Origin of the sequence: Solemya velum gill symbiont (assembly GCF_002020255.1) — a bacterium.
Taxonomy (GTDB): domain Bacteria; phylum Pseudomonadota; class Gammaproteobacteria; order Chromatiales; family Chromatiaceae.
In genome coordinates this window covers 113,979-154,938 of sequence record NZ_MPQG01000004.1, presented here as the reverse complement: position 1 = coordinate 154,938, position 40,960 = coordinate 113,979, and the positions used below count along the sequence as shown (strand labels likewise).

Annotated in this window: 36 protein-coding genes (1 of these 36 running past the window's edge); 13 read left to right on the top strand and 23 right to left on the bottom strand. The window is 50.3% G+C overall.

Annotation, left to right across the window (positions count from 1 at the left end; all coding sequences use genetic code 11):
* Positions 1-389 precede the first annotated feature (389 nt).
* The gene (locus BOW06_RS05195) at positions 390-782 is read left to right on the top strand and encodes a CPBP family glutamic-type intramembrane protease (protein WP_052132049.1); all 393 of its coding nucleotides are present in this window, start codon (positions 390-392) and stop codon (positions 780-782) included.
* A gap of 44 nt (positions 783-826) precedes the next feature.
* Here the strand turns inward: BOW06_RS05195 and uvrD are convergent, their stop codons facing one another.
* From uvrD to dnaA, 13 genes are all read right to left on the bottom strand, one after another.
* The gene (gene uvrD, locus BOW06_RS05190; protein ID WP_043116240.1) at positions 827-2,998 is read right to left on the bottom strand and encodes a DNA helicase II; all 2,172 of its coding nucleotides are present in this window, start codon (positions 2,996-2,998) and stop codon (positions 827-829) included.
* Positions 2,999-3,083: 85 nt separating this feature from the next.
* Positions 3,084-4,019: an EamA family transporter RarD gene (gene rarD / locus BOW06_RS05185; RefSeq protein WP_143556464.1), complete on the bottom strand. Its 936-nt coding sequence runs from the start codon at positions 4,017-4,019 to the stop codon at positions 3,084-3,086.
* A gap of 9 nt (positions 4,020-4,028) precedes the next feature.
* On the bottom strand, positions 4,029-4,823 hold the full coding sequence (locus BOW06_RS05180) for a tetratricopeptide repeat protein (protein ID WP_043116242.1): 795 nt from the start codon (positions 4,821-4,823) through the stop codon (positions 4,029-4,031).
* A gap of 31 nt (positions 4,824-4,854) precedes the next feature.
* Complete coding sequence (locus BOW06_RS05175) at positions 4,855-5,580, bottom strand: LrgB family protein (protein WP_043116243.1); 726 nt, start codon at positions 5,578-5,580, stop codon at positions 4,855-4,857.
* Positions 5,577-5,921: a CidA/LrgA family protein gene (locus BOW06_RS05170; RefSeq protein ID WP_043116245.1), complete on the bottom strand. Its 345-nt coding sequence runs from the start codon at positions 5,919-5,921 to the stop codon at positions 5,577-5,579. Before BOW06_RS05170 ends, BOW06_RS05175 begins: the two co-directional genes overlap by 4 nt.
* Before the next feature lie 17 nt (positions 5,922-5,938).
* Positions 5,939-7,006 carry a molybdenum ABC transporter ATP-binding protein gene (gene modC / locus BOW06_RS05165; protein ID WP_078461366.1) on the bottom strand — a complete coding sequence of 356 codons (1,068 nt, stop codon included), beginning with the start codon at positions 7,004-7,006 and terminating at the stop codon, positions 5,939-5,941.
* Positions 7,003-7,671: a molybdate ABC transporter permease subunit gene (modB, locus tag BOW06_RS05160; RefSeq protein ID WP_078459611.1), complete on the bottom strand. Its 669-nt coding sequence runs from the start codon at positions 7,669-7,671 to the stop codon at positions 7,003-7,005. The genes modC and modB overlap by 4 nt, the downstream gene beginning before the upstream one ends.
* Positions 7,672-7,673: 2 nt before the next feature.
* Positions 7,674-8,426 (bottom strand): molybdate ABC transporter substrate-binding protein, encoded by a 753-nt coding sequence (modA, locus tag BOW06_RS05155; RefSeq protein ID WP_179116187.1) that lies wholly within the window; start codon positions 8,424-8,426, stop codon positions 7,674-7,676.
* Positions 8,427-8,571: 145 nt separating this feature from the next.
* On the bottom strand, positions 8,572-9,771 hold the full coding sequence (locus BOW06_RS05150) for an MFS transporter (protein ID WP_078459613.1): 1,200 nt from the start codon (positions 9,769-9,771) through the stop codon (positions 8,572-8,574).
* Positions 9,772-9,895: 124 nt separating this feature from the next.
* Complete coding sequence (gyrB, locus tag BOW06_RS05145; RefSeq protein ID WP_043116247.1) at positions 9,896-12,298, bottom strand: DNA topoisomerase (ATP-hydrolyzing) subunit B; 2,403 nt, start codon at positions 12,296-12,298, stop codon at positions 9,896-9,898.
* Between the two features lie 115 nt (positions 12,299-12,413).
* Positions 12,414-13,460, bottom strand: a complete 1,047-nt coding sequence (recF, locus tag BOW06_RS05140; protein ID WP_078459609.1) for a DNA replication/repair protein RecF — start codon at positions 13,458-13,460, stop codon at positions 12,414-12,416.
* 66 nt (positions 13,461-13,526) lie between these two features.
* Entirely contained in the window at positions 13,527-14,630 is a 1,104-nt protein-coding gene (gene dnaN, locus BOW06_RS05135; RefSeq protein ID WP_078455269.1) for a DNA polymerase III subunit beta, read from the bottom strand.
* Between the two features lie 222 nt (positions 14,631-14,852).
* A complete protein-coding gene (gene dnaA / locus BOW06_RS05130) occupies positions 14,853-16,217 on the bottom strand; it encodes a chromosomal replication initiator protein DnaA (protein ID WP_078452688.1) in 1,365 nt (454 codons plus the stop codon).
* Between the two features lie 628 nt (positions 16,218-16,845).
* Here dnaA and rpmH point away from each other — a divergent pair.
* From rpmH to BOW06_RS05095, 7 genes are all read left to right on the top strand, one after another.
* Entirely contained in the window at positions 16,846-16,980 is a 135-nt protein-coding gene (rpmH, locus tag BOW06_RS05125; RefSeq protein ID WP_043116252.1) for a 50S ribosomal protein L34, read from the top strand.
* A gap of 66 nt (positions 16,981-17,046) precedes the next feature.
* Positions 17,047-17,439, top strand: a complete 393-nt coding sequence (gene rnpA, locus BOW06_RS05120; RefSeq protein WP_230209649.1) for a ribonuclease P protein component — start codon at positions 17,047-17,049, stop codon at positions 17,437-17,439.
* Positions 17,436-19,100: a membrane protein insertase YidC gene (gene yidC, locus BOW06_RS05115; RefSeq protein ID WP_306292334.1), complete on the top strand. Its 1,665-nt coding sequence runs from the start codon at positions 17,436-17,438 to the stop codon at positions 19,098-19,100. The genes rnpA and yidC overlap by 4 nt, the downstream gene beginning before the upstream one ends.
* A 203-nt stretch (positions 19,101-19,303) precedes the next feature.
* On the top strand, positions 19,304-20,041 hold the full coding sequence (locus tag BOW06_RS05110; protein ID WP_078461365.1) for a ferredoxin--NADP reductase: 738 nt from the start codon (positions 19,304-19,306) through the stop codon (positions 20,039-20,041).
* 25 nt (positions 20,042-20,066) lie between these two features.
* Positions 20,067-21,413 (top strand): tRNA uridine-5-carboxymethylaminomethyl(34) synthesis GTPase MnmE, encoded by a 1,347-nt coding sequence (mnmE, locus tag BOW06_RS05105; RefSeq protein ID WP_043116753.1) that lies wholly within the window; start codon positions 20,067-20,069, stop codon positions 21,411-21,413.
* 21 nt (positions 21,414-21,434) lie between these two features.
* Positions 21,435-22,586, top strand: coding sequence for a radical SAM family heme chaperone HemW (hemW, locus tag BOW06_RS05100; protein ID WP_043116255.1), 1,152 nt, complete (start codon positions 21,435-21,437; stop codon positions 22,584-22,586).
* 143 nt (positions 22,587-22,729) lie between these two features.
* The gene (locus tag BOW06_RS05095) at positions 22,730-23,311 is read left to right on the top strand and encodes an invasion associated locus B family protein (RefSeq protein WP_043116257.1); all 582 of its coding nucleotides are present in this window, start codon (positions 22,730-22,732) and stop codon (positions 23,309-23,311) included.
* A 45-nt stretch (positions 23,312-23,356) separates the two neighbouring features.
* On the opposite strand, the gene BOW06_RS05090 is transcribed toward BOW06_RS05095, so the two are convergent.
* On the bottom strand, positions 23,357-23,773 hold the full coding sequence (locus BOW06_RS05090; protein WP_043116258.1) for a secondary thiamine-phosphate synthase enzyme YjbQ: 417 nt from the start codon (positions 23,771-23,773) through the stop codon (positions 23,357-23,359).
* A 75-nt stretch (positions 23,774-23,848) separates the two neighbouring features.
* Between BOW06_RS05090 and recG the strand changes: the two genes are divergently transcribed.
* Positions 23,849-25,930, top strand: coding sequence for an ATP-dependent DNA helicase RecG (gene recG, locus BOW06_RS05085; protein WP_078459607.1), 2,082 nt, complete (start codon positions 23,849-23,851; stop codon positions 25,928-25,930).
* A gap of 35 nt (positions 25,931-25,965) precedes the next feature.
* Here recG and djlA read toward each other — a convergent pair whose 3' ends face one another.
* The 7 genes from djlA to BOW06_RS05050 form a co-directional block, all read right to left on the bottom strand.
* On the bottom strand, positions 25,966-26,799 hold the full coding sequence (gene djlA / locus BOW06_RS05080; protein ID WP_078456130.1) for a co-chaperone DjlA: 834 nt from the start codon (positions 26,797-26,799) through the stop codon (positions 25,966-25,968).
* On the bottom strand, positions 26,796-27,164 hold the full coding sequence (locus tag BOW06_RS05075; RefSeq protein ID WP_043116263.1) for a nucleotide pyrophosphohydrolase: 369 nt from the start codon (positions 27,162-27,164) through the stop codon (positions 26,796-26,798). The genes djlA and BOW06_RS05075 overlap by 4 nt, the downstream gene beginning before the upstream one ends.
* Positions 27,165-27,166: 2 nt before the next feature.
* Positions 27,167-28,552, bottom strand: coding sequence for an argininosuccinate lyase (gene argH / locus BOW06_RS05070; protein WP_043116265.1), 1,386 nt, complete (start codon positions 28,550-28,552; stop codon positions 27,167-27,169).
* A gap of 110 nt (positions 28,553-28,662) precedes the next feature.
* Entirely contained in the window at positions 28,663-29,046 is a 384-nt protein-coding gene (ridA, locus tag BOW06_RS05065) for a deaminase RidA (protein WP_043116266.1), read from the bottom strand.
* A gap of 22 nt (positions 29,047-29,068) precedes the next feature.
* A complete protein-coding gene (pdxA, locus tag BOW06_RS05060; protein ID WP_078452693.1) occupies positions 29,069-29,998 on the bottom strand; it encodes a 4-hydroxythreonine-4-phosphate dehydrogenase PdxA in 930 nt (309 codons plus the stop codon).
* A complete protein-coding gene (locus BOW06_RS05055) occupies positions 29,995-30,945 on the bottom strand; it encodes a peptidylprolyl isomerase (RefSeq protein WP_043116269.1) in 951 nt (316 codons plus the stop codon). Before BOW06_RS05055 ends, pdxA begins: the two co-directional genes overlap by 4 nt.
* A gap of 39 nt (positions 30,946-30,984) precedes the next feature.
* Complete coding sequence (locus tag BOW06_RS05050) at positions 30,985-33,222, bottom strand: LPS-assembly protein LptD (protein WP_078461855.1); 2,238 nt, start codon at positions 33,220-33,222, stop codon at positions 30,985-30,987.
* A gap of 212 nt (positions 33,223-33,434) precedes the next feature.
* Here BOW06_RS05050 and BOW06_RS05045 point away from each other — a divergent pair, with 212 nt between their 5' ends.
* From BOW06_RS05045 to BOW06_RS05035, 3 genes are all read left to right on the top strand, one after another.
* A complete protein-coding gene (locus BOW06_RS05045; RefSeq protein ID WP_078452695.1) occupies positions 33,435-34,430 on the top strand; it encodes an aminoglycoside phosphotransferase family protein in 996 nt (331 codons plus the stop codon).
* Between the two features lie 4 nt (positions 34,431-34,434).
* Positions 34,435-35,151 carry an HAD family hydrolase gene (locus BOW06_RS05040; RefSeq protein ID WP_078459605.1) on the top strand — a complete coding sequence of 239 codons (717 nt, stop codon included), beginning with the start codon at positions 34,435-34,437 and terminating at the stop codon, positions 35,149-35,151.
* 244 nt (positions 35,152-35,395) lie between these two features.
* Positions 35,396-37,288: a propionyl-CoA synthetase gene (locus BOW06_RS05035; RefSeq protein ID WP_078461364.1), complete on the top strand. Its 1,893-nt coding sequence runs from the start codon at positions 35,396-35,398 to the stop codon at positions 37,286-37,288.
* A 68-nt stretch (positions 37,289-37,356) separates the two neighbouring features.
* On the opposite strand, the gene ald is transcribed toward BOW06_RS05035, so the two are convergent.
* Positions 37,357-38,478, bottom strand: coding sequence for an alanine dehydrogenase (gene ald / locus BOW06_RS05030; protein WP_078459603.1), 1,122 nt, complete (start codon positions 38,476-38,478; stop codon positions 37,357-37,359).
* A 93-nt stretch (positions 38,479-38,571) separates the two neighbouring features.
* Between ald and recQ the strand changes: the two genes are divergently transcribed.
* A complete protein-coding gene (recQ, locus tag BOW06_RS05025) occupies positions 38,572-40,407 on the top strand; it encodes a DNA helicase RecQ (protein WP_078452698.1) in 1,836 nt (611 codons plus the stop codon).
* A 7-nt stretch (positions 40,408-40,414) separates the two neighbouring features.
* Here recQ and ppk1 read toward each other — a convergent pair whose 3' ends face one another.
* A protein-coding gene (ppk1, locus tag BOW06_RS05020) for a polyphosphate kinase 1 (RefSeq protein WP_078452699.1) crosses the window boundary here: on the bottom strand, positions 40,415-40,960 show its end. It continues 1,521 nt past the right edge of the window; 546 of the gene's 2,067 nt are visible here — the last part of the coding sequence; the start codon falls outside the window, past its right edge; the stop codon is at positions 40,415-40,417.

Here is a 40,960-nt window from a genome sequence, read left to right as displayed (position 1 = left end):
GCTCCTCTAACTTTGGTCGGTGAGAGAAGCTACCTATGCTACCGCAGCTTGCCCTCTAACCAACTCTGTTGAGTTGCACTTGGAAATTGAATTCACGAAATGATGTAAACATGCTCATTGGACACATAGCACCAGGCAATAAACGCATGCTCAACTTATGCAAGCGCTTCGATGCTTCTATACAAACAGAAAAGAGCTCATCTGTCATCGCATTAATATCTGTAAAAAACGACTACAGCTAATCAAGCCCATCAACCATGAGAAAGTATCTTTTAAATAATCCTGGTAAAAGTTTACGCGTCTCTCCATTTAACGCTCCATATAAAGCATGGGCCCTCGTACCTTTCTTCATCCTTTTATCAGCAGCTGTTGGTTTTACCTCGGGACTATTGAAGTATGAGCTGATTGATTCAAAGATGACTGCAATCCTGCCTTTTACACTGTTTGTTTTTCCTGCTCTACTCGAAGAGCTGTTTTTCAGAGGTGTACTGATCCCACGTAATGTCGTCGATTCCGGCCGTAAAAAAACATTTAAGGCGATCGGACTCAGCACCCTGGCATTTGTATTGTGGCATCCTGCGAATGCACTGTTATTGAATGGTTCTGCAATACCGCTTTTTCTCGATTCCTGGTTTCTTGTTATTGTTGCGGCACTGGGAATTACATGCGGCTACAGCTATGCCGTATCAAGATCAATTTGGGTTCCGGTTATTATCCACTGGGCAACAGTTACTGTATGGGTTATTTTTCTTGGTGGCAGAAATCTTGTTTTAGGACAGTAGTTACCTTGCCGGGCTATTGTGCTTATTGCCCGTATTACAATATCTCAAACTGCATCAAGATTCGCATAGGCGATCACCAGCCACTTACAGCCGGCTGATTCAAAATTGACCTGAATTCGTGCAGAGGCTCCACCGCCTTCCATATTGAGCACAACGCCATCGCCAAACTTCGCATGCCTGACATGCTGACCAAGACGAAATGGATACTCTTCCATAGCTGCGGATGCGGATGAACGCGGAGCGGAAGGCGTATAGGGACGCCTGACCTGTGGGCGTGCACGAATCTCGCTGATGAGTTCTGCAGGAATTTCTCGCAGGAAGCGTGACGGCAAGGGATAGGTTTCACTACCATGCAACCGTCGACTCTCGGCATGTGTCAGTGTCAGCGTACGCATTGCTCTTGTCATACCGACATAGCAAAGGCGTCGCTCCTCTTCGAGCCTGTCCGGATCCTCACTCGACATGCTGTGTGGAAACAGTCCCTCTTCCATGCCACTTATATAGACCATTGGAAACTCCAGTCCCTTGGCTGAGTGCATGGTCATCATCTGTACACAATCTTCATATGCCTGTGCCTGGTTATCACCAGCTTCAAGGGCAGCATGTGCAAGAAAGGCTTCCAGGTCTGTGAGGCTCTCTTCGACTGTGTCGTATTCAAACTGACGTGCTGCATTCACCAGTTCCTCGAGGTTCTCAATACGATCCTGGCCTTTGCCATCACAGCTCTTTTTGAAGTGATCACTTAAACCGGAACGGCTGACAACCTCACTGACTAGATCTTGCAGTTCCAGTTCTGATGTACTCGCAGTAGCCTCTTCGATCAAGTCGACATAACCCTGCAGCGCGCCTTTTGCACGCGCTGTCATGCCGCCACCTTGCAGTAGCTCAATGCTTGCCTGCCACATGGAGATTCCAAAATCACGGCTATGTGCCCTGATTGCATCAAGCGTCTTGGCACCAATGCCGCGTGGTGGCTGGTTAACACTGCGTTCGTAAGAAGCATCATCATGGTGATTGCCAATCATGCGCACATAAGATAGCGCATCCTTGACCTCGGCACGTTCGAAAAATCGCATGCCACCATATACACGATACGGTATTCCGGCCTGGATCAGGTTTTCTTCAAACAGTCGAGACTGTGCCGTAGTGCGGTAGAGTATCGCTATCTCACTGCGCTGCAAGTTACCTTCACGCAGGGCATCCTGAATCCTGTCGATGACAAAGCGTGCTTCATCAACTTCATTAAACGCGGCATAGAGCTGAATCTGCTCGCCCTCACCAAGATCGGTCCACAGGTTTTTTCCAAGACGTGACGGGTTGTTGGAGATAACCGCATTTGCCGCCTGAAGAATGGTGCCGGTCGAACGGTAATTCTGTTCCAGGCGAATCAATTTGGGGTTTTCGACATCGTTCTCAAAGTTACGGATATTCTCTACTCGTGCACCACGCCAGCCATAGATCGACTGGTCATCATCACCAACCACGAAAAGATAATTGTCGCCACCTGCCAGAAGTCGCAGCCAGGCGTATTGCACGCTGTTGGTATCCTGAAACTCATCAACCAGTATGTGTGCGAAACGTTTGCGATAATGCTCAAGTATGTCGGGGCGCTTTAACCACAACTCATGTGAACGCAATAACAGTTCGGCAAAATCAACCATTCCACCGCGCTTGCATGCATCCTCGTACTCTTTATAGATGCGTACCATCTGCATGGTGTAATGATCATTCTGGTCATCAATGTGCTGCGGACGCCTGCCTTCATCTTTCTGACTGTTGATAAACCACTGTGCCTGGCGCGGTGGCCATTTCGATTCATCAAGGTCGAGCGCCTTGACGACTCGCTTGACGAGTCGAAACTGGTCATCCGAATCGAGTATCTGAAATCCCTGTGCAAGTTCAGCTTCCTGCCAGTGCGCGCGCAGTAGTCTGTGGGCGAGGCCATGAAAAGTGCCAACCCACATGGTGCCAGTAGGCTCATCGATGATCTGCTCAATTCTCCCGCGCATTTCTCGAGCTGCCTTGTTGGTAAAGGTGACAGCCAGAATATTCCAGTTAGGTACCTGTTCCACCTTCATCAGCCAGGCGATCCTGTGCACAAGCACGCGGGTTTTTCCGGAACCGGCGCCAGCAAGAATCAGAAGATTGCCAGCCGGTGCGGTTACCGCTTCTCGTTGTGCATCATTGAGGTTTTCAAGAATGTAGCTGACATCCATGTGATTAATCTTTGGCCTTGTAGAATTGTATTATTATCCAGTGTGACACCGGGTTGACGCAAACGCTCATATTGATTCCACCAAATCAGACGACTTCAGCAACGACAATCTGTCGCTCATGGCGATATAGGTCAAAAGCATAGATTGCCAATGCGATCCAGATTGCTGTAAATGCAACCTGGTAGGCTTGGGTGAAAATTTCCCCAAACAGATATACCGCGATCAGGAATTGTACTGTCGGACCGATATAAGTAATGATGCCGAGCGTCGACAACCTGATCTTGCGTGCACCTGCTGCAAACAGCATAAGCGGTATCGTCGTCATGATACCAACAAACACCAACCAGAAACGCGCACTCGGTTCACCCGTGATGAAACTCTCATCTCCGTAGGAAAACAAAAACAGGATATAACCGACGGCAACAGGAAACAGTAACAATGTTTCAATTGCCAAACCTGTTACCGGGCCAATTTTTGTCTGCTTCCTGATCAGACCGTAGAGTCCGAATGTCAATGCCAGCGCCAATGCAACCCATGGCACGATACCGTGTGAAAATATCAGTACCAATACACCGGTAAGCGCTATCGCTACGGCTGTCCACTGTACTAGACGCAGGCGTTCACCAAGAAATATGACGCCAAGTAAAACATTGAAAAGCGGATTGATAAAATAACCGAGGCTCGCCTCGATTACCTTTTCATTTGCAACCGCCCAGATAAAGACCAGCCAGTTGACAGAGACAAACAATGCCGACAATAGCAGCATATAAAGTGTCTTTCTGTTCTCAATGAAGATCTCCTTGAGTGTGCCGAGCCTACCCCGTACTGCCAACAGCAACATAACAAACACAAGTGCCCATATAATCCGATGTGCAAGAACTTCTAGTGCCGCGATGTTTTCTACCTGTTTGAACATCAGCGGAAAGACACCCCAGATCAGAAATGCCATCGCCGCCTGCATGCCTCCAAGCAAATGGACCGGTACTCCATCCATATGCTTGTTCTGTAGCGGCTTAGTCACCCGGTCAGCCTATTTCCATTTCAACAATTGATCTCTACCAATCTTTTTCCACTCTTCATCATCAGCCAGCTCGATAAAACGCTCGACATCTGCAATCGCCTCCTGTCTGCGTCCGAGGTGATCAAGAACCGATGCCCGGTTAAAGTATGGCGCTGCAAATGCCGGTGCCTTGTTAATACAGGTATCAAGATCCCCGAGAGCTTTCTCATGCTGTCCGAGATGAGCATAGAGGGTGCCGCGATTGAAATATCCGGCAATCAAGTCCGGTTCAAGTTCAATTGCCTTGTTCAGATCTGCCTCAGCTTCCTGCATACGTTCCAGGCTGATATAGAGCTGGGCGCGGCCAACATGATAGGAAGCACTCTCACTGTTGAGCTCGATTGCAACACTGATATCATCCAGTGATGCTTCGACGTTTCTATCCTGCCTGTGAATATCAGAGCGCAAGGCGTAGAGCTGTGCACTTCTTGGGTAATTCGTTACCGCCTCTTTCAGAACAGAAATCGCTTCAGAAAAATCTCCATTTTTACTGAGCTCAATCGCACGTCTTGCTGCCTGGTCATGTGTCAGCTTTACCTCTTTTTCTTCGGTAATTTGCTTGTCAGATGCCGGTTCCTCAGTAACAGTTTCTTTTTCAGTTGAAACGGGATCTGCTTGCTGCACTTCCTTTTCAACACTTCTGCCAGCCTGTTCTCTCTGGTTGGCAAACTTCTCAGCATCAATCGGTAGCGGTGGTTCCTCAGGGGACTGACCGCATGCTGATACAAACAGGGTAAATAGCAATAATAGTGAATAGTTTTTCATTCGATTTTCCACAAGATAAACAGATTAGGGCTCAGAGATAGCCCATTAATGTCAACAGCCAGGGCAATAGCATGGAAGTAAAGAGTGCTGATAGTGCCATCGCAAGACCGGAGAAAGCGCCCATTTCCGAACTGACCTGGAACGCACGCGCCGTGCCGATACCGTGAGAGGTGACACCCATGGCCACACCCTTGACGCTGTCATCATTACAACCGATGAGATCGAATAGCCGGGTGCCTATGATAGCGCCGATAACGCCTGTGGTCACTACCAGTATAGCTGTCAGGGAAGGTAGTCCTCCAATTGCCTCTGCAATACCCATTGCCACTGGCGCAGTCACCGACTTGGGTGCTAGCGACAATGCTGTTTCAATTGAAGCGCCCAGGAACTCGGCAATATAAACAGCGCTGATGCCGCCAGATATAATTCCAGCAACAATCGCGCTCATCAACGGAAAGAAAACCGTCCTGAGCTTACGCATCTGACGATAGAGTGGAACGGCAAGAGCAACTGTCGCCGGGCCAAGAAGAAAATGGATAAACTGGGCACCATCGAAATAGGTAGCGTAATCCATACCGGTTACAGACAACATAATAACCAACATTATGACGGCAATAACCACAGGATTAAGTATTGGTTTGGAACCGAATTTCTCATGGATTTTTACAGCCGCCAGGTAGGCAACCAGTGTTGCGGTTAAACCAAACAGCGGAGTTGCAGACAGGTAAACCCAAAGCTGAACAATCTCGCCTTTCATCCTCTATTACTCCGCATCAGGAACTTCATCGTCAGCGCAGTAACAACCATGCCGAGTATACTGCTGATCACAAGAGCGATTGATATTGCAGGCCAGTTTTCTCCAAGCAGCTCAAAGTGGGTGATCACTCCGACACCTGCCGGGACAAACAGAAGAGAAAGATTTTTCAGCAATCCCTCAACCGTCACTTCCATTGTCTCTGCTAACGCATCCCTGGCAAGCAATGTGAGAAACAGCAACAACATTCCGATCACCGGACCTGGTACGGGTAACTCCATGTAGCGAGCCAACAGCTCTCCGCAAAGCTGGTAGAAAAGCAGTAGTGTAATAGTCGCTAACAAGTTACTACCTCCCGGCGTTACAACAGTGCGATTCCTTTTACCTGTGCAAATATCTGTTTTCCACGATGAAGTTCAAGCATCTCAGCAGACCGTTTCGTTATGCGTGACAGCATAGTCTGATCATCATCAAGTTTGAGTCTCACCATCATCTGGCTGTTATCCAACTCTTCCCTCCCAAGTACTGTTACCGGAAGAATATTGAGAATGCTTGTATCCCTGTGTTCACTCAATGCAAGACTGACATCACGGGCATAGATTTGTACTCGTAACCTTGTTCCTGTTCCAGTATATCCCGACAAGCCGACACGACTACCTGCAACATTGATCCAGGTAATCTGGTCCTTTTCATCATACTCAATAACATCTCCCTCGATAATTGCAGAAGCTGTGTCCTTGTGTGATAGTGGGAGGTTGAGTCGCGTCATAAACAGGTGTGCATCACCTGTTGCCGTTACCTTACCATCATCCATCAGTACGATTCTGTCGGCCAGGCGTGCCGCTTCGTTATGATCGTGTGAAATATAGAGTAATGGAATTGATAATTCGGTATGCAGCTGTTCCAGGTAAGGGAATATTTCCTGCTTTGCCTTATTATCCAGAGCTGCAAGCGGTTCATCCATCAAGAGAAGACTGGGGCTGGTAAGTAGTGCACGCGCAATTGCAACCCGCTGGCGTTCACCACCGGATAACTGACCTGGTGCACGATTAAGCAATGGCTCCACACCAAGCAGAGAAACAGCGTCATCAAAGTCGATCCTTTTATCCTGTTTGCTAACTCGCTTGTAGCCATACTCGATATTCTTTCTTACAGAGAGGTGTGGAAAAAGACTCGCTTCCTGGAACACATAACCAATCGGCCTGTGGTGTGGTGGCGTGAAATGCGTTCCATCCTGCCAGACATCTCCATTGAAACGAATTTCACATTGATCTGCTTTCAATAAACCGGCAATTGCCCTGAGCACAGTTGTCTTTCCTGATCCTGAAGGACCGTAGAGGAGAGTCACACCTGACGATTCACACTCGAAGTCAACATCGAGCGAAAACGTGTCCAGGTCAGTTTGCAGTTTTACACTGAGTTCGCTCATGTGTCCCTGTCCTGGAATCGCCTGTCGATCATATACATCAAAACCAGCGTGATAAACGCAAAAGCGAGTAATCCTGCCGCCATCATGTGAGCCTGGCCCCATTCAAGCGCTTCAATATGATCATATATAGCAACTGAGAGCACCCTGGTTTCACCCGGTATATTTCCACCAATCATCAGCACCACGCCGAATTCGCCCACAGTGTGAGCAAAGCCCAATACACTACCGGTTAAAAATCCGCGTCTTGCTAATGGCACCGCAACGCTGAAAAAACTCTCCAACGGGCTTGCTCCAAGTGTTGCAGCCACTTCCATTGGCCTTTTTCCGATTGACTCGAATGCGTTTCTTATTGGCTGTACAACAAAGGGCATTGAATAGATCACCGAGCCAACAACCAGTCCTGCAAATGTAAAGGGCAAGGTCCCGAGACCAAGCGTGGTCGTCAGGTTTCCTAGTGGACCTTCAGGACCCAGCAGCATCAGAAGATAAAAACCCAGCACCGTTGGTGGCAGAACAAGTGGCAGGGCAACAATGCTACCAACAACCTCTTTCCACCATGCATTTGAACGCGCAAGCCACCAGGCAAGTGGCGTTCCTATGATAAGCAGTGTCAGTGTTGTCACCGAAGCGAGTTTGACTGTCAACCAAACAGTTTGCCACTCCATGCTTATTCCCTCTCTCCTTGTTTTGCGACGCGATAACCTGAAGAGACAATCTTTTCCATTGCCTCCTCGCTACTCAAATAAGCAAAGAGTTCTGTTGCAGCAGCATTTGACGCTCCTCGCTTGAGGAGCAGGGCGTCCTGTTTAATTGGTGAATAGAGATTCTGCGGAACCTGCCAGCAGTTGACACCTGGTGTCGATATCACCTGGGCTTTTGCGATAAATGCATAGGTTGCATTTCCCGTCATCATGAACTGATAGGTTTGAGCAATATTCTCTCCTGTGATCATGCGACCCCTGAGTGCATCATTGAGACCAAGATTATGCACCACCTCTTTTGCTGCCGTACCGTAAGGGGCAGTTTGCGGATTTGCTATGGCCAGGTATTGATAACTTTCGTCTTTTAAAGCTTCCGGCGATACCTTCTTTGAAATATCAGAACTACAGAGGTATAGCTCTCCAATCGCGTAAGTGAGTAATTGCTTACCTAGATTTTTTTTCTTCAGGATCGCGGGTCTTTCTTGATCCGCTGCAAGAAACATATCATAAGGCGCCCCATAGATGATCTGCGTATAGAGCTTTCCTGTTGAACCAGAACTAAACCTGATGGTGTGCCCCGAGGTTTCTTCGAACTCTGTCACGAGCCGCTTCATCACTGGTACAAAATTCGACGCGACAGCAACCGTCGCAGTTTCTGCGCAGAGGAGTGACGGAATCATCAGTGCCACAAACAGTGATCCTTTAGCAGGAAAACTCATCTGCATAGCAGTTACCAACATCCAGGTAATTTATCTGTGTAGATGTTTGCCATCTCTCCTTTCTGGTACATTGCAAATGTATAGCCCATCACTATGCCAGCAACCAATAGCAGCAGGGCAACAAACAGATTACGCTTTTTTATATTCATGTCGATCTGGTTACAAGTTGGCCGACGGGACGCTCCCTTATCGGAAAATTGAGTAGAGCTGCCATGATACTAAGTGCAATGGCTATCATCCAAACAGAGTCATAATTCCCTAGACGGTCATAGAAATAGCCGCCCATCCAGCCGCCAAGGAATGCCCCAACCTGGTGCAATAGGAAAACAATACCACTTAACATCGACAGGTTTGCCGTACCAAAGAGCGTCGCAACAATACCATTTGTCAGGGGTACGGTACTAAGCCACAGGAAGCCCATCAGTGAACTGAAAATATAGACCGTTGTTTGTGTAATAGGAAAGAGGATGAATATTAGTGTGACTAGCGATCTAAGAGAGTAAATACTCACTAACAAGTAGGGCTTACTCATTTTTCCACCCAGGTATCCGAAGCAATAAGTACCAAATATATTAAAAAGGCCGATCAGTGCCAGCGCAGTTGCACCAGTGGCTGGCCCCTGCCCTTCATCAACGAGGAAGGCTGGCAGGTGTGTTCCGATAAACACAACCTGGAAACCGCAAACGAAAAACCCCAATGATAATAACCAGAAATCCCGTTCATTCCATGCTTCGCTCAAAATATCCTTGAGTGGTAATCTTTTCGCTATCGAACACTCTTTTTCCATCAGCGGTATCGCCAGTGGAATAATGACTGCTGTCACCAGCGCGAGTAGAAGCAGTGACTGCTGCCAACCGATGAAACTGATGAAGTGATTAGCAGCGGGCAAAAATGCGAACTGGCCGAGTGAACCAACTGCCATCGCAATACCCATGGCGGCACTGCGTTTCTGCTCAGATACTGATCTGCCGATCACACCAAAAATGACCGATGCTGTTGTGCCGCTTAGTGCAATGCCTATCAATACACCTGCAGCAAATACCAGTGAAATTTCGGATGAAGAGTAACTCATCAGGATGTGACCAGCTGCGTAGAGCAGGCCACAAACAAGTACGACCGGACCAGCACCGTAACGATCAGCAATCCTGCCCGTAAAAGGCTGGGTTATTCCCCAAACGATATTCTGAACTGCGATTGCAAAGGAGAAGATTTCACGTCCCCAGCCATTGCTGATAGACATGGGTTGTAGGAACAGGCCGTATGTATGGCGAACGCCATAACCGGCTAATAGAACAAGGGAGCCGCAAACCAGTACGAGTAAGGGGGTACGCCAGTTATCTCTTATCACCGTATGACCTGTCAATCGGAGCTGTAACCAGAAAACAGGTATACACTATGATAGTGTTGTCCGATTAGTTAGTGACTACTCACTATACGATAAACCTATGTATAGCATTGGATTATCTCTATCAGATATCAAGATTCTCAACATCGAGAGCATTTTCTTCAATAAACTCACGACGAGGTTCTACCTCGTCACCCATAAGGGTGGTAAAGATTGCATCAGCAGCAACAGCATCTTCGATAGTGACCTGGAGCAAACGTCTGCTGTCAGGATCCATGGTTGTCTCCCACAACTGTTCCGGGTTCATTTCACCAAGACCCTTGTATCTTTGAATGTGCTGGCCTTTCTTGGCTTCATCCATCAGCCAGTCAAGTGCCTGCTGAAAACTGCTGATTTCAAATGTTTTCTCACCGCGACGTACATATGCTCCTTCACCAATCAGTGAATCGAGCTTCTCGCCAAGGTTTTTCATCTTTTCGTAATCAGGCCCTGTGAAGAAATCAAACGGAATGCGCTGATCCGTGTGAATACCATGTACCTTGCGGGTAACAACAATAGCTCCATTCGTTTCTATCGTTTCTGCACTTAGCGAAACACTGTCAGCAGGACCAAGGCTCGCATTAAGACGTGACTCCAGGTCTGCAAGCCAGCTGTCCAGAGACTCCTTGTTTGTAAGTAAGTCTTCACTTACATAGGGCATATAAACCAGCTTCTGCATCAACTCGGAATCATAACGCTTTCCAAGCCTGGAAATCATCTGGTTAACTTCAACATAATCATGCGCAAGCGTTCCAAATGCTGAATCCGAGAGTGCCGGTGCATCTTTACTGACATGCAGTTCAGCTTTTTCCAATGCGCTATAAAGCAGATACTGGTTCAATTCAGTATCATCCTTGAGATAATTTTCCTGTTTTCCACGCTTAATCTTGTAAAGTGGGGGCTGCGCAATATAAATATGGCCACGTTTCACTAACTCTTCCATCTGGCGATAGAAAAAGGTGAGTAGCAAAGTACGAATGTGGGCACCGTCAACATCGGCGTCCGTCATGATAATAATGCGGTGGTAGCGGAGCTTGTCCGGATCGAACTCTTCACGACCAATACCACAACCAAGAGCAGTAATCAGGGTACCTATCTCTTGTGATGAGAGCATTTTGTCAAAACGCGCTTTCTCAACATTGAGAATTTTTCCCCTGAGAGGAAGAATCGCCTGGTTTTTACGATCGCGGCCCTGCTTGGCAGATCCGCCAGCTGAATCACCCTCCACCAGGTAGATTTCCGAATTTGCAGGATCTTTTTCCTGGCAGTCTGCCAGTTTCCCAGGCAAACCGGCTATATCAAGCACACTCTTGCGTCTGGTCATTTCACGTGCTTTACGTGCAGCTTCCCTTGCGCGTGCAGCATCTATCATCTTGTTGGATATATTTTTGGCTTCAGTTGGATTCTCAAGCAGAAATTCGCCCAGTTTCTCGGCAACCAGTGTTTCAACAATCCCTTTCACTTCGGATGAGACAAGTTTATCCTTGGTTTGTGAAGAAAACTTGGGATCCGGTACCTTGACTGAGAGTACTGCGGTCAGTCCTTCACGCGAATCATCACCAGTTGTATTAACTTTTGCTTTTTTTGCCAGTCCTTCGCTTTCGATATACTGGTTGAGCGTCCTTGTCAGGGCGCCGCGGAAACCAGCCAGATGGGTACCACCATCTCTTTGAGGAATATTATTGGTATAACAGAAAATATTTTCCTGGTATGAATCATTCCACTGCATAGCGACTTCGACAGCAACATCATCCTTATCACTGACAAAATGGAAGACTTTCTCGTGCATCGGCGTCTTATTCTTGTTCAGATGCTCAACAAAAGCGCCTATTCCACCCTCATACTCAAAGAGATCTTCCTTGCCGTTTCGGTCATCTCTGACAAGAATACGTACACCAGAATTAAGAAACGAGAGTTCGCGAAGTCTTTTAGCCAGGATATCGAAATGATAGACGGTATCTGTGAAAATCTCGCTACTCGGCTTGAATCTTATTTTTGTCCCTTTTTTACTGGTATCTCCAACAACTTCAAGATTAGTTTCAGGCACACCCAGGTGGTATTTCTGGTAGTGCTTCTTTCCACCTCTGTAAATCGTCAGTTCAAGCTCATCTGACAAGGCATTTACTACAGAAACGCCAACGCCATGCAAACCACCAGATACTTTGTAGGAGTTGTCGTCAAACTTACCGCCGGCATGCAGAACCGTCATAATCACTTCTGCAGCTGATATTCCCTCTTCTTCATGGATCTCTGTCGGTATTCCACGGCCATCATCTGTAACCGTAACTGAATTGTCGGAATGAATGGTAACTGTAATTTCTGAGCAGTGTCCAGCGAGGGCCTCGTCGATTGCATTATCAACAACCTCGAAAACCATGTGATGCAGACCAGTGCCATCATCCGTGTCGCCGATGTACATACCCGGACGCTTACGGACGGCATCCAGACCCTTGAGTACTTTTATCGAAGAAGAATTGTATTCACTCATTCATTAAACTCCTGATGTGGCATAGAAGTATACCGTAAATCAGCTAGATACGCTCGCTTATCATATGATTCAACAGGTCTCACAGGTTAACTCCTAGTCAGCCAACCAGGTGTACCTAACTGGTTCCATGTTCCACGTGAAACAATAATGACTCATATTCCTCCAATTCCTTGACAGGCTGCACGCTTGTGATGACTTTTTGAGCATCAACCCGGTCAAGAAAGGAGATTAATGATTGTAAGTGTTTACTATCAAGCTCACTCGGTATGTCATCTATCAGCAAGACGGGACGTTTTTGTGAAACAGATGAGATGTAAACAACCTGGGCAACGATCAGTGCTATTGCAACAACTTTCTGCTGACCACGCGACAGGGTGTCTTTAATGCTTCGGTTGTTATTCGTGATCTTCAGATCACATCGATGAGGGCCGACAGAAGTAAAACCGCGTTCCTGATCCAACGAAAGCTTATTGTTCAATGCTTCTAACAATTGTAAGTGTTTACTATCCCAACCAGGGCTATAAGACAGGTTTACTTTCATCTCTCCCATTAGCTGAGAGACGACTGACTGGAATTCCAGATTGATCTTCTCAATAAAAGAATCACGCAGAGATGTGATGGTAGCAGCACTATCGATCAGTTGCTGATCCCAATGTCGTGCTGACTCGTCTCTCATTTTCAGTGCGGCATTTCTCTGTTTAAGAATCCTGTTATAGAGTTGTATCTGTTTCCAGTAACTGTGTTCCACGTGAAACAATCCCCAATCGAGGAATCGTCTGCGTATATCTGGAACACCTTCGAGTAACTGATGACTATTTGGTGTTATAGCAAAAACAGGAAGATGTTCAGCTATTTCTGACAATCTCGTCACGGGTTGTTGATTAAAGCGGGCCACAACTTGAGAGCCACTCTTTCTCATTCCGATAACTTTGTTGTCATCGGTTCTTGCAGTAACTTCAAAAAAAGGTTGCTGGAGTCTGATCTGATGTCTTACGTCGGAGGATCTGAAGGATCGACCACGAGATAAAACATAGATTGCCTCAAGAATGCTTGTTTTACCTGCACCATTGGGACCGGTGATCTGATTAAACCCAGGTGATAATTTCAATTCTAAAGATTCAATATTTCTGAAATCTTTAATTGTCAGGGTGTCGAGAGACATAATCTGGGGAGCGAGAGATAAAAAGGGGCAGAGCGCCCCTTTTAATAATTGCTGTTAAATTCTTTTCTAGAGCCGCATTGGCATGACAACATAACGACTCTGTTCAGAACCTTCAGGTGTAACAATACAGGAACTGTTTGGATCGGTTAGCGTCATGACGACATTTTCGGTATCAATTACGCCCAGGACATCAAGCAGGTAGCCTACGTTAAAACCGATAGACATCTCCTCTTTTGAGTATTCGATAACAATCTCTTCCTCGGCCTGTTCCTGTTCCGGATTGTTGGCTGTAAGATGAATCAGATTTTCAGAGAGTGAAAAACGAATACCACGATATTTTTCATTTGAAAGGATGGATGCTCTCTGCAGTACCTGTTTCAGCAAATCTCGTTCAATAGTCAGAACTTTGTCGCCCTGTGGAGGGATGACACGTTCGTAATCAGGAAAACGACCATCAATCAACTTGGAGGTGAAGGTTGTCGAGCCACGAATAAAACGAATATGGTTTTGGCTTAATTCGATAGTAACCGGTGTTTCACTGTCTGAGAGAAAGCGATGTAGTTCCAGAGCTGCTTTTCTTGGCAGGATGATTTTTTTCTCTTCTTCAAATCCTGTTTCAACTTCAGCATCACTGAGTGCAAGTCGGTGCCCATCTGTTGCAACAGCACGAACACGCTTGGCACTAATCTCGATTAACATGCCATTGAGGTAGTAGCGAACATCTTGCTGGGCCATTGCAAAGCCGGTTTTATCAATCAGCTGTTTCAGTTGCCGTTCTTCAATATCAAACTTTGTGTCAGCTGTTGCTATTTCTATTGACGGATATTCAGTTGCCGAAAGCACTCCCAGGGCATAGCGTCCGCGTCCTGATCTTAGCGTAGCTCTATCCTTGTTATCTATGCTCAGCGATATATTTGACTCTTCCGGTAACGCTTTACAAATATCGAGCAGTTTTCTTGCAGGCAGTGTGAATTCAAACTCTTCATCACACTCGCAAAGTGTAACAGTACGCATCTCGACTTCCAGATCCGTTGCTGTAAGTGCCATCTGATCCTTTTGGCATTGAATCAGAACATTCGCGAGAATGGGAAGGGTTTGACGTCTTTCAACGACGCCATTTATTTGAAGCAGTGGCTCCAAAAGTGATTCCCTGGATATCTTGATTTTCATTGCTCTTAATTATCCTTTAAAGAATATATAAGAAACTTATTGTTATTATTAAGGGCACGAGTACCTGTTAATAACAATAGTATTTTCTTTTTATTTCAAATACTTACAACTGTTTATCGGCTCCTCAAGATGATGTTTTACCACCTTGAAATCATGTCAATGAATTGTGGATAACTTTCATGCACTGCTACACACAGCTTTTTTACAGAAGTTATCCACAACTTAATGTGAGAGGATTCTCAGGAGTGCCTGGTAATCCTCGTCAAATTTTGTATCAGCCTCACGCAACTCGGCGACCTTGCGAGTGGCATAAAGTACGGTCGTATGATCACGACCGCCAAATCGCTCACCAATCTCCGGAAGGCTGTGATTAGTCAGTTCCTTGGCCAGGGCCATCGCTATCTGTCTTGGACGCGTGACAGTGCGTGTGCGCTTTGATGAGAGCATATCTGAAGCACGAGTCTTGAAATACTCAGCGACAGTTTTCTGAATATTCTCTATTGATACCATCTTGGCTTGTGCGGCGATCATGTCACGCAGCGCAACCTTGGCAAAATCTACATTTAAAGATTGTCCTGTGAGATGTGCATTCGCCATAATCCTGCGTAGTGCACCTTCGAGTTCACGTATGTTGGAGCGTGCCTGTCCGCCGACGAAAAATGCAACGTCATCGGGTAACTCAACATTAAAGAGCTTGAGAGATTTACTTTTAAGAATCGCCACCCTTGTTTCAAGATCAGCAGGCTCAATGGCAACTGCCAGACCCCAACCAAATCGCGATTTTAGACGCTCTTCTAGACCATTCACCTCTTTTGGGTACCGATCGCTGGTCAATATGATTTGTTGCTGTGATTCAAACAGGGCGTTGAAAGTATGAAAAAACTCTTCTTGTGAACGCTCTTTTCCCGCAAAAAACTGAACATCATCGATCAGCAGCGCATTGACAGTACGGTATTTCTGTTTGAACTGGTCAATCTTGTTGTGCTGCAGGGCTCGTACCATTTCGGCAACAAAACCTTCCGAGTGCAGGTAGACAACTTTGGCTTCCGGGTTTTTGTTGATGATGAGGTTTCCTACGGCATGCATCAGGTGTGTTTTTCCAAGTCCAACACCACCGTAAATAAACAGGGGGTTATAGACAGTACCCGGGTTCTCTGCAATTTGTACTGATGCAGCTCTTGCAAGCTGATTCGATTTTCCCTCGACAAAGGTGTCGAATGTGAAATTCGGATTCAGGTTGCTACTGATACCGGCTGAAGCCGGCGTGCGAATTGAGGCAGGACTGTTGTTGCCCGGTTTTGCTGTTGGTTCCGGTGACGAGCCAGCAGGCTGGTTTTGTGGAGCCTGATCAACACTTCCTATTTCAAGGCGTATTTCCGGAGCACTTTCGTCCCACACCTGGCTGGATAGTTCGGTCAAACGTGTCAGGTAGTTCTTCTGAACCCAATCGAGTACGAAGGCATTAGGCGCGAGCAGGCGCACGAGACCATCCTCTTCGACACTCTGAAGTGGACGTATCCATGTATTGTATTGCTGTACCGGTATTTCAGTTTCCAGCGTATGAAGACAGCGTTGCCAGTTACTCACCCTTGGTTCCGATTATTTATCATGGTTATCGCTATTGCGTTTATGCATCACAGAAAGTGCGATGTCGGATTTTCTAAGTCTAACCCTCTTTATCAAAGTTATCCACAGGCACATGGATATTGTTCGTAAAATAAAACGATGAATACTTTATATATAATTAATTCAATAATTTATGTCGTATGTGAGTAGTTACTTTACTTATGGTCACAGTATTTAGAATCGAAATAATCATCCATGAGACCCAAGATAGCTAGGTAATACCTGATCTTCTGTCATGGTTCAGCTCTATGGTATTACAAGCAGCTATGAGTTCATTCATAATGTATTGAAAAAACCATGATATCGTGTGTTTGATATGCCTTATAACGTAAGTGAATACTTACATATTGTACTGGGCATGGCGAGCATGTTTACTATTTCATGAGCAATGCAAAAGATTTTAAACTTAGCCGCTTTCACACACATCCGGTTATGAGGAAGTTGTAAAATCAAGCAGCAATTTTATAGTGAGTAATTACTGACAAATGACTGTTTTTACAGCCTTTCAGATGAGATTATGATTGACAACGCAGGCACCAGAGCTTATTCTACGCGCCTTTTTTAGATCCTTGGCCAAAGGTATACAGACATGAAAAGAACTTTCCAACCAAGCCGCATCAAGCGTGCACGTACGCACGGTTTCCGTGCACGTATGGCAACTAAAGGTGGCCGCAAGGTTATCAATGCACGACGCGCAAAAGGTCGTGCTCGCCTGGCGGGCTAAGGGCCCCTGATCAAGTCTGGATGAACTAGAGTCCATGACTTGGTCAGAGACTCCTTCTCATCTTAATTGATAATAAAGCCATTCCGGCGTACGCAGCGTCTTCTCACTGCTGCCGATTACCAGCGGGTTTTTAAAAAGCCACTCCGTTCTGTCGACAGTAGTTTTATGGTTTTGGCACGTAAGAACAGTGGTGGCTGTGCACGTCTCGGCTTGGCAATTGCAAAAAAGCAGCTAAAGCGAGCAGTCGATCGAAACCGTGTCAAAAGAGTCATACGAGAAAGCTTTCGACAACAGGCAGAGCTTCTGCAGGGATACGATTTTGTCGTTCTCGCCAGAAGAGATACGCAACAGCATTATAATGATAAACTCACCGCTTCTCTTGAGCGGCACTGGCGCAAATTAACGCAGCCTGCCTCCAATCAACCAGACAAGACAAATACGGATCACCAAAGATCATGATGGATTCAATGCGACCGATACTTTTCGTTGCCCTGGCATTTATATGCCTAATGCTATATCAGGCATGGCAGGCAGACTACGGCCCCAAACCGGTAGAGACCAGCATGCCGGAAGCCGGCAGCTCCACAGTGACCGAATCACCGGTTCCGGGCGCAACGGCAACTAGCACTACCACCGCTGCTGAACCAAGCATGACAGACATTCCTGTTCCTGCCGGTCCGGCAACACAGGTAGAAGCCGGTGCATCCATCATTCGCGTTAAAACTGATGTGCTCGATATTGCAATCGATACACGCGGCGGCAGTATTGTTGATACGGCACTGCCAACCTACCCGGTATCACTCGACACCCCTGAAAAGAAAGTTCACCTGCTGACCAGGGATGAGAATCGCTACTTTGTCTCCCAGTCAGGCCTGATGGGTACAACACCGGAAACAGCACCCGGGCATGAAGCCGTCTACACAAGTGAACAGGCACTATACGAACTGGGTGAAAAAGATGAAATCAAGGTCACCCTGAAATGGACCGGTGCTGACGGTGTCTCGGTTAACAAGGTCTTTACATTCAAGCGTGGCAGTTTCGCAATCAATGTGGAACACCAGGTGATGAATGCCGGTTCTGCTTCCTGGGCAGCACGCGATTATCAGCAGATGATACGTGCGGAGTATGAGCAAAAGCAGTCAGCTTTTATGTACACCTACATGGGTGGCGCTTATTACACGCCGGAAGACAAGTTCAGCAAGTTTGATTACGACGATATGAGAGACAGTAATCTTTCGATCGATTCGCAGGCAGGCTGGTTTGCGATGCTGCAGCACTACTTTGTCGGTTCCTGGGTACCGGCAACAGATCAGCAGAACCATTACTATAGTAAGGCTCTCGATCGTAACCGTTTCATGCTTGGCAGCTATGGCCCGGCTGTAACAGTACAACCCGGTACGAACCACACGTTCGAATCCAAATTCTATATCGGACCCAAGCTTCAGAAAGAACTCGAGGCATTGAACCCGAATCTTGAACTCGTGCGTGACTATGGCTGGTTGGCCGTTATCGCCAAGCCAATGTTCTGGGTACTACAAAAGATCAATGACTACGTTGGTAACTGGGGCTGGTCAATTATCATTTTCACGATCTTGCTGAAACTGGTTTTTTACAAACTTTCTGAAACCAGTTACAAGTCGATGGCAAAGATGCGCAAGTTTACCCCGCGTATCCAGGCGCTCAAGGATCGTTACGGTGATGACAAGCAACGCTTGCAAGCGGCGATGATGGAGATCTACAAAAAAGAGAAGATCAATCCAATGGGCGGTTGCCTGCCAATGCTGGTACAGATTCCGTTCTTTATCGCTCTCTACTGGGTACTGCTTGAGTCGGTTGAACTGCGCCAGGCACCCTGGATCTTCTGGATCAAGGATCTTTCGCTGCAGGATCCTTTCTATGTTCTGCCTGCGGTCATGGGTGCGTCCATGTTCATCCAGCAGAAGCTGAATCCGGCACCGCCTGATCCAATGCAGGCGAAGATCATGCAGATGTTGCCGATCGTGTTTACCATCTTCTTCATCTTCTTCCCGGCGGGACTGGTTCTCTACTGGGTGATGAACAACATTCTGTCGATCTCGCAGCAATACGTGATTACCAAGAGCATCGAAGCAAAAGGTTAGGTATCACAGCGTAAGAAGCCGCCTACTGTATGTCATTGCAGCAGGCGGTTTTTTTGTGCGCCTGAAAATCCGGTGGAGCCTGCTAATCCAATACTCTTGACTCAAGAACCGGACCTGGAAGATTGCATCAAGATCGTCATGGTTGATTATTTCCCCTCTATGACCCAGATTCATAGAGAGACGATCCTCAATATGGAGCAAGCATGGCAAACTGGCAGACAGCAACAATCCTCAACAGAAAAGTATGGGACGATGGCCTGATCAGCCTGACTTTAGACTTGGAGCTGGAGCCATTCAAGGCGGGCCAGTTCATCAAGGTTGGACTTCAGGTTGGAGATGAACGAATCGAGCGCCCCTATTCATTGGTCAATAGTGAAGATCAGCCAAATGCCGAGATCTTGTTCAATGAAGTTGAAGATGGCCCCCTGACAAGCAGGCTGGCACAACTGGTTAAGGGAGAGCAGTTGCTGGCAACCACTGATGCGCATGGGTTCCTGGTTCTAGACGAGGTTCCAGATGTTCCGAACTTGTGGATGATTGCAACCGGGACAGGCATTGGCCCATTCATCTCCATGCTCAACTCAGCTCAAAGCCAGCGCTTTGAACGTATTGTCATCATTCATGGCACTACGCATGAAAACAGCCTCGCTTACAGGAACCAGCTTGAAGGACTGGAACATATCGACCAGCGCATCAGCTATTTGCCGGTCATCAGCAGGGAGAAAACAGACGGGTTAATGGAGGGACGCATCACTGAAAACCTCTCTTCCGGAGAAGTTGAAAAACGTGCAAACCTGGAACTGAATGCCGAGCAGAACCATGTGCTTCTGTGTGGCAACATCGACATGATTCGAGATGTACAGGCAATGCTTGCGGAGCGTGACATGAAAAAGCACAAGCGTTTCGAACCGGGACATATCTCGATGGAGAAATATCACTGATTTTCTATGGCACAATAGCGCCATGATCAGTGATTCACAGACAATCTGCGCTGTTGCCACGCCGCCGGGGCGCGGGGGCGTTGGTATCGTTCGCATCTCGGGAAAAGAGATCGGAGTAATAGCCGATGCGCTTCTCGGCGGATTGCCAGAAGCTCGAAAAGCGGTTTTCCGTCGCTTCAGGGATGCTGAGGGAGAAGCGATCGATGAGGGCATCGTTATCTATTTCCCCGCCCCGGCTTCATTTACCGGTGAAGAGGTACTGGAACTGCAGGCTCACGGCAGTCCCGTGATTATGGATATGCTGCTTGAGAGGCTGGTTGGACTTGGTGCACGTCTTGCGCGTCCAGGCGAATTTTCCGAGCGTGCCTTTCTGAATGACAGGCTCGACCTGGCACAGGCTGAAGCGATTGCCGATTTGATCGATGCCGGCTCACAGACAGCTGCACGCATGGCTGGTCGCTCCCTGCAGGGTGTTTTTTCGCAGGAGATCGACGCTCTTGTTAACAAGCTGATTGACCTGCGTGTTTATGTCGAAGCAGCGATCGATTTTCCCGAAGAGGAGATCGATTTTCTCTCGGATGGAAAAGTCGAGGCTGATCTGAAAGGCATTCTTGACCATATCGACAAGGTGCAACAGAGTGCGAAAACAGGCGTGTTGCTACGTGATGGTATGCAGCTTGTGATTGCAGGTCGTCCCAATGCGGGAAAATCGAGCCTGCTGAATGCATTGTGCGGACGCCAGAGTGCGATTGTTACCGATATCCCCGGTACCACGCGAGACTTGCTACGCGAACAGATACAGCTCGACGGCATGCCGATACACTTGATTGATACTGCTGGTCTGCGTGACAGTGAGTGCGTCGTTGAGCAGGAGGGAATCCGGCGTGCGCGTGAAGAGATTGATCGCGCCGACATGATTTTGTGGGTCTATGATGCTACTAGCGGTATTGAGCAGGACAGCGAAGATCTTGGCTCACTGCCTACATCCATTCCCGTCACCTGTGTGTGTAACAAAATCGATCAGAGCGGTATTGAGCCAGGGCTTGGGGAGTCAGGCGGGCGAATGACTGTACGCCTTTCAGCCAAGTCGGGAGAGGGTATTGATCAACTGCGTGAATTGCTGAAGAAATCCATGGGTTATGCGGGCGAAGAGTCAGGAGAATTTATTGCCCGTCGCCGCCATCTCGACGCCTTGCAGCGAGCCAGGAATTCGAGCGCGAATGCACACCAGATATTGATCGAAAGCCGGGGTGGAGAGCTGGTTGCAGAAGAGTTGCGCCAGGCACAAAATGCACTCTCTGAAATCACCGGCAGCTTCACTTCAGATGAGCTGCTTGGAGAGATATTCTCCAGCTTCTGCATCGGAAAATAGAGAGTCACCTGGCACATGGCCATGCTGCAAGCTGACTCTATTCCATTGTCACTCTATATTCACATGCCGTGGTGTGAACGCAAGTGCCCCTACTGTGATTTCAACTCGCATGCTTCCAGCAATATCGAGGAAGAGTCGTATATTGATGCTTTGTTGCAGGATTTTGAAGGTGAGCTTGAGTTACCCGGTGTGCGAGCCAGGAAGATCAACAGCGTCTTCATCGGCGGAGGCACACCAAGCCTCTTCTCGGCAGTTGCCATAAAGCGACTCTTATCCGGGATTGCACAAAGAGCTGCGTGCGAGGAAACGGAGATAACCCTGGAAGCCAACCCGGGAAGTGCCGACAGTAGTAAATTCGCAGGTTATCGGGAAGCTGGGGTCAATCGTCTCTCCATTGGAATTCAGAGTTTTGATGATGAAAAACTGGCAGCGTTAGGACGAATTCATAATCGTGAAACTGCCATTCATGCGATAGAGAAGGCAAGAGCCGCCGGTTTCGATAATCTGAACCTCGACCTGATGTTTGGATTGCCGGCTCAATCTGAAGGTGAGGCAATGCTTGACCTTCAGCAGGCCACCTCGTTTCAGCCAGAGCACCTCTCCTGGTACCAGCTGACGCTTGAACCCAACACACCATTTAACCATTCACCGCCAGCGGCCCTGGCAGATAATGACCAACTGGCCGATTTTTCCACTAAGGGCATTGGGCAGCTACAGCAGGCCGGGTTTAGCCAGTACGAAGTTTCAGCCTATGCTCAACCAGGCAAAGCCTGCAGACACAATCTCAATTACTGGCAGTTTGGCGATTACCTGGGGATTGGCGCCGGAGCACACGCAAAGATAACACTGGCAGATGGCACGATTGTCAGGAGGAGCAAGCAGCGTCATCCGCAGCGTTACCTGGCTGCTGCGACAGCCACAGATGCAGTTTCATCAAGCCGCGCGCTGACGGACGATGATCTGCCCCTCGAATATATGATGAATGCTTTGCGCCTGAATGAAGGATTCAGGCAGCAGGATTTTGAACTGAGAACCGGCCTGGCTTTTTCATCAATCGAGGAAACGCTGGGTGAACAAGTAAAAAAGGGATTGCTGGAGAGAGACGGCGATTCATGGCGCACATCAGAAATCGGTCGCCTGCACCTCGATAACCTGCTACTCGAATTTTCATAGAGAGGAAAATGTTGCAGACACCTCAATAATGGTATTATTCAAGGCTGTTGAATACGCTTTTTCAGGATATTCATGGAACCTTATGATCGAATAGGATTCCAAATACCTGATGTAACGAGCCAAAAAATATACCAGGAGAAGTAATGAACAAACGATTTCTAGTCGCAGCAGCTGCGCTGCTGATGAGCACCACGATGGTTACAGCGCAAGAGCAAGCGGCAAAGCCGGCGGCAGAAGCGGCCCCTGCAGAACAACAGGACCCAAAACGAAAGCCATCCACCAATCCGGAAAATGGAAAGCAGTACGGCGACTGGCTCAAGGAGTGCGAAATCTTTGTTGAAGCAGAGAATAAAGAAGTCGAGATTTGCCAACTCGTACAAGCCCTGGTCGATGAGAAAAGCAAGCAGGTCATGTTAAAGGCAGCAATCGGTTATGTTCCGAACCAGAAAGAAGCTGTTATGGTCGTCTCCCTGCCGCTAGGCATCTTCCTGCCACCGGGTGTTCAGATGCGAGTTGATGGCCAAGGCAAGGTTGCCACAATTCCGGTTAATACCTGTCTTCCAGCAGGCTGCCAGGCAGGCTCTGCACTGGATGCCGAATTTACCGGTCGTCTCAAGAAGGGCAATAAGCTGACCATGATATTTGCAAATCCAGCAGGTAAGCCTGTCAAAGCAGAGTTGTCATTGAAAGGCATGACAGCCGGACTCGACAGCTTTAAAAAGTAGATTTTCTGTTACCGGGCAGGCAGGAAGTCTGCCCGGTCCTCATCCCTACTCCCCCGTGACTGTAACAGCCAGTTTGCGCTGATGGCCCCTGTGCCTGTGTTCCCACAAGTAGATTCCCTGCCAGGCGCCAAGATCCAGAGAGCCGTTTGTAACCGGCATGGTGAGATCCATCTTGGTCAGGACAGATCGAATGTGCGCGGGCATGTCATCCACGCCCTCGTCAACATGTTGAAACAGTGGATCCCCGTCTGGCACAAGCCGACTGAAAAAACGCTCAAGGTCTGAGCGAACATCAGGGTCTGCGTTCTCGCACAGCATCAGTGAAGCGCTGGTGTGATAGATAAAGAGATGACAAAGGCCGGTAGTGATATCAGACGACCTCACCAGTGAATCAACCTCCCTGGTAATATTGATCGTCCCGCGTCCTTGTGTCTGCAGACTGAATTGTTGCTGAAAAATCATACGGGTTTCATCTCGCTCTGCACAGGGTTACACTCGGTTACCATTATGGTACCTGTAATCAATTGATCCAAACAGATGCAAGCTCTCGATAAACAGCCTGTTACTACTTTAAAGGGCATTGGCCCAAGAAGTGCAGAACGGCTTGCGTCAATCGGCATAGAAACAGTAGAAGATGTTCTATTTCACCTGCCATTTCGCTACCAGGACAGAACTCGCGTAACACCTATCGGCAGTGGACGTCATGGCGATCACCTGGTGATCGATGCGCGTGTCGACAATGCGCATGTTCACTATGGGCGCAGACGATCATTACTTGTCCAGGTGAGTGATGGTAGCGGCAGACTGCTACTGCGCTTTTTCCATTTCTCCAACAGTCAGAATAACGGCTTTTCCAAGGGTGCGCGTATCAGCTGTTTTGGTGAAGTCCGCAGGGGCCCGAACTCACTCGAACTGATTCATCCTGAATATCGTTTGCTATCCGAGGATCATGCATTCGAAGTTGAGGAGAGCCTGACCCCGATTTATCCGACGACTGAAGGCATGCAACAGCAGAGCTGGCGTGACTTGACCGATAAGGCGCTCGCTTTAATGGAAGCTGGCGGTGCCCTGCGTGAATTGCTGCCCGACTCTTTGCTGCCGACAACAACAGCCATCTCGCTTGCCAATGCGATACGTACGCTGCACCGCCCGCCACCGGACACGGCCGTCAGGCAGATTGAGGCTGGTGAGCACCCGGCACAACAGCGCCTGGTATTCGAAGAGCTGATCGGACACCAGTTGAGCTTGTTGAAGCTGCGCCGACAACAGAAATCACAAAATGCCTTCAGCATAAGCCACACCGGAAAACTGGCTGCCACTCTTTATCAACAGATTCCATTCCGCCTGACGGCTGCTCAGCAAAGAGTATTGCAAGAGATTGAAAGTGATTTACAACAGAAACACCCGATGCAGAGGTTGATACAGGGTGATGTCGGTTCGGGTAAAACCATCGTTGCCGCTTTCGCAGCACTGCAGGCGATCGAGGCGGGTTACCAGGTTGCGGTGATGGCGCCAACGGAACTGCTTGCCGAACAGCATCGCAAGAACTTTGAAACCTGGCTGGAACCGTTAGGTATACAACAGGCGTGGTTGACGAGTCGTCTGAAAGGAAAGAAACGTGAAGCGGTGCTGGAACAGATCATTTCAGGTGGAGTACAAATTATCATTGGTACTCACGCACTGTTCCAGAAAGACGTCGAATTCAAGAAGCTGGCTCTGGTGATTGTTGATGAGCAACATCGCTTCGGCGTACATCAGCGTCTTGCCCTCAGGGAGAAAGGCAACAGTGGTGGCAAGGTGCCACATCAACTCATCATGACAGCCACACCGATTCCGAGAACGCTGGCAATGACAGCCTATGCCGACCTTGATCTCTCCGTGATTGATGAGTTGCCCCCCGGAAGAACCCCGGTTAAAACCGTACTGGTTTCCGACCAGCGGCGTGATGAAATTGTCGACCGGGTTGCATTGGCTTGCAGTCGCGGACGCCAGGCGTACTGGGTATGTACCCTGATAGAAGAGTCCGAATCCCTGCAGGCACAGGCAGCGGAAGAGACAGCCAACCAGCTTAGCCAGGAACTGGAAGGCATACGCGTCGGACTCGTTCATGGTCGCCTCAAGGCAGAACAGAAAGAGCTTGTCATGTCTGCTTTCAAGGCAGGCGAGATTGATCTGCTTGTTGCAACAACTGTCATCGAGGTTGGAGTTGATGTGCCGAATGCGAGCCTGATGATTATCGAGAATCCCGAACGCCTTGGGCTTGCGCAGCTGCACCAGCTGCGCGGACGCGTCGGCCGCGGTCAACAGCAGAGTCACTGTGCCCTCTTGTATAAGTCACCGCTTGGCGAAACGGCAAAACAGCGCCTTGCCGTGATGCGAGATACGACAGATGGTTTCGAAATTGCGCGCAAGGACCTCGAGATTCGAGGTCCGGGCGAGGTGCTGGGGACACGTCAGACCGGCGAGATGGAATTCCGGGTTGCTGATGTCGTCAGGGATCAGAAGCTCTTGCCGCAGGTACAACAGGTGGCGCAGCAAATACTCGACAAGCATCCGCGAGCTGCCGAGGCGCTAATAGCGCGCTGGGTCGGTCAGCGTGAAAAATATGGCAGCGTCTAACCCGTCTTGTGTCCGCTGGGAACTGGGCTGACAGCTTAACGCAGAGAGGAGCGGTTATCCTTGACCAGTTCGTACGCCTTTTTGATCTGGTGGGTCTTTTCGGTGGCGATACGCATCATCTCTTCGGGTAGTCCCTTGGAGACAAGTTTATCAGGATGGTGCTGGCTTAGCAGGCGGCGATAGGCTTTTTTAACCTCGCTGTCAGTCGCTGATTTTTCCACGCCAAGGATCTTATAGGCATCAGCGAGTTGCAGAGAGCCTGCTGTTTTGCTTTGTTTTCTGCCTTGGCCTTGCCATCCATGCTGCTGTTCGAAACCACCCATCGCCTGGATCATGTAGACGATTGCACGATAATCCATTTCGGAGATGCCGAGCATGCGGCAGCTATTCAACAGCACCTGCTCTTCCGCAGTATGCAGTACGCCATCCTCGAAAGCAGCCTGTACCTGTATCTCTATGAAAACACGCATCAGGTTGCGACGGCGTCCCAGCTGTTGCTTCAGCTGCAGAAGAATTTCGTCGGGATGGAAGCTCGGCTTCTTGCCTTCATTAAAGAGCCAGATAGCAGCCTGCCGCTGTTCACTGCTGAGCGACATATTCTGCATCACGCGCTCGGCATAGGCGATCTCCTCTTTCGAGACACGGCCGTCAGCTTTTGCCAGGTAACCGAGCATCGAGAAGGTAGCAGTGAAGAAAGCCGTTTGTGCGAGTTCGTTTGATGTATCTGCACTGGCTCCCTGGCGCTCATCAAAATTGATATTAACGCCCTTGTCGAGCTGGTGCCCGAGAGCTGCGCCAAACAGCGCGCCAAGCGGACCACCGAGCATGAAGCCGAAACCACCACCGAGCAGTTTTCCCCACCAGCTCATCGTGAATCCTCTTTGTCGTATTCATTGGCGCGTCGTGCATCGCCCCTGACCCTGTCGGCAGGATAACGCGCCTCGTTAATGGCGATTTTGCGCTGGGCAGCCTCAACCAGGTTGATATCGAGGCGTTCGGCGCAACGTACCAGGAAAATCAGGATGTCGGCCATCTCCATGGCGACCTCTTCGTGTTTGTCAGCATCGAGCTGATAGCTCTGCTCCTCGCTGAGCCACTGGAAGTGTTCAACCAGTTCTGCAGCCTCTGCGATCAGTGCCATGGAGAGGTTCTTCGGTGAATGAAACTGCTCCCAGTCACGTTCCTGCGCAAAAGCCTTGAGGCGCTCATTGAGCAGATCGAGAGAATCACTCATAATCAGTTTTCGTTGAGACGTTGGCGTGCCCTTTTGACAGCAGCAAGTACCTGGTTCGGGGCAGTACCACCGATGTGATCGCGTGCCTTTACAGACCCTTCCAGGGTCAGAACAGTAAAGACCTCTTCATCGATAATGTCAGAGAATGCCTGCAGTTCGGCAAGAGAGAGATCGGACAGGTCACACTCCTTTTCTATACAAAGTGCAACGGCCTTGCCGACGATTTCGTGTGCATCGCGGAAAGCAACGCCCTTGACGACCAGGTAGTCGGCGAGATCGGTTGCGGTCGCGAAACCTTTCATCGTGGCGTTGCGCATATTGTCAGCACGACACTGGATCGCGGGAATCATGTCGGCAAATACCTTGAGGCAGCCTTTCAGGTTATCAACCGTATCGAAGAGGGGTTCCTTGTCCTCCTGGTTGTCTTTGTTGTAAGCCAGCGGCTGTCCCTTCATCAGTGTCAGCAGCGCCATCAGGTGTCCGAAGATACGTCCACTCTTGCCACGGACCAGTTCGGGAACATCAGGATTCTTCTTCTGCGGCATGATGGATGAACCGGTGCAGAAGGCATCAGAGAGAGTGACAAAGGCGAACTGTGCCGATGACCAGATAATCAGCTCTTCAGAGAAGCGAGACAGGTGCATCATCAGGATGCTGGCTGCGGCGGTAAACTCGATCGCAAAATCACGGTCGGAGACGGCATCGAGCGAGTTCTCTGCAGGCGCATCAAAACCGAGTAGTTGAGCCGTGTAGTGACGATCAATTGGATAAGTCGTACCGGCCAATGCTGCGGCACCCAGTGGCATGACGTTCATACGCGCACGGCAGTCTGCCAGGCGTCCAGCATCACGCTGCAGCATTTCGAACCAGGCCATCATATGGTGGCCAAAGGTGACGGGTTGTGCGGTCTGCAAGTGGGTAAAACCAGGGAGAATGGTTGCAGCTTCGCGTTCGGCAACAAGCAGAAGGGCTTCCTGCAGTCGACTGACTTCAGCAAGGACCAGGTCAATCTCGTCACGCATGTAGAGGCGAATATCGGTTGCTACCTGGTCGTTGCGTGAACGTCCGGTGTGCAGTTTTTTACCTGCGATGCCAATCGCTTCGGTGAGCGCGGCCTCGACATTCATGTGCACATCTTCGAGTGCGACAGACCATTCGAATTCGCCCTTCTCGATGCTGGCAAGAATTTGCTCGAGCCCGGCCTTTATAGAGGCAAACTCCTCTTCTGTCAGGATGCCCTGGCGCGTCAGCATGGTGGCATGTGCAATCGAACCGGCAATATCCTGCGGTGCCAGTCGCTGGTCAAATTCTACCGAGGCGGTAAAGGCTTCGACGAAGGCGTCAGTCGGTTCATTGAAGCGTCCGGCCCAGAGTTTTTTGTCTGTCATGATTTAGTCGTTAGTCATTGGTCGCCGGTCATTTGAGCCTCTTCTGCAGGATAAACGCGAATGCAGCAGGCCCGTCCGCAGGGCGACAGGTGTTGTTTATCGAATATTGATTATAGCAGTTCCATGACGGCGTCCATCTCCACGCCGGCATCCTTGGGCAGGCTGGCAACACCAATAGCTGCGCGTGCCGGATAGGGTTCATTGAAATAGTCTGCCATGACCTGGTTCACAAGCGGGAAATGCGACAGGTCTGTCAGGAAGATATTGAGTTTGGCGATATCCGCCAGTGAACCACCGGCTGCCTGTGCCACGGCCTGTAGGTTGTCGAATACGCGACGAATTTGCGCTTCCATATCTCCGTCGACCATCTCCATGGTTTCCGGTACCAGAGGGATTTGTCCTGACATGTAGACGGTTGTACCTGTCTTGACCGCCTGTGAATAGGTGCCGATTGCCTGGGGCGCCTTGTCTGTGTGGATGATTTCGCGGCTCATATCGAGTCTCCCTATATTCAATTCAGTTAATCATTTCGCGGGCACAATTGACGGCAGCAATCAGACTGCCGACATCGGCTTTGCCACTACCGGCGAGATCCAGGGCGGTACCGTGATCGACCGAGGTACGTATAATCGGCAAGCCCAGGGTGATATTGACTGCCTCACCGAACCCCATATGCTTGAGGACCGGAAGCCCCTGGTCATGATACATGGCGAGTACTGCATCTGCCTGTTGCAACAGTTTTGGTGTGAAGAGCGTATCTGCAGGTAACGGCTCACTGCAGTTGATGCCTTCACTTCGCAGCTGCTCAAGTACAGGCGCGATGATTTCTATCTCCTCGCGTCCCATGTGTCCACCCTCACCGGCATGTGGATTGAGCCCGCAGACCAGTATTCGTGGTGATGCGATATGGAACTTGTCGACAAGGTCGTTATGCAGAATTCGCATCACCTTTTCAAGCAATGGCCGGGTGATTGCATCCGTTACATCCCGAAGCGGCAGGTGCGTTGTTGCAAGTGCGACGCGGAGACCGGGACAGGCGAGCATCATGACCGGATATCCACCAGTGATTTCAGCGAAATATTCTGTGTGGCCGCTAAAAGGAATACCGGCATCATTGATGATGCCCTTGTGAAGTGGAGCGGTTACGACAGCAGCGTAACGCCTTTGCATGCAGCCTTCCGCGGCTTCGCGCAAACTGTGCAGTACAGCCTGGCTGTTTGAAACATTGAGTTCGCCGGCAACGACCGGGGCTGCCAGTGGAATATCGTGCACTGTTCCGCTGAAGGATGTTTTCAGCTGCTCAGCACGCTCCTCCAGCAATTCCCTGTTACCGATAAAAACAAGATCGTCGCAGTTGATGCGATGACTCAGTTCAACACAGAGATCCGGCCCGATCCCGGCCGGTTCACCAACAGTGACAGCGAGACGCTGTCGTGATGCACTCATTCGAAATTGTCGTCCCTGTACTCGACGTAGGCCTGGTCGCGCAGACGTCGTGCCAGCAGGTCGAGCGATTCCTCGATTTTACGCTGCTGGATTTTAGCTTTCGCTGCTTCACGCGCCGCGGTATCGGCAGATGTCTGCTTACGGCGATCAAGAACCTGTGCCAGGTGCCAGCCGAAAGGTGTCTGGAAAGGCTGTGAAATCTGATCTTTCTTGAGTCGTTTGAGCTGCTTTTCAAATGCAGGTGTCGCTACTCCTGGGCTCAACCAGCCGAGATCGCCGCCCTTGAGGGCAGAGGCGGTATCATCTGAATAAGCCTGCGCAAGTGACGCGAATGACTCGCCATCGATGATTTGCTGACGAATTTCGGCAAGGCGGGCCTTTGCTTCCTTGTTGGAGAGCTGCTCACCCGGACGTAGCAGGATATGGCGTGCTTTTGTCTGGTTGATCGTTTTGGTCTTTCCGCTGCCGCCATGAATGCTCAGATAGTTATCGATTTCAGACTCGGTCACCTGAACCTGGCTGGAGAGGCTCTTTTGATGGAATTTTTGCTGTCCGATCTGCTTGCGCAGGTTCTCACGAAAAGCGGTGTAGCTCTGGCCTTGGCGTCCAAGTATCTGGCGTAGCTGGGAAACAGTGATCTTGTTGCGTGCAGCGATGGTGGCAACTGCTGAATCGACCTCTTCGTCTGTCACCTTGATGCCGGCACGATCCGCAGCAAGTTTTTGTGCCCTGCTGGTAATCAGTTTGTCGAGCACGCGTCGCTCGTGAGCTGCCTTTGACTCCCCTTTCTGACGACGGTTGCCTTTCATTGCGCGGTTGAGCTCGGAGCGAAGGACTACATCATCTTCGACAACAGCAACGATTTCGTCGAGAGGCTTTGCAGCATGTGCAGCCAGTGGCAACAGGAGAGTGAAGCCGAGGGCAATTAAGAAGGGAAATTTTTTCATCTGGTCAACCTGTGTCTGATTTAGTGCTTAGACAGTGTGTTAATAATAGGTTTCAAATTGGTCGTGTGCCGATACCGGGGGAGAAATTCTCTTACCAAGACCGCCAGTACCGAACTCACCTAGCCCCTTGAGAAGGAATTGCAGCGAGAAGCCGGTATCGTAACGGTGTTCATCGGTTTCGTCATCGGCACGGCGCGTAACCAGGCCGCGTACAGCCCAGCAACACGAATCATACTCGACCCCGGCAGCAACATCCAGAAGCCTGTCCTCTTCGAGTGAGTAGAGCAGGTTGCCGACAACATTCAAGTTGCTCGAAACACGCCAGCCGGTTGCTGCGGAGAGATAGTTGAGCTCTTCTTCCTTTTCAGCCGAGACCTGGTTGCGTTCGCGCCATGCCAGTGAGGCATAGCGGCCGGCATCCGTGTCATGGTAATTGACACCGATAAAACTGTTGCGATGGTTGGTCGATTCCTTGCTCCATTGCAGTGCCGTATCAACTGACCAAAGATCATTGATCTGTGAGTAGAGGCTCGCAACGAAGGCGGTCTCATCGGTGATGATGCCTTGCGAGTCTGGCAAGTTGACCTCGTGCTCATCAAAATAGATGATCTGGCCAAGACTGGCGCGCAGCCACTCGAAGCCACTGTCATGGCTGATAAACCTGGTGGTGATTGCAGCAACCATCTGGTTGGCATCCCCTACCCTGTCAGATCCGGTGAAGCGATTCTCACGAAACAGATTTTCGAAACTGAAGTCAGCCAGTCTGCTGTCAAAAACGGGCAGGTTGTCCTGGTTTGTATAAGGCGTATAGGTATAGAAGAGGCGCGGTTCCAGTGTTTGCAATGATGAGATGCCAAACCAGTTGGTATCGCGTTCATATACCAGTGATCCGTCAAGAGTCGCAGTAATGCTTGTACGGGTTGTATCTTTATCGACCCCTGGTGTGGTGCCGGTGCGATCGAGTGAATAGCTGGTGTAACGTCCGCTCAGTTTTGCTTTGAATGAGCCCCAGGGGCGCAGCAGGTCGATACCAGCAGCTGGTTGCAGGTCGACGCGGTTGCCAATCGCCTTGTCAGGATCCCTGTTTTCAAAGCGCACGTAGCTGGCATCCGCTTCTGTGAAAAAACCATTCTGATGAAACTTGCGCCAGTTGAAGAGAATTTCCGGCAGACGTTCATACGCTTGAGCCGCATCCATATCGGTAGGATCAAAGTCAGCGAATTTGATCGATGCGTCCCAATAGCTGTCACGGTATGAGAGCGTCGCAAAACGTTCTCTGTAGCTGTTAGAAGAGCTATCCAGGTCAGTCTGCATATCATCGAGGTATTCACTGTCCGAGACATGGGTGTAATCAATCTCGGCTGACAGGTGTGGAGAGAATTGCGCCTGGTTGCGCCAGCGCCACATGTAACGCAGTTCATCGCCCTCGTTGTCGTCATCCCATGGTGCAATCTCAGCCTCAAAAATGCCCTGGTGCTGCTCCGTGAGGTAGCGGAATTCGCCGCCAAGAATCAGGCCGCGCTTGGTTGTGATGCGTGGATAGATGGTGGCGTCGTAATTTGGAGCCAAGTTGAGATAGTAAGGCGCCATCAGTTCAGTTCCGGTGCTTGAGGTGACACGGATACTGGGTAGCAGGAGCCCCGTATGTCGCTTGCCATCAACCGGGAACTGGAAATAGGGTACATAGAGAAGCGTTGTATCACCCGCTTTTAGGTGCACATTGTGGGCGGTCAGAACCCCTTTTTCACGGTCGATTTTCATTTTCGACGCTTCCAGTCGCCACGCAGGGTCTTCCATTGGGCAGCTGCTATAGCTGATATCACTGAAGCTGGAGATACCGTCAATCGTGATGTTCGAGGTACCGGCAGTGCCGTTGCCGCCAGTCTCGATCAGGCGATAGCTGACCGGCGTATTTGATTCGACGCGCTTTTCATCGACGAAATAGGTGATTTCCTGTGTAGAGAAGCTGTAGCCGGGCTGGCGAATAATGACGTCGCCGGTGGCGTCTATTCGTCCCCCGCGCCTGTCGTAACTGACGTTATTGGCAGAAATGTGCTGGCTATTCTGTTGCAGTTGCACGCCCCCACCCATTTGCAGCTGCTCACTATGCATATTCCATGAGGCATGTCCGGCATCAATGACCAGGTCATCAGATAGATTCGGTATTGATGTGACAGGCTGTGCCAGGCACGAGTGCTCGACCGCTGCCATCGTGCTGTTGGCAACCATGGAGCCTGTCAGTAGCAGGGTGAACTGTAGGGCATGAAATCTTGTCACAGGTGTCACATTTTCACAGGTTATCAGGGCCAGTTGATTTAGAATGCACAGATTGGAACATTTATCTCGAGCGTTTCAATGAGATTCAATGCTGAATCCAGCACTATTATTTGTTGCCATTCTATTGGTAAATGTGTCGCTTGTCGCGCTGTTTTGTTCTCTGCTCGAACTTACAGAGCCCGGCAGTAGATTGAATTTTCGGAGTAAGTTGCATGCCACAAAGAATTGAGGCCATCAGGAACTGGCTGGACGCACAATGGAAGACGCAGGGAACTGATATCGCCCAGGTCTCTGGTGACGCCTCCTTCAGGCGCTATTTTCGTGCGGTTGGTCCGGACGGCACGCCATGGGTGGTCATGGATGCGCCGCCGGAAAAAGAGGACTGTGGCCCCTTTATAGATATAGAGAAAAGGCTTTCTGCCGCAGGCTTGCATGTGCCGAGGATTGTTGCGCACGAGGCTGAACAGGGATTTCTGCTGCTCGAGGATCTCGGCGATGTGCAGTATCTCGAAGAGCTTAACGAGGAGAGCGCACCACGTCTTTACGGTGAAGCCCTGAGCGCACTAGTGACGATGCAGGCATCTACCTCGACTGACGGACTGCCTCTGTACGAGGCTAACCTGCTGCGTTTCGAGATGGAGCTGTTTCGTGACTGGCTGTGCAGAGAGCACCTCGACCTGAAACTGGGTGAGCAGGAGCATGACATGCTCGATGAAGCCTTTCACCAACTTACCATGAACGCCCTTGAGCAGCCGCAAGTGTTCGTGCACCGGGATTACCATTCGCGCAACCTGATGGTGTCGCATCCGCCACTGCCCGGAATTATCGATTTTCAGGACGCCGTTGTTGGCCCTATAACCTACGACCTGGTGTCACTGCTCAAGGATGCCTATATCCGCTGGCCGCTGCAGCAGGTGGATGATTGGGCGATGGGCTATGCCGAAATGGCAGTCCAGTCCGGGCTGATGCCAGCCAGTGACAAGGAGAAGTTCCAGCGCTGGTTTGATCTGATGGGGCTGCAGCGCCATATTAAGGTGGCGGGTATTTTCGCGCGCCTCTACCGGCGTGACGGCAAGGCGGGCTATCTTGACGATATCCCGCTCGTTCTCGACTATATTCTGGAGATGGAGCCAAAATACGAGATGATCGAACCACTTTGCAAGCTGATCCGCGAGGACGTCATCCCCGGTTTGCAGGCAGCGGATTAAGCAGATGCTAGAGCATCTTTACCCAGGTCTGCGCCTGATCACCTTTGATCTGGACGACACGCTATGGCCTTGTCACGAGACCATTATGCGTGCAGAAGACGCCCTGTTTGAGTGGCTGCAGACACGCGCACCAGGTCTCACCGAGGCCCATTCAGTCAGTTCGATGCGTGAACACCGTCGCGAACTGGCACGCGCCAATCCACACCTGATGCATGATTTGAACCTGCTCAGAACACGTCACCTGGAAGTGCTGCTTGAAGAGAGTGGCCATGATATCTCCTTGGCGGTTATGGCCACAGAATATTTTCAGGAACACCGTAATCGAGTTGAGCCATTCGACGATGTACCCGAGGTATTGCAGCAGCTAGCTCGACACTACACGCTGATCTCGGTTACCAACGGCACTTCAGAAATCGATAAAACTCCGCTGGCCGGGCTGTTCCACCACTCTCTGACGGCAGCACAGGTTGGCCATGCCAAGCCGCATCCAGCGATGTTGGAGGAGGCGTTGAAACTTGCCGATGCCAAACCTGGGGAATCTCTACACATAGGTGATGACCCGAAGCGTGATGTTCTACCGGCACAGGCGCTAGGCATGCAGGCGGTCAGGGTGGTGCGAGTCGATACAAAATTCAGCTGTGGTGTCGAGGAAGAGATTGAAACCCCGGATGTATTGCATATCAACTCACTACATGAACTGTTCAACGAAATAATGGATTGACACAGGCTCTTGACACGAATTGTGCTCTGCACCACACTAGGATCTTGCCCTGAGAAATGGCTACCGGAGTCATCTCTTTTTTATTACTGTTGATATTTAAAACTTGCGAACTGGCCACAACCGGGATCGCAATATAATCAATCAGGCATGCCGGACTGCAAGGGAGTGCAGGAGGAGAGAAGCGTTGCGCCGCGTGACTTTCCATGGGTAATCATGCCACCTTTGAAAACGTCTGGAGGAATCAGTGGACTATCAAAGCTATTACCGTAAGTCGATCGAAGAGCCCGAAGCATTTTGGGGTGAAGAGGCAGAAAAACTGCAATGGTACAAGTTCCCAAATCAAATCCTGCAGCATGAGGGGAACGAGTGGAACTGGTTTGCCGATGGTGAAATGAACACCTGTTACATGGCCGTTGACTATCACGTCGAAAACGGCCGTGGAGACCAGGTTGCAATCTATTATGACTCGCCTGTGTCCGATACCAAGTCGCAGATCACTTTCAGTGAGTTACGTGACCAGGTCGCCCGCTTTGCCGGTGCACTGAAGGCACGTGGTGTCGAGAAGGGCGACACGGTTGTTATCTACATGCCGATGGTGCCGGAAGTGCTGGTTGCTATGCTCGCCTGTGCACGTCTCGGTGCAATCCACTCCGTCGTGTTCGGCGGTTTTGCCTCGCATGAACTGGCGATCCGAATCAATGATGCCAAGCCGAAGCTGCTGTTAACTTCAAGTTGTGGCATCGAAATTGGCAAGGTCATTGCATACCAGCCCCTGGTTGATGCTGCGATCGAGGAAGCTGATCACAAGCCTGATGCAGTCGTCGTACTGCATCGCCCGCAGGCCGAATTCCAGATGAAGGAAGGCCGCGATCTCGACTGGTACGGTTTCCAGGAGGGTTTAGAGCCTGCTGATCCGGTTCCGGTCAAGGCGACTGATCCTCTCTATATCCTTTATACCTCGGGCACCACTGGTCAACCCAAGGGTGTTGTCAGGCAGAATGGCGGTCACGCAGTCGCTATGCGCTTCTCGATGGAATACATCTACGATGTCAAGCCGGGCGAGGTTTTCTGGGCTGCATCAGATGTTGGCTGGGTTGTGGGACACTCCTATATCGTCTATGCACCCCTGTTGCATGGCTGCTCAACTATCGTTTATGAAGGCAAGCCGGTACGTACACCGGATGCAGGTGGATTCTGGCGTGTCATGGAAGAGTACAAGGTCAGTGCCTTCTTTACTGCGCCGACAGCATTCCGCGCGGTCAAAAAAGAGGATCCAAACGGCGAATTACTCAAGAAGTATGACCTTTCCAGTGTTCGCGCCATCTACCAGGCCGGTGAGCGACTTGATCCACCGACCTACGAGTGGCTCAGCGATCTGCTCAAAAAACCGATTCTGGATCACTGGTGGCAGACGGAAACCGGCTGGGGCATCGCAGCCAACCCGGCGGGTATCAAGCAGGAGCCGGTCAAGAGTGGCTCTGCGACATTCCCTGTTCCCGGCTACCAGCTCCATGTTCTCGATGAGGCGGGTAATGTACTGGGGCCGAATGAGCAGGGGGCATTGGCAATCAAGTTGCCGATGCCGCCGAGCTGTCTTAATACGCTGTGGAACAACCATGAGCGTTTTGTTGAGGCCTACCTGGATACTTACCCCGGCTACTACCTGTGTGGTGATGACGGCTATATCGATGAAGATGGTTATGTCTTTGTCATGGGCCGTATCGATGATGTTATCAACGTCGCCGGCCACAGGCTCTCAACCGGTGAAATGGAAGAGGTTGTTGCAAGTCATGACGCGATTGCCGAGTGCGCCGTCGTGGGTATCAATGACGAGCTGAAGGGTCAGTTGCCAGTTGCTTTCTACATCCGCAAGGATGGTGTCGATAAGGAGCCGGAAGAGATTCAGAAGGAGTTGATCCAGATGGTACGCGGTACCATCGGTGCAATCTGCTGTTTCTCCAAGGCGATGGAGGTCAAGCGTTTGCCCAAGACACGTTCCGGCAAGATTCTGCGCAAGACCATTCGCCAGATCTCCGAGACGGATGATGTGCCGACACCTGCGACCATCGATGATCCGGGTATTCTCGATGAGATTCGGGAGGCTTATAAAACAGCCAAGGTTGGACGCTTCGTATAACGAAGAGCCAGTCAAAAAAAACAGGCCGGGCAATGCCCGGCCTGTTTTTTATTAAAAAGAAGGAATGATCAGGTAGCCTGTTTCAAAGCCTCGGTTGCCGGTACATAGTCATACCCCAGCGCCTCGGCAACAGCCTTGTATGTCACCTGCCCTGCATGCACATTGAGACCATTCAACAGGTTGTGATCACGCATCATCGCCCTGATCGGATCATCTGCCAGGGCCAGCGTGAAGGGAAGCGTTGCATTATTGAGTGCCATGCTAGCAGTGCGTGCCACTCCGCCCGGCATGTTTGCAACACAGTAATGCACCACATCATCAACAACAAAAGTCGGTTTCTCGTGCGTGGTCGGATGCGAGGTTTCAAAGCAGCCGCCCTGGTCTATCGCCACATCAATAATCACGGCGCCCCTCTTCATACGACGAATCATATCCCGCGTCAGCAGCTTGGGGGCCGCAGCGCCGGGTACCAGCACGGCACCGATGACAAGGTCGGCATCCAGTGCATACTTCTCGAGTATGGTGGTAGTCGAATAGATACAGCGGACACGGCCTTTATAATCGTTATCGAGTTCACGCAGGCGTGCAATAGAGCGGTCGATTATGGTGACTTCGGCGCCCATGCCAACGGCCATCGCTGTTGCATTTTCACCAACCACACCGCCGCCGATGATCAGTACCTTTGCTGGTGCAACCCCAGGTACGCCACCGAGTAGTACGCCACGCCCGCCTTGCGCCATTTCAAGGTGGTACGCACCTTCCTGGGCCGACATGCGCCCTGCCACTTCAGACATGGGCGCCAGTAATGGCAAGCCCCCATGCTCATCGGTAACGGTTTCATAGGCGACACAGGTTGCGCCTGATTTGATCAGCAGTTCGGTCTGGCGCGGGTCTGGTGCAAGATGCAGATAAGTGAACAACAGCTGGCCGTTGCGCAGCATTGCGCACTCATCGGGCTGTGGCTCCTTGACCTTGACGATCATGCCGGCGCGCAGAAAAACCTCATCCGGTGTACCGGCCAGTTCAGCACCGGCATCGAGATACTCCCGGTTGGAGAAATCGATCGAACTGCCGGCATCTTTTTGAACCAGGACCTGGTGCCCGTGGCTGACGAGCTCTCTGACGGATGCCGGGATCAGGCCAACCCTGTATTCATTGTTTTTTATTTCCGTGGGAACGCCGATCAGCATACTTTTCTCCTTTTTCGCCTTAGTTTAGCTGCTATTCCAAACCCTTGCCCATGGTGCTTGCAATGAGAAGGGATTTAGGCGAGTCTGGGCAGCGTGAAATCAACAGACAAATCTCCCCTTCAGCTTCTGCAGAGCGTCTTCGGTTACCACGAGTTTCGCCCGTGGCAGCAGCAGATTATTGATGATGTCACCGAGGGTAATGACACCTTCGTAGTGATGCCGACTGGTGGTGGTAAATCACTCTGTTACCAGATACCGGCCCTGTTGCGAACAGGTACAGCGATTGTCATTTCACCGCTGATCTCCCTGATGAAAGACCAGGTGGATGCCCTGCAGGCTAATGGTGTCAATGCCGCCTGTTACAACTCTGCATTAAACGAGAGTGACGCAAGGCAGACCCTGGCACGCTTTCACGCAGGCGAGCTTGACCTGCTCTACGTGGCGCCTGAACGCCTGATGTCGCATGCCTTTCAGGAACGATTGCAGGAGATTGATATCGCCTTGTTTGCCGTCGACGAGGCGCACTGCGTCTCCCAGTGGGGGCATGATTTCCGGCCAGAGTATGTGCAGCTGGGAGAGTTGCGCGATCGGTTTCCCGATATTCCGATGATCGCACTGACCGCAACTGCCGATCCGCAGACACGTAAGGATATTGTTCAACGCCTGCATCTGCGTCAACCGACAATCCATGTCACCGGTTTTGATCGTCCCAATATCCGCTACAGCGCGCTCGAGAAGCGTAAGCCATTCGATCAGCTCAAGTCATTTGTCGATCGCTTCAGCAGCGAACGCGGCATTGTCTATGCGCTGAGCCGCAAGCGTGTCGAGGAGCTGGCATTCAAGCTGCAGCAAGGGGGCTACAGGGCAGAGGCCTACCACGCGGGCTTGCCTGCATCGACACGTGAGCAGGTGCATGAACAGTTCATGCGAGATGAGATCGACGTGGTGGTGGCGACCGTTGCCTTTGGTATGGGCATCGACAAGCCCAATGTGCGCTACGTGGTGCATTATGATCTGCCCAAGAATATCGAGGGCTACTACCAGGAGACCGGCCGCGCTGGTCGTGATGGTCTGCCATCAGAAGCACTTTTGTTGTTTGGTGCACAGGATATGGTGATGGCGCGACGCCTGGTCGAGAACAGTGACAATCCGGAGCAGAAACGTATCGAGCTGCACAAGCTCAACAGCATGATTGCCTTTGCAGAAGCACTCACCTGCCGCCGTCGTGTGCTGCTTCACTATTTCGGCGAAGAGCTGAAAGAGGATTGCGGTCACTGCGATACCTGTAATGATCCTCCCGAGTGTTACGACGCTACGGAAGATGCGCGCAAGGCGCTATCCTGTGTCTACCGGGTCGGACAGCGTTATGGCATGCGTCACGTCATTGATGTACTGCGTGGTGCCGACAGTGAACGCATTCGCAGCCTCGGGCATGACAGCCTGAGTACCTATGCAATCGGCAAAGAGCAGGGAGAGGCCGAGTGGTCGAGCCTGATGCGCCAGCTGATCCATCGCGGTTACCTTGAACAGGATATTGCCAACTACTCGGTACTGAAGCTCACAGATGGTGCGCGCCCGTTATTACGCGGTGAAATTGCATTGCAGCTTGCAAAACCGAGATTGAAAGAGGCTTCTGGCAAGCGTAAAAAGCGCGTAACAGCTGCTGTTGAAGGACGTGACGAGCTGCTGTTCGAATCGCTGCGCGGACTGCGCCGCGAACTGGCCGATAGCGAAGGTGTTGCCCCTTACATGGTATTTGGCGATGCCACGTTGACCCAGATGGCGATTCACCTACCGCAGAATCGCACCGAGTTTCTCGAAATTAACGGCGTGGGTGAGAAAAAACTCGAGAAATACGCCGAGGCCTTTCTGCAGGAGATCAGTGACTACCTGTCAGTAAGGGGCAGCAACCCGGCCCCGGCAGCCTGAGGCCTCTTTACCCCTGCATCATCTCGATCAGTATCTCGTGCGCATTGCGCGGCTTGGCGCGCTTTGATGGCTTGACACGCTTGTATGTTCCATTCGATTTCAGCACCCATGACTGGCAGTTGTCGCGCAGGTGGGTGGTGAAGGTCTCCTTGATAATGCGGCGCTTGAGTGCGTACTGCTCAACTGGAAAACAGCTCTCGATGCGCTTGAAGAAGTTGCGTCCCATCCAGTCGGCGCTGGCACAGTAGAGGTTCTCCTCGCCATCGTTATAGAAGTAGAAGACACGCGTATGTTCGAGGAAGCGTCCCATAATGGAGCGTACATGGATATTCTCCGAGACACCCTTGATTCCGGGACGGATACCGCACACTCCCCTGACGATGAGTTCAATTTTCACACCTGCCTGTGATGCCTTGTAGAGCTCCTCGATGATCTTCGGCTCAATCAGGGAGTTCATCTTGGCTCGGATCAGCGCTTTTCTGCCGGCCCTGGCATGTTCTGCCTCATGCCGGATAAATTTCACCATACTGCTGTGCAGGGTAAATGGCGCGGA

Coding starts and splice junctions, on each gene's coding strand:
- BOW06_RS05180 (WP_043116242.1), bottom strand. CDS start 4,823: ATGAAAAACTATTCACTATTATTGCTATTTACCCTGTTTGTATCAGCA.
- yidC (WP_306292334.1), top strand. CDS start 17,436: ATGATGGATTCAATGCGACCGATACTTTTCGTTGCCCTGGCATTTATA.
- rpmH (WP_043116252.1), top strand. CDS start 16,846: ATGAAAAGAACTTTCCAACCAAGCCGCATCAAGCGTGCACGTACGCAC.
- modB (WP_078459611.1), bottom strand. CDS start 7,671: ATGGAGTGGCAAACTGTTTGGTTGACAGTCAAACTCGCTTCGGTGACA.
- BOW06_RS05175 (WP_043116243.1), bottom strand. CDS start 5,580: ATGAAAGGCGAGATTGTTCAGCTTTGGGTTTACCTGTCTGCAACTCCG.
- djlA (WP_078456130.1), bottom strand. CDS start 26,799: ATGAGCTGGTGGGGAAAACTGCTCGGTGGTGGTTTCGGCTTCATGCTC.
- BOW06_RS05090 (WP_043116258.1), bottom strand. CDS start 23,773: ATGATTTTTCAGCAACAATTCAGTCTGCAGACACAAGGACGCGGGACG.
- modA (WP_179116187.1), bottom strand. CDS start 8,426: ATGAGTTTTCCTGCTAAAGGATCACTGTTTGTGGCACTGATGATTCCG.
- uvrD (WP_043116240.1), bottom strand. CDS start 2,998: ATGGATGTCAGCTACATTCTTGAAAACCTCAATGATGCACAACGAGAA.
- BOW06_RS05095 (WP_043116257.1), top strand. CDS start 22,730: ATGAACAAACGATTTCTAGTCGCAGCAGCTGCGCTGCTGATGAGCACC.
- ald (WP_078459603.1), bottom strand. CDS start 38,478: ATGCTGATCGGCGTTCCCACGGAAATAAAAAACAATGAATACAGGGTT.
- pdxA (WP_078452693.1), bottom strand. CDS start 29,998: ATGAGTGCATCACGACAGCGTCTCGCTGTCACTGTTGGTGAACCGGCC.
- BOW06_RS05045 (WP_078452695.1), top strand. CDS start 33,435: ATGCCACAAAGAATTGAGGCCATCAGGAACTGGCTGGACGCACAATGG.
- BOW06_RS05040 (WP_078459605.1), top strand. CDS start 34,435: ATGCTAGAGCATCTTTACCCAGGTCTGCGCCTGATCACCTTTGATCTG.
- gyrB (WP_043116247.1), bottom strand. CDS start 12,298: ATGAGTGAATACAATTCTTCTTCGATAAAAGTACTCAAGGGTCTGGAT.
- BOW06_RS05075 (WP_043116263.1), bottom strand. CDS start 27,164: ATGAGTGATTCTCTCGATCTGCTCAATGAGCGCCTCAAGGCTTTTGCG.
- hemW (WP_043116255.1), top strand. CDS start 21,435: ATGCTGCAAGCTGACTCTATTCCATTGTCACTCTATATTCACATGCCG.
- recF (WP_078459609.1), bottom strand. CDS start 13,460: ATGTCTCTCGACACCCTGACAATTAAAGATTTCAGAAATATTGAATCT.
- argH (WP_043116265.1), bottom strand. CDS start 28,552: ATGACAGACAAAAAACTCTGGGCCGGACGCTTCAATGAACCGACTGAC.
- dnaN (WP_078455269.1), bottom strand. CDS start 14,630: ATGAAAATCAAGATATCCAGGGAATCACTTTTGGAGCCACTGCTTCAA.
- recG (WP_078459607.1), top strand. CDS start 23,849: ATGCAAGCTCTCGATAAACAGCCTGTTACTACTTTAAAGGGCATTGGC.
- BOW06_RS05055 (WP_043116269.1), bottom strand. CDS start 30,945: ATGAAAAAATTTCCCTTCTTAATTGCCCTCGGCTTCACTCTCCTGTTG.
- modC (WP_078461366.1), bottom strand. CDS start 7,006: ATGAGCGAACTCAGTGTAAAACTGCAAACTGACCTGGACACGTTTTCG.
- ridA (WP_043116266.1), bottom strand. CDS start 29,046: ATGAGCCGCGAAATCATCCACACAGACAAGGCGCCCCAGGCAATCGGC.
- BOW06_RS05110 (WP_078461365.1), top strand. CDS start 19,304: ATGGCAAACTGGCAGACAGCAACAATCCTCAACAGAAAAGTATGGGAC.